The 57,671-nt window shown below is 40.0% G+C and carries 58 protein-coding genes (1 of these 58 running past the window's edge); 29 read left to right on the forward strand and 29 right to left on the reverse strand.

Features of this window, described 5'->3' with window-relative positions; all coding sequences use genetic code 11:
- A partial coding sequence (locus tag PHC76_RS10780) for an EAL domain-containing protein (RefSeq protein ID WP_300210054.1) occupies positions 1-405 on the forward strand: 405 nt, incomplete at its 5' end.
- A 29-nt stretch (positions 406-434) separates the two neighbouring features.
- Here the strand turns inward: PHC76_RS10780 and PHC76_RS10785 are convergent.
- The 16 genes from PHC76_RS10785 to PHC76_RS10860 form a co-directional block, all read right to left on the reverse strand.
- Positions 435-1,613 (reverse strand): glutathionylspermidine synthase family protein, encoded by a 1,179-nt coding sequence (locus tag PHC76_RS10785; RefSeq protein WP_299973753.1) that lies wholly within the window; start codon positions 1,611-1,613, stop codon positions 435-437.
- 2 nt (positions 1,614-1,615) lie between these two features.
- Positions 1,616-2,200 (reverse strand): hypothetical protein, encoded by a 585-nt coding sequence (locus tag PHC76_RS10790; RefSeq protein ID WP_299973750.1) that lies wholly within the window; start codon positions 2,198-2,200, stop codon positions 1,616-1,618.
- 8 nt (positions 2,201-2,208) lie between these two features.
- A complete protein-coding gene (locus tag PHC76_RS10795; RefSeq protein WP_299973747.1) occupies positions 2,209-2,637 on the reverse strand; it encodes a Sua5/YciO/YrdC/YwlC family protein in 429 nt (142 codons plus the stop codon).
- 108 nt (positions 2,638-2,745) lie between these two features.
- The gene (carB, locus tag PHC76_RS10800; protein ID WP_299973745.1) at positions 2,746-6,003 is read right to left on the reverse strand and encodes a carbamoyl-phosphate synthase large subunit; all 3,258 of its coding nucleotides are present in this window, start codon (positions 6,001-6,003) and stop codon (positions 2,746-2,748) included.
- A 58-nt stretch (positions 6,004-6,061) separates the two neighbouring features.
- Complete coding sequence (gene mreC / locus PHC76_RS10805) at positions 6,062-6,823, reverse strand: rod shape-determining protein MreC (protein WP_299973742.1); 762 nt, start codon at positions 6,821-6,823, stop codon at positions 6,062-6,064.
- Positions 6,816-7,853 carry a rod shape-determining protein gene (locus PHC76_RS10810; protein ID WP_299973739.1) on the reverse strand — a complete coding sequence of 346 codons (1,038 nt, stop codon included), beginning with the start codon at positions 7,851-7,853 and terminating at the stop codon, positions 6,816-6,818. The genes mreC and PHC76_RS10810 overlap by 8 nt, the downstream gene beginning before the upstream one ends.
- 10 nt (positions 7,854-7,863) lie before the next feature.
- A complete protein-coding gene (clpX, locus tag PHC76_RS10815; protein ID WP_300210055.1) occupies positions 7,864-9,096 on the reverse strand; it encodes an ATP-dependent Clp protease ATP-binding subunit ClpX in 1,233 nt (410 codons plus the stop codon).
- The gene (lpxA, locus tag PHC76_RS10820) at positions 9,093-9,878 is read right to left on the reverse strand and encodes an acyl-ACP--UDP-N-acetylglucosamine O-acyltransferase (RefSeq protein WP_299974266.1); all 786 of its coding nucleotides are present in this window, start codon (positions 9,876-9,878) and stop codon (positions 9,093-9,095) included. Before lpxA ends, clpX begins: the two co-directional genes overlap by 4 nt.
- 5 nt (positions 9,879-9,883) lie before the next feature.
- Positions 9,884-10,327: a 3-hydroxyacyl-ACP dehydratase FabZ gene (fabZ, locus tag PHC76_RS10825; RefSeq protein WP_300210057.1), complete on the reverse strand. Its 444-nt coding sequence runs from the start codon at positions 10,325-10,327 to the stop codon at positions 9,884-9,886.
- An 81-nt stretch (positions 10,328-10,408) separates the two neighbouring features.
- Entirely contained in the window at positions 10,409-12,013 is a 1,605-nt protein-coding gene (locus PHC76_RS10830) for a cation:proton antiporter (protein WP_299974269.1), read from the reverse strand.
- A 106-nt stretch (positions 12,014-12,119) separates the two neighbouring features.
- Positions 12,120-12,785, reverse strand: a complete 666-nt coding sequence (locus PHC76_RS10835; protein ID WP_299974272.1) for a DUF4145 domain-containing protein — start codon at positions 12,783-12,785, stop codon at positions 12,120-12,122.
- Between the two features lie 287 nt (positions 12,786-13,072).
- Positions 13,073-13,480, reverse strand: coding sequence for a hypothetical protein (locus PHC76_RS10840; protein ID WP_299974275.1), 408 nt, complete (start codon positions 13,478-13,480; stop codon positions 13,073-13,075).
- 120 nt (positions 13,481-13,600) lie between these two features.
- Complete coding sequence (locus PHC76_RS10845; RefSeq protein ID WP_299974277.1) at positions 13,601-16,213, reverse strand: PhnD/SsuA/transferrin family substrate-binding protein; 2,613 nt, start codon at positions 16,211-16,213, stop codon at positions 13,601-13,603.
- A gap of 59 nt (positions 16,214-16,272) precedes the next feature.
- Positions 16,273-17,877: a methyl-accepting chemotaxis protein gene (locus PHC76_RS10850; RefSeq protein ID WP_299974280.1), complete on the reverse strand. Its 1,605-nt coding sequence runs from the start codon at positions 17,875-17,877 to the stop codon at positions 16,273-16,275.
- A 158-nt stretch (positions 17,878-18,035) separates the two neighbouring features.
- On the reverse strand, positions 18,036-19,115 hold the full coding sequence (locus PHC76_RS10855; protein WP_299974283.1) for an epoxyqueuosine reductase QueH: 1,080 nt from the start codon (positions 19,113-19,115) through the stop codon (positions 18,036-18,038).
- Between the two features lie 106 nt (positions 19,116-19,221).
- Complete coding sequence (locus tag PHC76_RS10860; protein ID WP_299974286.1) at positions 19,222-19,728, reverse strand: peptidylprolyl isomerase; 507 nt, start codon at positions 19,726-19,728, stop codon at positions 19,222-19,224.
- A gap of 118 nt (positions 19,729-19,846) precedes the next feature.
- On the opposite strand from PHC76_RS10860, the gene PHC76_RS10865 reads away from it, so the two are divergent.
- From PHC76_RS10865 to acs, 8 genes are all read left to right on the forward strand, one after another.
- A complete protein-coding gene (locus PHC76_RS10865) occupies positions 19,847-21,058 on the forward strand; it encodes a HAMP domain-containing sensor histidine kinase (protein ID WP_300210058.1) in 1,212 nt (403 codons plus the stop codon).
- The gene (locus tag PHC76_RS10870; protein ID WP_299974291.1) at positions 21,055-21,720 is read left to right on the forward strand and encodes a response regulator transcription factor; all 666 of its coding nucleotides are present in this window, start codon (positions 21,055-21,057) and stop codon (positions 21,718-21,720) included. The genes PHC76_RS10865 and PHC76_RS10870 overlap by 4 nt, the downstream gene beginning before the upstream one ends.
- A gap of 132 nt (positions 21,721-21,852) precedes the next feature.
- Positions 21,853-23,190 (forward strand): OprD family outer membrane porin, encoded by a 1,338-nt coding sequence (locus PHC76_RS10875; RefSeq protein WP_299974293.1) that lies wholly within the window; start codon positions 21,853-21,855, stop codon positions 23,188-23,190.
- A gap of 12 nt (positions 23,191-23,202) precedes the next feature.
- A complete protein-coding gene (locus tag PHC76_RS10880; RefSeq protein ID WP_299974295.1) occupies positions 23,203-23,517 on the forward strand; it encodes a DUF485 domain-containing protein in 315 nt (104 codons plus the stop codon).
- A complete protein-coding gene (locus PHC76_RS10885) occupies positions 23,517-25,289 on the forward strand; it encodes a cation acetate symporter (protein WP_299974298.1) in 1,773 nt (590 codons plus the stop codon). Before PHC76_RS10880 ends, PHC76_RS10885 begins: the two co-directional genes overlap by 1 nt.
- A gap of 109 nt (positions 25,290-25,398) precedes the next feature.
- Positions 25,399-27,222, forward strand: a complete 1,824-nt coding sequence (locus tag PHC76_RS10890; RefSeq protein WP_300210060.1) for a putative nucleotidyltransferase substrate binding domain-containing protein — start codon at positions 25,399-25,401, stop codon at positions 27,220-27,222.
- Positions 27,222-27,836, forward strand: coding sequence for a 3'-5' exonuclease (locus PHC76_RS10895; protein WP_299974304.1), 615 nt, complete (start codon positions 27,222-27,224; stop codon positions 27,834-27,836). The genes PHC76_RS10890 and PHC76_RS10895 overlap by 1 nt, the downstream gene beginning before the upstream one ends.
- 12 nt (positions 27,837-27,848) lie before the next feature.
- Positions 27,849-29,807, forward strand: a complete 1,959-nt coding sequence (gene acs / locus PHC76_RS10900; protein ID WP_300210062.1) for an acetate--CoA ligase — start codon at positions 27,849-27,851, stop codon at positions 29,805-29,807.
- Positions 29,808-29,890: 83 nt separating this feature from the next.
- On the opposite strand, the gene PHC76_RS10905 is transcribed toward acs, so the two are convergent.
- Positions 29,891-30,673 carry a hypothetical protein gene (locus PHC76_RS10905; RefSeq protein WP_299973019.1) on the reverse strand — a complete coding sequence of 261 codons (783 nt, stop codon included), beginning with the start codon at positions 30,671-30,673 and terminating at the stop codon, positions 29,891-29,893.
- A gap of 185 nt (positions 30,674-30,858) precedes the next feature.
- Between PHC76_RS10905 and PHC76_RS10910 the strand changes: the two genes are divergently transcribed.
- From PHC76_RS10910 to PHC76_RS10970, 13 genes are all read left to right on the forward strand, one after another.
- A complete protein-coding gene (locus PHC76_RS10910; RefSeq protein ID WP_299973022.1) occupies positions 30,859-31,068 on the forward strand; it encodes a hypothetical protein in 210 nt (69 codons plus the stop codon).
- Complete coding sequence (locus tag PHC76_RS10915) at positions 31,046-31,381, forward strand: type II toxin-antitoxin system PemK/MazF family toxin (RefSeq protein WP_299973025.1); 336 nt, start codon at positions 31,046-31,048, stop codon at positions 31,379-31,381. The genes PHC76_RS10910 and PHC76_RS10915 overlap by 23 nt, the downstream gene beginning before the upstream one ends.
- A 357-nt stretch (positions 31,382-31,738) precedes the next feature.
- Positions 31,739-32,332, forward strand: coding sequence for a TIR domain-containing protein (locus tag PHC76_RS10920; RefSeq protein ID WP_299973028.1), 594 nt, complete (start codon positions 31,739-31,741; stop codon positions 32,330-32,332).
- 2 nt (positions 32,333-32,334) lie between these two features.
- A complete protein-coding gene (locus PHC76_RS10925; protein WP_299973031.1) occupies positions 32,335-32,817 on the forward strand; it encodes a hypothetical protein in 483 nt (160 codons plus the stop codon).
- Positions 32,818-32,877: 60 nt separating this feature from the next.
- On the forward strand, positions 32,878-33,819 hold the full coding sequence (locus PHC76_RS10930) for a toll/interleukin-1 receptor domain-containing protein (RefSeq protein WP_299973034.1): 942 nt from the start codon (positions 32,878-32,880) through the stop codon (positions 33,817-33,819).
- A gap of 86 nt (positions 33,820-33,905) precedes the next feature.
- On the forward strand, positions 33,906-34,244 hold the full coding sequence (locus PHC76_RS10935; protein WP_295066838.1) for a DUF6516 family protein: 339 nt from the start codon (positions 33,906-33,908) through the stop codon (positions 34,242-34,244).
- An 11-nt stretch (positions 34,245-34,255) separates the two neighbouring features.
- Positions 34,256-34,633 (forward strand): transcriptional regulator, encoded by a 378-nt coding sequence (locus PHC76_RS10940; protein WP_299973039.1) that lies wholly within the window; start codon positions 34,256-34,258, stop codon positions 34,631-34,633.
- Positions 34,634-34,744: 111 nt separating this feature from the next.
- Positions 34,745-35,272, forward strand: a complete 528-nt coding sequence (locus PHC76_RS10945) for a YaeQ family protein (protein WP_299973041.1) — start codon at positions 34,745-34,747, stop codon at positions 35,270-35,272.
- Between the two features lie 56 nt (positions 35,273-35,328).
- Positions 35,329-36,051 (forward strand): ATP-binding protein, encoded by a 723-nt coding sequence (locus tag PHC76_RS10950; protein WP_299973045.1) that lies wholly within the window; start codon positions 35,329-35,331, stop codon positions 36,049-36,051.
- Between the two features lie 216 nt (positions 36,052-36,267).
- Positions 36,268-36,996, forward strand: a complete 729-nt coding sequence (locus PHC76_RS10955) for a PAS domain-containing protein (protein ID WP_300210064.1) — start codon at positions 36,268-36,270, stop codon at positions 36,994-36,996.
- Between the two features lie 3 nt (positions 36,997-36,999).
- Positions 37,000-40,200 (forward strand): CheR family methyltransferase, encoded by a 3,201-nt coding sequence (locus PHC76_RS10960; protein ID WP_299973050.1) that lies wholly within the window; start codon positions 37,000-37,002, stop codon positions 40,198-40,200.
- Positions 40,193-41,497: a diguanylate cyclase gene (locus PHC76_RS10965; protein WP_299973053.1), complete on the forward strand. Its 1,305-nt coding sequence runs from the start codon at positions 40,193-40,195 to the stop codon at positions 41,495-41,497. The genes PHC76_RS10960 and PHC76_RS10965 overlap by 8 nt, the downstream gene beginning before the upstream one ends.
- A gap of 81 nt (positions 41,498-41,578) precedes the next feature.
- Positions 41,579-42,286 carry a YebC/PmpR family DNA-binding transcriptional regulator gene (locus tag PHC76_RS10970; protein WP_299973055.1) on the forward strand — a complete coding sequence of 236 codons (708 nt, stop codon included), beginning with the start codon at positions 41,579-41,581 and terminating at the stop codon, positions 42,284-42,286.
- Positions 42,287-42,297: 11 nt separating this feature from the next.
- Here the strand turns inward: PHC76_RS10970 and PHC76_RS10975 are convergent, their stop codons facing one another.
- Together PHC76_RS10975 and PHC76_RS10980 are read right to left on the reverse strand one after the other, a co-directional pair.
- Complete coding sequence (locus PHC76_RS10975; RefSeq protein WP_299973058.1) at positions 42,298-42,966, reverse strand: lytic transglycosylase domain-containing protein; 669 nt, start codon at positions 42,964-42,966, stop codon at positions 42,298-42,300.
- Positions 42,963-44,195, reverse strand: coding sequence for an MFS transporter (locus PHC76_RS10980; protein WP_299973061.1), 1,233 nt, complete (start codon positions 44,193-44,195; stop codon positions 42,963-42,965). The genes PHC76_RS10975 and PHC76_RS10980 overlap by 4 nt, the downstream gene beginning before the upstream one ends.
- A 116-nt stretch (positions 44,196-44,311) precedes the next feature.
- Here PHC76_RS10980 and PHC76_RS10985 point away from each other — a divergent pair, with 116 nt between their 5' ends.
- A complete protein-coding gene (locus PHC76_RS10985; protein WP_299973064.1) occupies positions 44,312-44,563 on the forward strand; it encodes a hypothetical protein in 252 nt (83 codons plus the stop codon).
- Here the strand turns inward: PHC76_RS10985 and PHC76_RS10990 are convergent.
- The 7 genes from PHC76_RS10990 to PHC76_RS11020 form a co-directional block, all read right to left on the reverse strand.
- A complete protein-coding gene (locus PHC76_RS10990; protein ID WP_299973067.1) occupies positions 44,555-45,493 on the reverse strand; it encodes a methyltransferase domain-containing protein in 939 nt (312 codons plus the stop codon). The genes PHC76_RS10985 and PHC76_RS10990 overlap by 9 nt on opposite strands.
- Entirely contained in the window at positions 45,494-46,372 is an 879-nt protein-coding gene (locus PHC76_RS10995) for a DMT family transporter (RefSeq protein WP_299973070.1), read from the reverse strand. It lies immediately after the preceding gene.
- An 8-nt stretch (positions 46,373-46,380) separates the two neighbouring features.
- The gene (locus PHC76_RS11000) at positions 46,381-47,937 is read right to left on the reverse strand and encodes a spherulation-specific family 4 protein (RefSeq protein WP_299973072.1); all 1,557 of its coding nucleotides are present in this window, start codon (positions 47,935-47,937) and stop codon (positions 46,381-46,383) included.
- 97 nt (positions 47,938-48,034) lie between these two features.
- Positions 48,035-48,706 carry a TIGR01621 family pseudouridine synthase gene (locus PHC76_RS11005; protein ID WP_299973075.1) on the reverse strand — a complete coding sequence of 224 codons (672 nt, stop codon included), beginning with the start codon at positions 48,704-48,706 and terminating at the stop codon, positions 48,035-48,037.
- Positions 48,707-48,839: 133 nt separating this feature from the next.
- The gene (locus PHC76_RS11010; protein WP_299973077.1) at positions 48,840-49,589 is read right to left on the reverse strand and encodes a hypothetical protein; all 750 of its coding nucleotides are present in this window, start codon (positions 49,587-49,589) and stop codon (positions 48,840-48,842) included.
- A gap of 13 nt (positions 49,590-49,602) precedes the next feature.
- Positions 49,603-50,022 carry a hypothetical protein gene (locus PHC76_RS11015; protein ID WP_299973080.1) on the reverse strand — a complete coding sequence of 140 codons (420 nt, stop codon included), beginning with the start codon at positions 50,020-50,022 and terminating at the stop codon, positions 49,603-49,605.
- 61 nt (positions 50,023-50,083) lie between these two features.
- The gene (locus tag PHC76_RS11020) at positions 50,084-50,608 is read right to left on the reverse strand and encodes a hypothetical protein (RefSeq protein WP_299973083.1); all 525 of its coding nucleotides are present in this window, start codon (positions 50,606-50,608) and stop codon (positions 50,084-50,086) included.
- A gap of 251 nt (positions 50,609-50,859) precedes the next feature.
- On the opposite strand from PHC76_RS11020, the gene PHC76_RS11025 reads away from it, so the two are divergent.
- From PHC76_RS11025 to PHC76_RS11050, 6 genes are all read left to right on the forward strand, one after another.
- Positions 50,860-51,597, forward strand: coding sequence for a TetR family transcriptional regulator (locus PHC76_RS11025; protein WP_299973086.1), 738 nt, complete (start codon positions 50,860-50,862; stop codon positions 51,595-51,597).
- The gene (locus PHC76_RS11030) at positions 51,590-52,918 is read left to right on the forward strand and encodes an AarF/ABC1/UbiB kinase family protein (protein ID WP_300210066.1); all 1,329 of its coding nucleotides are present in this window, start codon (positions 51,590-51,592) and stop codon (positions 52,916-52,918) included. Before PHC76_RS11025 ends, PHC76_RS11030 begins: the two co-directional genes overlap by 8 nt.
- Positions 52,911-54,377 (forward strand): DUF4153 domain-containing protein, encoded by a 1,467-nt coding sequence (locus PHC76_RS11035; protein ID WP_299973092.1) that lies wholly within the window; start codon positions 52,911-52,913, stop codon positions 54,375-54,377. The genes PHC76_RS11030 and PHC76_RS11035 overlap by 8 nt, the downstream gene beginning before the upstream one ends.
- A gap of 95 nt (positions 54,378-54,472) precedes the next feature.
- Positions 54,473-54,835, forward strand: coding sequence for a hypothetical protein (locus tag PHC76_RS11040; protein ID WP_299973095.1), 363 nt, complete (start codon positions 54,473-54,475; stop codon positions 54,833-54,835).
- A gap of 4 nt (positions 54,836-54,839) precedes the next feature.
- On the forward strand, positions 54,840-55,232 hold the full coding sequence (locus PHC76_RS11045; protein WP_299973098.1) for a VanZ family protein: 393 nt from the start codon (positions 54,840-54,842) through the stop codon (positions 55,230-55,232).
- Positions 55,219-55,692, forward strand: a complete 474-nt coding sequence (locus tag PHC76_RS11050; protein WP_299973100.1) for a hypothetical protein — start codon at positions 55,219-55,221, stop codon at positions 55,690-55,692. The genes PHC76_RS11045 and PHC76_RS11050 overlap by 14 nt, the downstream gene beginning before the upstream one ends.
- Here PHC76_RS11050 and PHC76_RS11055 read toward each other — a convergent pair.
- The 3 genes in view from PHC76_RS11055 to PHC76_RS11065 are tightly spaced (at most 4 nt apart) and all read right to left on the reverse strand, a layout consistent with a single transcriptional unit that may run on beyond the window.
- Complete coding sequence (locus PHC76_RS11055; RefSeq protein WP_299973102.1) at positions 55,685-56,398, reverse strand: 16S rRNA pseudouridine(516) synthase; 714 nt, start codon at positions 56,396-56,398, stop codon at positions 55,685-55,687. The two genes, PHC76_RS11050 and PHC76_RS11055, sit on opposite strands and share 8 nt — an antisense overlap.
- Before the next feature lie 4 nt (positions 56,399-56,402).
- Positions 56,403-57,053 (reverse strand): DUF3226 domain-containing protein, encoded by a 651-nt coding sequence (locus tag PHC76_RS11060; protein ID WP_299973105.1) that lies wholly within the window; start codon positions 57,051-57,053, stop codon positions 56,403-56,405.
- A protein-coding gene (locus tag PHC76_RS11065) for an AAA family ATPase (protein WP_299973108.1) crosses the window boundary here: on the reverse strand, positions 57,046-57,671 show its 3' portion. 337 nt of this gene lie beyond the right edge of the window; 626 of the gene's 963 nt are visible here — the last part of the coding sequence; the start codon falls outside the window, past its right edge; the stop codon is at positions 57,046-57,048. The genes PHC76_RS11060 and PHC76_RS11065 overlap by 8 nt, the downstream gene beginning before the upstream one ends.

A 57,671-nucleotide genomic window follows, 5' to 3' on the forward strand; every position in this document is an offset into this window, starting at 1 on the left:
ATTATTAAAACTATTACCGAAACAGGGACAGCATCACGGATAGTTTTTGAGATTTTGGAATCAGAAGGGATTGAAAACTATGATGAAGTGACGCAATTCATTACACAAGTTAAAGCGTTGGGGGCAAAAATCGCTATTGATGATTTTGGAACAGGATACTCCAATTTTGAAAATATTTTAAAACTAAATGTCGATTATATCAAGATAGACGGATCTTTAATACGAGAACTTTCAGGAAACCGCCGCCATCATATTATCGTTGAGACAATCATCGATTTTGCCCAAAAAATTGACGCAAAAACAATTGCGGAGTTTGTATCGGATGAGCTTATCTATGATACGATCAAAGAGATGGGGGTTGATTATTCACAAGGATATTTTACGGGTAAACCGACAGCACTTTAAGTAGTGATGCAGATTTACAATAAGGGATATTAACGGAGAACATGCCCGACAAATTTGGACATATTTCCTAAAATTTTTCCACCGCGACGGAACCCTAAGCCGCACGCTTCATATGCAAAAAATACCCCTGCTTGGTAGCTGTTGCCATGGATATCTTTCATAAATTCGACATACTCTTGGTAAATCGGTTTAAAGTTGCCATACGGTCCATCATTTGCCTCAACAGTAGCTCCTGAGGCATCGAGTATGCGTACATTTGCCCCTTCTCGTCCAAACATCCGTTTCTCAACTTGTTGGATACCTTTAAGCGGTGTGAACGATGTTTTAAGCAGATACGGTGAATCTGGGAAGAGATCGCACAATATTTTCATCATCCCTTTGGATTGGAAGAGGAGGGTATAGGCTGGGTTAAGGATAATCGCTTTTTGATTTTCCATAATAGTGCTAAGCTGAGTAGCAAGTTCAGGCTCTTCGATAGCGATATCTTCCCATGGGTAAAGTTTAAACCAATATTCATACAGCTCTTCGGCACTGTCATAAATACCCTCATCATCAAACTTAACGCCGCCAAGAGGTTCAAATCCAGTCATAAAACCGGCATCGATTGCCATTTGTTGTAAAAGTCGAATCGTTTGTTCTTCTTCAATATTGCCGCTCATAGAGCTAAAGAGAATTTTCCATCCGTCATAATGTTTTTCAAACTCACTTGGGTCATCAAAAAGGGTGATGAGACGGCGAAAATTGTCACTAATGGCTTCATAGATGTTGTTAAATTGACGCTCTTCATCCATGCCATTATGTTTTAAAAGAGCCCATTGGAGTATCGCCGTTTCAAAGAGGGCGGTGGGGGTATCGGCATTGAACTCAATGAGTTTAATCGGTTTTCCATCCACTCCTCCTGCAAGGTCAAAACGTCCGTAAAGATGCCAATGGACATCGTTTTCCCAACTTTTTTTGATTGGTTCGATGAGGTTAAATGGGATACCTAAATCAAAAAAGAGGTTATTATCGATAACGTGTTGAGCGCACGTGGTATACATATCATAGAGCTCATTGACTGCTTCATAATAAGCTTCTGCCTCTGAATCACTAAGGACAACTAGTTCATTGGCAACATATTTACTTTGATCGCTGTCTGTGTGCCAAGCAAATCCGATTTCTTCTAACGTTGAATCACTAATAGGTGAGATTGTTTCTAATGCTATCATGGTTATCCTCCAAAAAATCCGCCGCCACTTGTGCTCTTAGAAGAAGAGCCGCCAAAGAAGCTTTTTTTCGGCGAGGTTGAAGAGGGGCTACTGTTCATACCGCTTGCGGAACGATGATACGCAGAGCGGTTGGACATATCTTGATGTCTTTGAACATTTTTGTTGTTCATAAGAGCATTTCCAATCATATTACCGAGTAATGCCCCTCCTGCCGCTGCAAGGATAGTACCACCCAATCCCATCCCCTCGCTGTGTGGTTCTCCGTTGAGTTCGGATTTGCCCGATTGCATTTTTTTATACTCTTCATCAGCTAAAGATTTCATTTCAGCTTCAGTCATCACACGTTCATGTATAGTCCCATTTTCATCTTTAGAACGGATAATTGCATGGCTAGGACCCGTTGTTGGCATCTCTTCGACAATAACATATTTTCCGTTTGAAAGTTGTTCGGCTACAATAAATTTATTTTGACTTTCTTGAGCATTTTGGTTCTCTTCTGAATTACTTTGACATCCGCTAAGGGCACTGAGAACTGCAAGTCCGGTTGCTCCAAGCATGATATGTTTTGCGCTAAGTATATGTTTCATAATAGTTCCTATCGTAGTTGTTGAGATTGTGTTGCGCTAAGGCGAATAATCGTAGAAGGCTCACATTGAGTTAAACCACGTGAATCTTCAATAATTATATCACTATGTTCATAACAAAAATGAGGGTCATATATTTTCCCACTTTCATTAGCCGAGGTAGAATAGAGCCAGCCATAACGCTCTATAAGTCGTGCATGATTGCCCTCTTGAACATAACGGATGGCTTGGTTATTAATGACAAACGTTGTTTTTTTTGCATATCGTACGGTAGAACGATATTTTAGGGGGACACGGAGAGTTTGTTTCAAAAGAGAAAGAGAAGCAAATACTTTCAAAAAAGGTTTTGTTTCATCTCGCCCTTTTAGGCGTATGAGGGAGGCACTCTCTTGAGAGAGAAAGCCGACAGTGGTATCCGTTTGGGCAAGAATAATTGACATTTTACACCTGTAGAAATTCTCAAAAACGAAGTTTTTGAAGCTTTAGGGGATTGCAAAGGACTTTAGTCCTTGCCATTAAAACGGATGAATTCGTTTTAATGTTTCTCATTAGTGGTTTAAAAACTCTTGGAGTGCGCGAGGTTTCATCCAGCTATCATCACCCATGTACCCCATCGCTTCAATCGCGGCACGTGCGGCACTAAGAGTAGTGAAATAAGGGATTCCCATCCGTAAAACAATTTGACGGATTTGTTCTGCATCTTTTTTAGATGTTTTATTATCGGAGGTGTTGATAGCAAGGGAAATACCGCTATTTTTCATCATATCTTCGATATTAGGGCGACCTTCTGAAATTTTAAGAACGGCTTCACACGGTATTCCTGCTGTTTCAATCGCTTTTTGGGTTCCACGGGTAGCAACCAAGGTAAAGCCTTGGGCATGTAAGCCGCGAGCGATTTCAGGGGCATGGACTTTATCCATTTCGATAAACGATAGGAAGCATACTCCCGCTGTTGGGATTTTGTTACCTGCGGCAAGTTGGCTTTTGGCGAAACTGACGCCGAAGTTATCACTGATTCCCATAACTTCTCCGGTCGATTTCATCTCAGGGGAGAGAACCAAATCGGCACCGTAGAGTTTATTGAACGGAAATACAGCTTCTTTAATAGCGACGTGCCCTTTGAGGCGTGGTTTGAGCAATCCATCGCTCTCCATCACAACATCATAGTTATCGTAAAATTTCAATGCATTGCGCAAGGTATCTCCGAGCATAACACGGGTAGCAACTTTTGCCAATGGGATACCGGTCGCTTTGGAGACAAACGGTACGGTACGAGATGCACGTGGGTTGACTTCAATCAAATAGACTTCGTTTTGATAAATCGCATATTGGATATTGAGCAGACCGATAACTCCAAGACCCAATGCGATTTTTTTGGTTTGTTGTTCAACTTGGGCTTGAATCTCACGACTGAGACTCACAGGAGGGAGTGAACATGCACTGTCTCCTGAGTGGATACCTGCCTCTTCGATGTGTTGCATAACCGATCCGATATAAACTTCATGTCCATCGGTGATTGCATCGACATCAAGTTCTATCGCTTGATCAAGGAATTTATCGACTAGTACAGGAGAATCGTTACTGACCGATACGGCAACATCCATATAGGTACGAAGTTCATCTTCGTTGTAGACGATACGCATAGCACGTCCACCCAAAACATACGAAGGGCGAACAAGAACGGGATAACCGAGTTTTTCCGCGATTTCAAATGCACCCTCTTTGGTCATAGAGAGACCATTTTCAGGCTGTTTTAACCCTTGTTCGATGACAAAAGCAGAAAATTTTTCACGGTTTTCTGCCAAATCGATTACTTCCGCCGACGTTCCAGCGATTTTAGCACCGATATTGTGGAGACCATTAGCCAGTTTAAGCGGTGTTTGTCCTCCAAAGTGGACGATGATTCCATCGGGTTGTTCGCGTTCCACGATAGCGCGAACGTGTTCGAAATCAATTGGTTCAAAATAGAGGACATCAGAGGTATCATAATCGGTAGAGACGGTTTCAGGGTTACAGTTAACCATGATGGTCTCGATGCCCATCTCTTTGAGGGCAAATGAAGCGTGGACACAGCAGTAATCGAATTCAATCCCTTGACCGATACGGTTAGGTCCACCCCCTAAAATCATCACTTTTTTCTTGTCGCTAATACGAGGTGCTTGAGCACCTAAGCGGGTAATATTGGTTGTCGAATAAAGATAGGGTGTAAGTGCTCCAAACTCTGCAGCACAGGTATCTACTTCGTTATATTCATGGGCAATAGAGAGGTTTTTACGTGCATTATAGACATCATTTTCTTTAACGTTACCACCGTTTTTGGTGATAAGACGGGCAATGTTTTTATCAGAAAATCCTACCGTTTTAAGTGTGCGAAGCTGAACTTCATCACTCAATGTTGCGGTAGTAATCAAAGGTTCTTGGGCAATAATCTCTTCAATTTGGGTCAAGAACCATGGATCGATTTTAGAGAGATTGAAGATATCTTCTTTAGTGAGCCCCATGCGGAAACCTTGAGCAACATAGAGGATACGTTCACTGTTTGGACGGCGAATTTCGTGTTGGATAAACTCTAAGTCACCTTCGATTGGATCAAATCCGCTTAGTCCTGTCTCAAGTGAACAGAGTGCTTTTTGAACCGACTCTTTGAAAGTGCGTCCGATAGCCATAACCTCTCCGACCGATTTCATACTGGTGGTGAGAGTTGATTCTGCTTCGGGGAATTTTTCAAAAGTAAAGCGTGGAATTTTAGTAACGATATAGTCAATAACCGGTTCAAATGCGGCAGGTGTGCCAGTGATATCGTTGGTAATCTCATCGAGGGTAAATCCAACCGCGAGGAGGGTTGCTACTTTTGCGATAGGATATCCTGTTGCTTTAGATGCCAATGCAGATGAGCGTGATACGCGGGGATTCATCTCGATAACAATCATACGTCCTGTTTCAGGATTTACGGAGAATTGTACGTTTGATCCCCCCGTATCAACACCGATTTCTCGCAAAATCGCAAACGATGCATCACGCATACGTTGGTACTCTTTATCGGTCAATGTTAGGGCAGGGGCAACGGTGATGGAGTCTCCTGTATGAACTCCCATAGGATCGAAATTTTCGATAGAACAGACGATGATACAGTTATCGGCTTTGTCGCGGATAACTTCCATCTCGTACTCTTTCCATCCCAAAAGTGACTCTTCAATCAAAATTTCAGTAATCGGAGATTCATCAAGACCCCGTTGTGCGAGGAGTTTAAATTCATCGATGTTATAAGCAACACCGCTTCCTCCACCTGCTAGCGTGTATGAGGCACGGATGATGATTGGAAAACCGATAGTTTCTGCTGCCACCATCGCTTCGTCCATGTTATAAGCATAACGGGAAATAGGAAGATCCATTCCGATTTTGACCATACACTCTTTAAATGCTTGGCGGTCTTCCCCTTTTTTAATGGCACTTGGGTTGGCACCGAGAAATTCTATCCCCTCTAACATCCCCATTTCATGCATTTGCATCGCTGCATTGAGGGCAGTTTGACCCCCCATCGTAGGCAAAATCGCATCAACTTTTTCATCTTTTATAATTTGAGCAATAATTTCAGGTTTGATTGGTTCAATATAGGTACGATCGGCAAATTCAGGATCGGTCATAATCGTAGCAGGATTGGAGTTAATGAGGACAACACGGTATCCTAACTCTTTAAGGGTTTTAACCGCTTGTGTTCCTGAATAGTCAAATTCGCACGCTTGACCGATGACGATGGGACCTGAACCGATGAGGAGTATCGTTTTAATGTCGTCGCGTTTTGGCATGCTGTCCCTTTGTATCAAAAAATTTGTTGATTATAGGGTAAAGGCACTTAAAAGCTGATTATCTTACGCGAGTTATGACATGAAAATAGGTAGGATTAGTGGCATAAAAATAAGGTTCAATGATAGCATTTTGGTATCCGCTAGCACGTGAAATAGAGCGAACTTTTCCTACTTTTAGCCCTGAGAGAAAGATATGATCAAGCCCTGAGGTAGTCACTTCATCTCCTACAGCTATTGGAATCCATGTGGGGATAAATTCAACAATAAGCTGACGGGAATTGTTACCGCGTACAACTCCCGGGGCTTGTGAATTGCCTACGGATACTGCATAAGAGCTTTTGACATCACCGTTGAGAAGTGCCATAGGACGAGCGTGATTAGCAACAACAATCCCTGCAACATAGCCTCGATACAAAAGACCGTACACTCCATCAGGTTTAAAATTATCCATTTCAATCCACAGTTTATGAGGGTCACCCATACGTACATAGGATATTGTCCGCACTAATGCGACATCGGGAAGAGTTTGTAGCGCACTGTTTTCTTCTTTCATAAGGTTCTGATATTCATCAGAAATCTGATGTAGTTTTAGAACCTCACGTTCGTAGTAGCGATTCTGATTTTGAAGCTCTGCTATAGTGTCTGCTTGAGAAATATGTTTGGAAATAGCTGTTTTTATCGATTCAACCTGATGTATATAGGCAAGCTTAATGGTTTGTGAGAGATGGATAAATGGTGATTGTAACAGAGGACTAAAATAAAGAGCCCCCCCAATAGTGAGGGCGAAAAAAAAAGTGAGATTAAGGCGCTGTTTATTCATTATCGAAAAGTTCGTGGAGTTGATCGATCTCTTCGAGTGCTCTTCCTGTACCGCGAGCAACACAGAGCAGTGGCTCATCAGCTACGTATACAGGGATTTTAATGGTTTCTGAGAGGAATTTATCGAGTTGGCGAATTAATGCTCCCCCTCCGGTGAGGATAACCCCGTTGTTGACAATATCTCCCGCCAAATCCGGAGGCATATTTTCAAGTACATCTCGGACTGCTTCGAGGATCTCTTTGAGAGGATCGCGCATCGCTTCACGCGCATCTTCACTGGAGAGTTCTAATGACGTCAAAAGACCCTCTACTTGGTCACGCCCGTTGATAATCATTTTGAGTTCTTGTGCTAATGGCATAGCGGTACCGATATTGATTTTAATATCTTCCGCGATACGCTCACCGATAAGGAGATTGTATTTGCGTTTTACATAATCCATGATTGCGCGGTCGATTTTATCTCCTGCTACACGGATAGAACGACATAAAACAAGACCACCCAAAGAGATAACACCAATCTCGGTAGTTCCCCCACCGATATCAACGATAATGTTCCCCTTTGGCTCACGAATATCAATCCCTGCACCGATAGCTGCTGCCATCGGCTCATCTATAAGATAGACTTCACGAGCACCCGCACTCATCGCTGATTCTCGTACCGCTTTACGCTCTACCTGAGTAAGACCGTATGGGATACAGATGATGATACGTGGGCTAATTAGGCTGGTTCGACCATGTGCTTTTTCGATAAATCGGCGAATCATTTTTTCGGTCATATCAAAGTCAGCGATAACGCCGTCTTTCATAGGACGGATAGCTTTAATGTTTCCCGGAGTTTTTCCGACCATCTCTTTGGCTTCACGCCCGACAGCCAGCACTTTTTGTTGACCGTATTTTTCTGTCTTTACGGCAACAACGGAAGGCTCATTAATAACGATCCCTTTCCCTTTGACGATGACGAGGGTATTGGCGGTACCCAAATCGATAGAGAGATCATTTGAGAACATTCCGATGAGTTTATTAAATAACATTTAGTATCTCCTAGGCGCTTTTTTGAGTCGTTTTTTTAATATAAACGGGTAAAGTAGCTTCATCAACTACCTCTTTAGTGATGATAACTTCGTATCCACTGTATTCGGGGAGTTCATACATAACATCACCCATAATCTCTTCTAAAATTGCTCGTAAACCCCGCGCTCCTGTTTTGCGGGCAAGTGCTTTTGCTGCAATAGCGTTAAGTGCCTCTTTTTCAAAAGTGAGTTCAACATTATCAATAGCAAAAAGTTTTGTGTATTGTTTTACAAGGCAGTTTTTAGGTTCGGTGAGGATACGAACCATCTCTTCCTCGGTAATTTTATTGAGTGATGCGATAATCGGTAGACGACCGATAAGCTCTGGGATAAGTCCGTAGCTGACCAAATCATCGGGTTCAACGTTTTCAAAACTGTCATCGCCCTCTGCGACACTCCGTTTTTCTTGACCAAATCCCATAACATTTTTACCTCGTTTACGCTCTAAAATTTGACCCAGTCCATCAAATGCTCCTCCACAGATGAAGAGGATTCCTGAGGTATCGATTTGGATAAAATCTTGGTTCGGGTGTTTGCGTCCCCCTTTGGGAGGGATATTGACGACGGCACCTTCGATGATTTTAAGAAGGGCTTGCTGAACCCCTTCGCCGGATACGTCACGGGTGATTGAACGGTTCTCGCTCATTCGAGAAATTTTATCAATTTCATCGATAAAAACAATCCCTTGTTGTGCCCGCTCGATATCTCCATCGGCGGCTTGGAGCAGTTTTGTAAGGATGTTTTCAACATCTTCACCGACGTATCCCGCTTCGGTAAGACTCGTAGCATCAGCAATAGCAATCGGAACGTTCAAGACACGAGCAATGGTTTGTGCCATGAGTGTTTTACCGCTTCCTGTCGGTCCGATAAGGAGGACGTTGGACTTGGCAATTTCAGTATCATCGGTTACATCGTGATTTTTAAAGATACGTTTGTAATGGTTGTAGACTGCTACGGAGAGGAGTTTACGAGAACGTTCTTGACCGATTATGTATTGGCTCAAAAAGGTATTAAGCTCTTTAGGGGTGAGGAGCTGTGTATCAAGTGAGGTGTGTGGTGATGTAGACTCACCCCCATTTTCCCCAAACATAATTTTGTAAGCAGAAAAGACACAGTTTTTGCAGATATAGACATTATTGCTGGTAATGAGTGGATTATTATCACTCTCTTCTGCTCCGCAAAAGCTGCAATGACGATGGATCATGATTCTTTCCTTTCGAAGGGGATACCCCGTTTAGTGTTGATAATAAAAGTTGCCATATTTTTAACATAGTCACTTGTTGTCGATTCGAGTAATACGGTTGCTACCTCTTGGAGAGGTTTCCCTGATTCGAAAAGCTCTCGATAAGCCGCTCGAAGGGCATCGATATCGACACGTTCGACATGACGACGCAAACCGTTGAGATTGAGTCCACGCAAGATCGCACGGTTTCCCTCTGCCAAACAATACGGCGGGACATCTTGGGAGAGGGCTGATGCTCCCGCGATCATTGCGTAATCGCCGATTTTCACAAACTGGTGGATAGGGGTCATTCCGCCAATAACGGCATAATTTCCCATCTCAACATGTCCTGCAAGGGTCGCGGCGTTGGCAAGGATACAGTGATCACCGATAATAACATCGTGACCTAAATGGACGTATCCCATAAAAAGATTGTGATTGCCAACAACAGTTTTACTGCCACCACCCGCTGTTCCTGGGTTAAATAAGGTAAATTCTCGAATGGTATTATTATCACCAATAATGAGTTCAACCTCTTCACCCGCATATTTTAAATCCTGAGGAATAGAGCCTAAAACCGCGTGGGAGAAGATAGTATTGTTTTCCCCGATGGTGGTGTTGCCATAAATGCAGGCACTTGCCGCTATTTTTGTCCCGTTTCCGATTTTGCTTTTAGAGGAGATAAAACAAAACGGTCCGATTTCGACATCATCACCAATGATGGCACCCTCTTCGATTACTGCGAGTGGAGAAATAATACTCATGCGACCTACTTGTCCACGATCATTGCTTTAAGTTCAGCTTCGGAGACGAGGGTGTCATCGACGTATGCTTTCCCCTCTAGCACCCAAATAGAGCCTTTATGTTTGACCACTTTCATACGGTATTCTAAACGATCTCCTGGACGGACAGGGGAGCGAAATTTTGCACCGTCGATACTCATGAAGTAGACCACTTTATGAGAAGCTTCTTCTTCGGTCATATCCATGCTTTGAAATGCTAAAATACCGCCTGCTTGTGCCATCCCCTCCAAAATCATTACCCCCGGATAAATCGGGTGACCTGGAAAATGACCTTCGAAAATTTGTTCACCGATAGTGACGTTTTTAAATCCGATAAGAGATTCATTAGGGGTGAGAGCTGTTACTCGATCAACCAGTAAAAAAGGGAAACGGTGAGGTAAAATTTTTTGTATTTGAACAACATCTATCATATTTGTAGTACACCTTGGGTAAAAAATCGCCCAATTTTACCGTAAATTTTGTTAATAAATCATAAGAGAATTGTAAATGCGCTAACTACTGGTTTTATATGCACGTTGTACCAATAAATCTGCCACTTCAAAACTCGCATCAACCAATTCGATTTCCGATAAATCGCGTAAACTTTTGCGCTCTTCAACACTGTCAATTTTTAAGATTATTTTGGCTTTAGGATCAAAGCGGAGTACCGCTTCACTGATAAGACGACGCTTTTGTTCGCTGATCATCGTAATAATGATTGCTTTTGCCTCTTTTACCATCAACGATTCCAAAACTGGGAGTTTATCGAGGTGTCCGAAATACGCCATGTAGTTGAGCTTACGGGCATGGAGAACATGTTTTAGGTTGTCTGAGATGATAATAAAATTAGCCCCTTGTGAGTGAAGATTGGATGCAACGATTTTCCCCAATACCCCAAATCCTGCCACGATAATGTGTTCAGATCGCTCAATAGGGGTAATGACGTCCGATTCGTAAAACTCTTTTTCGAAATAAGAGGAGAGTTTATAAATATTTCCTATAATAAAAGGGGTGAGAATCATCGAAATAACACTCACTAAAATCAAAAAACTTGCCATCTCTTCACTAATGAGTTTTTGTGCTCCCGCGAGGGCGAAAATAGCAAAAGAGAACTCTCCGATTTGTGCGAGAGAGAGTGCCGTTTTTGCCGAGGTGTTTTTGTCCGAATTACGGCGGATAATGGCATAAATAACTACTGCTTTAAAGAGCATTGCAAAGATAAAAATAAAGGTGATAATGTGGATGTTCTCCGCAAAATAGAGCATATCGATTTTCGTCCCCACCCCGAAGAAAAAAGCCCCTAGCAAGAGGTCTTTATAGGTAGAAATATCGGATTCGACTTTGACGTTATAGCGAGTATCCGCGATAATCATCCCTGCGATAAATGCCCCCAGTGAGTAGGTAAATCCCATGCTATGGGCGAGCAATGCCGCCCCTATAAGGATAGAGAAAACCGAGCCTAAAAAGAGCTCTTCGAGTTCTGTTTTCGCTGAAAACTGCAACAGTGCATTGACGATTTTATCTCCGATTGTAAACATAAATACGACGACAAAAACAGCGGAGAGAAGAGTTTTGAGTAGTACTTCACCTAGTGATAGGGTATCGTTGGATAAAAAGGTGATGAGCAATAAAATCGGGATAACGGCGAGATCTTGAAAAATCAAAATTCCCATCGATTTTTGACCATAGGGTGTATGGATGTCCTTAGACTCTTTGAGATAGGTGAGGACGATGGCGGTGGAGGATAGGGAAAATGCTAATGAGATGATGAGCGAGGTGTTGAAATCGAGATGAAACAGAAAATGTGAGAGTAAAAAGATCACGACGACGCTGAAGAGTACTTGGAGTATCCCGTTGGTGAGGAGGATATCTTTCATCTTTTTGATTTTATCCAGACTCAGTTCCAACCCGATAGTAAACATCAAAAAAACGATCCCAAACTCCCCGATAAAATCGAGTGAATCGTTCGCTGAACCGTTAAACCCGAACAAGGTACTGATGATTGTTCCCGTCGCGATATAGCCGATGATATGCGATATCCCGAACCGTTTTAGGATGATGTTGAGCACCGTCGCGATGGCAACAGTTAAAAAGATTGATAAGAGTAAAGTTTCCATAGTGACATTATAGTGCAAGGTGAGTACTAGGGGTGGTTAAAAAGTGGGCGGTTACGATTGTATGTAGAGAAGTGAAGATTTAATATCTCATCTTCGTTATTTGGTTCTACTTCAAGACTCGTGACACTTTATGTGGAATTATATATGTTCCATCTAGCATATGGTCTATGATCTGGATAGCCAAAGATAATTGTTCTTTATTATGTGCTTGTACTTCATGAGCGGCTTTATTTCCGAGAACTCTGAGTTTATGAAGTATATCAACGCCTTCTTTGGTTACTATGGACTTCTCATGAAGAGAATTTATTTGCTGGTTAAGGTCTTTACCTTCAGCTTTTTGATCTTTGCAAATGGTTTCTATTAAAGCTCTAATTCCAATACCAGCTAAAATATTTTGTTCGTTTTCAATTGCTAAAATAGTTTCTTGATATATACCTTGAACTTCAACTGGTAATAAATAAATATTTATGGCTTTAAGCCCTTCAAAGCGACTTGGATAGTATTTAATTGTTTCATAATGGTATATTCCATCTATGTCAACATCATAATCTTCTGAACAAGTTGAACTCACTCTAAACGAGATATTTTCACAGCCGAGGCATTGAATTATTTGATTCTTTACAGTCCAATCGACTGAATTTCCACCACCGTGATCTTCACTACCATTTTCACAATAAGAGGAAATTATTTTATGCGATGTTTCTCGGCAACATTCTTTACAAATAAATTTATGTGTTCCCTCTAAATTGTTTTCTAAAATGAAATCTTTCAAGTATATTTTCCTCTCACGATTAGAAATAAATATCAGGTATTTAATCTTTAATTTTTTGGCTTACAAAAAGAAAGGGGGCAAAGGGATAAACCTATCAATCTAATCTTACCACTCCATTGTCTGTATTACTCGTTCCCAGCGTCCTCGTTGGGAATGCATAACGTCAGATAAAAAGTGTGTAAAAGCTTAGTAAAAAATGGCTATACACTCCCAAACTGGAGTTTGGGAGCGAGAAGATATTACGGAGAATACAAAATATTAAAGATGATACGGCAGAGCCGTATCTCCTACCAGTCGCGCACGAGGTTGTGACAGCGCATACAAGCACGTTGAATATCGAGATAAGCATTTTGGGCTGTGTCACGACGGACGTTATCCATACTCGATTTAATGATTTCGACGTTATCGTTGATCAAGTGTGCAGATGTACTTGCGATACGGGTTTTATGCGCTTTATTTGCTGGGAGCATATTACGCATAATCGCTTCATCACCTAATAGTTTATTGCTCTCTTCGCCAAGGGCTTCCGCAGCTTTAAGCGATTTGGCTTTATCTCCTTCGATAAAACCCGCTTGCATCTGCATCATGTAGTTATTGAGTTTGTACATATTTTCTTTGAGATTAAACTCTGCTGCATTGAGAGTTGAACTGATTGTTAAAGCCGCCATAGCACTGATTAAAAATCTTTTACCCATAAAAACTCCTTGAATGATGTTAGGAATACTATAAGTCAATTTTGATTAAATGAATATTAATTCATGTTATAGAAAAAGGATAAATTGTTATGTTATGAAGAAACTCTATAAACACCTTTCTTAAAAATCTATTTTTTCAAAATCGATTCCTTGAATATCTACTTCCTCTTGTTTCAACTTTTGCTCTTCTTGTTCGAGCAGTAATGAAGGAATTTTTATATAAAAGCAAGTACCGTCAGTGGTAGCTTCAAATCCAATGGAGCCATGTAGATTGTTTTCGACTATTGCTTTGGCGATGTAAAGCCCTAATCCGCTCCCCTCTTGCACTTCTTTGGTTGAAAAATAGGGTTCGAATATCCGATCTTTGATTGTTTCATTCACACCACCACCGTTATCGATAATCTCTACAACGAAAAGCCCATTCTCCTCCAAATAATTGGTGCGCAATGTAATTTTTGCAGAAGCGACGTTACGATGTATTAGGACATCTTTGGCATTGGTAATCAGATTAATCAGCACCTGTATGACGTCTTGTTGTCGTGTATTGATTTGCATCTCTATGTTACACTCTTTTTGCAGTGTGATATGATTGTTTTCTAAATCTTTTTCTAATAATTGGACGGCATTGCAGATAATAGTATCTAATTCATTCGTCTCTATTTGTGTATCATTTTTAAAACAGTTGCTAAAATTATCGATGGTATTGGATAAAAATTCTACTTGTTCTGTCATGGTTTTGATACTTTCTTGCTCTTCGAGTTCCATAAGTTGCAGTGTAAACTCTAAGTTATTTAAACACATTTGGATGATTGAAAGGGGTTGACGCCATTGTTGAGCAATCATACTCAGCATTTCTCCCACTGCTACAAGACGTGATTGTGCTAACAACATTTTTTCTTTTTCTTTGAGGGTGTTTTCGATTGTTCGGTATTTACTGACATCTTCACCGATGGCTATAAGGTGTGTAATGGTGCCATTCACATCTTTTATTGGGGAAATCGCCATACGAATAATATGTTCGGAGCCATCTTTATGTTGTTTTTGTACCTCACCAATCCATACTTTGTTTTCTGAGAGGGTATTGTAGAGATCTTTAGAGGCGAGAGGATTGAGCCCAATCGTGTTGAGTAGCTCTGCATTATGTCCCACAAGTTCTGATTCCTCATGCCCACAACACTCGCAAAAAGAGTTATTAACATACTCCACAACACCATCTACTGTGCTGATTAATATGGTATTACTCGATTGATTTACCGCTTTTTGTAACAATACGAGTTTTTGGTGTAACTCTTCACTGGAAGTGATATCGACTAGATTTACCACAAAAAGTGATGCATCATGCGCAAAACGGTCGATATGGGCATGGAATACACGAGGATAACCATTTTGATCGAGCATCGTAATTTTAGAATATACCCCCTGTTGTTGCATCGCAAAAATAGTCGATAAACAACTATGCTCTCTATCATTATGTGTTTCATCAATAAAATACGAACATAACCCGTGATGAATAATTTCATCGGACGATAAAACACCGAAAAAATTTAAAAAGGACTCATTGCATTCAACAATACGTGTTTCGTCGCCCAACATTGTTAATGCAGTTTGACTATCGAGCATTTGTCGAAAAATATGTTCACGTTCCATTTGTTTGGTCAATTCTCCATTCAAAGTGGCAATACGAGCAGACTGTTTTTGTAACTGTCGATAGAGAAAAAGGATAAAGACTACTATCACACTCAGGACAAGGATAATTAAAATAGCTAGAATAATCTCTACGGCATATTTTTTCACAACTTCCGTAAGGGTGATTTCTGCATCATAAGGGGGCATATTTAAGGTTTTAAGGAGGTCGTGAACCGGTGAATAATCCATTGGAATCGTCCAATGGTCGGTTTTGGTACGTTTGGCAACGTCAAATTGCGGTTCAATACCAAGCAAGGCAATAAGAACTGATTCAGCAAGTTCATCAGATGTGTGGGAGAGTTTAGAAAAAGGCCATTCGGGATAGAGTGCGGTACTGGTTGCAAAAGGAAATCCAGAATAGCTTTTGGGGGCGATAACGCGTACCTGATTCATACTGATTTTACCTTCGCTTGCCATCCGCTCTAATGTATCACTGCGTATGGTTCCTGCGTCTACGCGCCCTTCTAAGACTGCATGCACAACAGCATCATGTGAATGTAAAAAAAGAAGCTTCGAAAAATCCTTTTCGCTCACTCCATGATCGAGTAACTCTTTTTTTCCCATAATCCATCCACCAAACGATTCCGGATCCACTGCTGCGAAACGTTTGTGCCGAGTATCTTCGAGCGTGTGGATGCTGGTATTGTCGCTTCGAGTAAAAATAACTCCCCCAAAACGTTGCTGACCGGGTCCTTTGTCCGAGTGATTTTGAAGTGTAGCGATTCGACTTGCACCGTAATGGTACTCGAATGCAACATACTGAAATGTATTGGTCAATACAAAATCGACCGAATTATGAGCTACGGCATCATTAAGATCTTTAAAACCAAGAGGAACGATTTTAAAGGTATATGTGGGAATTTGTTGATCTAAATACTCTGCTAATGGCTGCCACTGCTGCATCGTTTGCGGTATACCTCGTTTTGCAAGAATACCTATTTTAATAGTCTCTTTAGTTTCAGAGTGGGCATTGAGTGTCGTAAAGAGTAATAAAATAAACAAAATAATCGAGATAATACTTTTATGAGGTTTTGTAGTACGATGCATAAGAATCTCCCATTTTTATTTGGATAAATGCGATCATTGATTACACTCACCAAAATCAATTAAGATGTTTTAAACTGATCTAGTGATTTGCTTAGATTCTCTGCTAATTGTGCCAAATGTTCAGCCGCCGCTGCTATCTCTTCGACACTTCGTGCATTGGTCATGGATAAATGGTTTATGGTATCAATTTGCATGATAACCTCTTTGGTTTTTATATTACCGAAGGAAGCATCTTCTGCTGTTTGATTGGCTATTTTTGCTGCATCTGCGATAATGCCTACTGTTTTATTCATCGTTAATTCAACAGTTTTAGATCGTGTTCCCAGCAGTTCAATTTTTTTGGCACTTTTGGACATAGCTTCCGTGACTTCCATAACCGATTGAACGATTACCGAGACCGTAGCATTGCTTTCAGTCAAGCTTTTTTGTGTCCGCTCCGCCAGCTTTCGTACTTCGTCGGCAACTACGGCAAATCCACGTCCGTGTTCTCCTGCGCGAGCGGCTTCAATAGCGGCATTGAGTGCTAGTAAGTTTGTTTGATCGGCTATATCGGTAATAACAGAAAGGATAGATTTCACTTGTTCTGCTTCTGATGAGAGTCTCTCTAGCTGAGTGGACATTTCTACCTGTTCAGCAACAATCAGTTGTAATGCACTTGATACGGATAGAACATCTTTAGCAGCGTCAGATACCTCATGGGAAGCTTCGTTTATCTCGACTTCCGCTTTTTTGGATTCATCTTCGCTATTCGATAGTATATCGGCTACTTCGTTGGAGCTCTCTTTTGTTTCATCAACGGCAACGGCGGTATCTTCTGTTCGTTTTCCTATTTGTAAGCTTGTAACCGATAACTCTTCCGCAACCGATGCATTTTCGGATGCCGATCTTTTAGCTCCGTCTATTGCTATGGCGAGTTCATGCAAAAGCATATTAACATACACCATCGTTTCAGCAATTTCATCTTTGCTTCCGGTCTCTATTTTTTTGGTGAGATCTTTACTCTTCATAATCTCTTCGCACCCTTTTTTGGCTGCGGAAATGGAACTATTAATCGATCTTAAAACCAGTAAAAACGTTCCGATGGAGAGTATCACAATAAGTGCAACGGTTATTTCAGAGGAGCTGGAACTGTCTTTTATATATTTTAGATTTCTTTTTTCTACCCCTTCTTTAAAAACGGTGACTTTTTCCTCTATGATTTTGTATCTATCAGCAGATAATCGCGTAAGAGTTGTTAATTTTTTCCCGTCATTGGTCACAAAAAATTGATCGCTATTAATCTCTTTTTGATATTTTTTGATAATCTCCATTCGTTCATTGTTGCTCTCTTTCCACTCTTTGATGAGCTCCAATATCTCTTTGATCTGCGCTTTTGCTTCCGCAGCACGAGATTGTTGAGAGAGTGCATTGAGATTTTCGACAATAGAGAGATATTCTTTTTCATAATTTTGGGCAAATCTTTCATCAAAAAGGAGTTGATACCCTCTTAAATTCATCATAAGTTTAGCTTCGGACGTTTCGAGTTTACCAATATCTCCGATTCTCTTGACTGCCCTAGCGGCATCAGAGTTCCCTTTCCACGTTAAATACCCTATAGCGCTAAACCCTACAATCAATAGTGCGAAGAAAAGTGTTAATTTACCTTTTATGGTTCCGAGACTCATGGTGACTCCTATAAAAGAGGGTGGTATAGAAAAATTATATTCCATTTCACTTAATGCAATCTTTTATACAAATTTTAACAATAAATGGTTTTTGAAGAATTTTTATATGCTTGAGATTGGAAATAGTAGGATTATCGAAACGGTACAAAGTAAGTAATTTAAAGAAGTATAAGCTTTTCTCTCGTATCTTCATACATTTTTGTCTCTAAAACGAGAGAGATTTTATCCGTTGGAATCGTATCCACGACGATGATTGCTGAAGTATTGAACGGGTTATCACTTAGTTGTGTCCGTAACGCTATCTCGGTTTCGAGGGAAGGTGCATTAAACATCAATTCTTGGGTGTTTTTATACATCGATGAGGTGAGCAGATTAAACGTATCGAGGGTGATAAATCGTACCTCTTCACGGTTGAGAAAAAACTGACCGTCTATTTCAAAATCAATTTTTCCCTCGGTGGAGGTGCGGTTGATGGTGGAGTAGAAGAGGGGGTAAGAGGGGACGATTTCGGTGCCGACTTTTACTAAAGATCGAATCAGGCGGTAGTTGTAAAACCGCTCTTTGATGATACGATAGGAAATGCCTTGTTCTTCGAGTGCATTACGGCGGCTGTAGAGTTCCAATCTCTCTTCGATAGAGGCAGGGAGAATCTGTTTTGAAATAGGGGAGAACATCTCGTCCATCAGTCGTTGTTGCTGATTTCGTTGCATGGAGAGTCCAAAAAGACAACCGCAATAGTCTTGACGGTAGAGTTGCTGTTCTTTGGCAACGCGTCCTTGATCGGCGGTTCCATTATTTTTACGGTAATCAAACGCCACAAATTTGACACCATGCGTCTCTTCGAATGCTTCGCCGCTACTGATAAGTTGTTCTTGGGATTTTTTTGGGCTGACGAGGAGGGTGGTGGTCATGGTAGACTCGCCGAGTTCGATGGCTTTGTGGGCACTTACCTCGAAACGCTTATCAAAGCACACCTCGCAGCGCGCTCCTTTTTCGGGCTCATATTCGAGACCTCGAACCGCGTCCATCCAGTTCTCAAAATCGTATGGGCCTTCTATCAGCTCAATCCCCAGTTTTTTGCAACTACGTTCAACGTCTAAAAGGCGCAATCGGTATTCGCTATAAGGGTGGATATTGGGGTCATAGAAGAAAGCGACGAGCTTTTCATCGGGGTATTCGTACTGTAGTTTTTCGATAAAGAAGTGGGAATCGACGCTACAGCAGATGTGGACTAGCATAAATTAGTTTTTTTGGTTTCTGTCATCCCCGACTTGATCGGGGATCCATCTTAAAACAAAGAGCTGGATTCCCAATCGAGTTGGGAATGACGGAGAGGAGAACATCTTACTTTTTCTCAGCCAAAATCTCTACAGAATCGATACTATCACGCATAGCGATAGAGTCTAATACCGCCATTGATTCTTTATCATCCGCTTCGATTCCGCCGAATACGGTATGAACACCATCGAGGTGAGGACAGCTTACGAAACAGATGAAGAACTGGCTTCCTCCGGTGTTTGGTCCTGCGTGTGCCATAGAGAGAGTCCCTTTGACGTGGCGGTGCTTGTTCAGTGCAGTTTCACATGGAATTGCCCAACCCGGTCCACCGGTACCTGTACCGTGAGGACATCCCCCTTGAGCCATGAACCCAGGGATTACACGGTGAAAATTAAGACCGTTGTAATAGCCATCATTTACCAGTGCCGCGAAGTTAGCAACGGTATTAGGAGTCTCTTCATTGTAAAGTTTGATCCATATAACCCCTTTAGCGGTAGTCATTTTTGCCCATTGGTAACTTGCCATCTCTTCTGGAGTGACAGTGTAAGTTTTAAGTTCTTTGCGTCCAAACATGGTTGGTATCCTTAGAGGTATATTTTTTGAAATTATAGTGGAACAATCTTAACTATCCAAGCCGAATGGGTTATAATGAGGTAATTTAATGTGGAGAGAGTACAGAGTGGAATCGTGGTTGCAACGCAGAGTAAATAATATTTCATTACGAGACTTAAACTTCTATACCATTGTTTTTATCCTACTTTTTACCGTTGTTTTCTCTTCATTGCTGATTTATGACGAATACAAAGGGTTTGAAAAAACTGTTCAATTAGAGACAGCGTTTATCAATGATAGTAACACGACACAGCCGCACGCATTGACTCATAATGCAATAAAAGGTCGTTTGATAAAAATTGTTTTGGAAATTTCGACCTTGGCATTGATATTATTTAGTTTTGTTTTTGGTATCTCTAAAATCGTTAACAGCATGTTGGCACGGGATATGGAACGATTTTTACAATTTTTTGAATCAGCACATCAGAATGAGACGAATATCCTCCCCAATGAGCTTTACTTTAATGAGTTTAAGCGGATGGCGGGGTATGCTAATGACATGGCGGTGATGATATATGAACAACAAGAATCGCTAAAAACACTCAATGCTTCACTCGAAGAACGGGTAATTAAAAAAACAGAGGCATTACAACAAAAGAATGAGGCACTGGAAGAGGAACAACGTTTTTCTCAAGGGTTACTTGAATCGCACAAACAGTTTATCCGTTATGCTATTCATGAAACACATACGCCACTTTCGGTTATTATGGCGAATATCGAACTCTTTTCTATGAATGAAGGGCGCAACCGTTATCTCGCCAAAATCGAAGCGGCGGTAAAAAACGTCTTTAGTATCTATGATGATTTGAGCTATTTGGTCAAAAAAGATCAAATAGAGTATCCCAAAAAAGCGATTGAATTAGGAGAATATGTTGAAAAGAGACTTGAATTTTTCGATGAGGTGGCACAGTTTTCTCATTTGACTTTTGTGTATAAAAAACCTGAATTTCCTACATGGATTCATTTTAATGAAACCAAACTTCAACGGGTAATCGACAACAATATTACGAATGCGATCAAGTATACTGCACGTGGAGAAAAAATCTTTGTCGGTGTAAACAGTGATATTGAGGAGAGCCGATTTTGGGTAGAGAGCCATTCTCAAAAGATTGAAGATATAGAGAAAATTTTTGATGCGTATTATCGGGAGCGGAAAAAAACAGATGGGTTTGGATTAGGGCTTAGTTTGGTAAAATCAATTTGTGATGAAGAGGGGGTAGAAATTCGTATTGAATCGTCAACCGAATTGACCCGTTTTGAATACCGATTGCGTAAAAAAGGTGATGTATGAAGATTTTATTGCTTGAAGATGAGATGATGCTGTGTGAAGCGATCAATGAGTATTTACTCTCTTTGGGACATCGTGTTGTTACGTTTAGTGATGGTTCGAAAGCTTTGGAAGTATTGGCTCAGGAGATGTTTGATCTCCTTATCCTCGATATTAATGTCCCCGGAATCGATGGATTAGATCTTCTCGAACAGCTTCATACCTTGAAAATCCGTCCTCCTGCTATCTATATCAGTGCCTTGGTTGATATCGAGGGGATCTCTCGTGCATACGATTTAGGATGTTACGATTATCTCAAAAAACCGTTTCATCTTAAAGAGCTTGCACTGCGAATCGATAAGGTGATGCAGGTGTGTACCATCCCACAAAGTCATCTACGCCTTTCTAAAAGTTACAGCTATGATGCCTCTACTTCAACACTACTGTGTGAAAACGTATCACAGCCTTTGAGTAAACGGCAACTCCAAATTATCGATTTACTCTCTCGAAATCGTGGTCGTGTGGTTGATTTTGACCAGTTTCGCACCTATATATGGGACGAAGAGTACGTTGACAACGCCACTATTCGTGCTGAAGTGAGCCGATTGAATAAAAGTCTCAAAGAGGATTTTATTCAAAATATTAGGGCGATTGGTTACATGATTGACATTCCTAAGAATATTTAATGTTACTTTTTTACTCAATACTTCTTTCTAAATTTACTTTTTACAAATAATTTTTTCTAATTTAACGATTGCTACGTTTTTGCTACGTTTCGTTTTCATAATGACGGTGTAAGAAACTTGTAAGGGGTGAAAATGAGACGAATCGTATCTCTATCGCTTGTTGCATCGGCTTTGATAAGCAGTGCATATGGAGCGGATGATTTAGCAGGGATGTTTAGTGAAGGAAAAGTAAGCGGACAACTTCGTGAATTTTCAATCACACGCGATTATAACGGTGCTAGTAATTTTACTCGTATGGCAAATGCCGTCGGCGGATATGTCAAATACGAAACCGGCGGATGGAACGGGTTGAGCCTAGGTGCAGCACTTTATGGAACAGCCGGTTTTGAACTCGGTAACCGTAGCAATGTGAATGATGTCGATCCAACGCTTTTAAGTAAAAATAATAGCAATGATATCTATTTCGGTGAAGCGTATCTCCAATATAAAAACGGAAACACAGCGTTTAAAGCGGGACGTCAAAAACTCGATACCCCAATGGCAGGCAGTGATGATGCCCGTATGCTTCCAAACCTTTTTGAAGCGTATGTGTTGAGTAACACCGATATCAAAGATACAACTTTGGTTGCAGCACACGTAACAAAGTTCGCACAAGGGACATTTGGACGTGTTTATAATGCCAGTGCCAATCATGCAAATGCTGTGTTGAGTGCGACTGCTGGATACTCTTATTGGGATTCTCGTAATCAAACGGGCAGTTTTGTAGATATGGGTAAATATGCTGTTGGTCAAAATACTGACGGTGTAACCGTTGCGGCTGTTGTCTATTCCGGTGTACCGGGATTGAAGCTTCAATTGTGGGACTATTATGCACATGATATTCTTAATGCAGTCTATGCAGAAGCGAATTATGCTTTGACAATGAGCAATGGAATGGCTCCTTATTTCGCCGCTCAATGGATTAATGAGCGAGATGTTGGAAGCAGTTATGCCGGAAATGTACAAAGTGACTTTTTTGGTGCAAAAGCAGGAGTTAAAGTAGCTAATTTTGATCTCTATGCAGCGGTTTCAAGCAATACCAAAGATGCATCTTCTCCGGCAGTTAACGGCGGAACGATTTCTCCATGGGGTGGAATGCCTGCCTATACGCAAGGGATGGTAACACGTCATCAATTTATGGCGGGAACTGAAGCTTGGAAAGTTGCAGGAAACTATAACTGGAAAGATATGGGTGTGAATCTGAACACAGGTGTTTATTATGCTTCGTTTGATTTGGATGCACTCAATGGGTATTCTGCAAAAGCATGTACAACAACAGAATCTGGATTTGATGTGATCTATAGCCCTGAGAAAATGAAAAACTTGCAATTACGTTTGCGTGCAAACTATACGCGTGATTTTGCACAAACCGCTGCCGGCGTTCCAACTGATTGGGACGAATATCGTTTTATTACCAATTACAACTTTTAAAGGAGGTTTATTATGAAACAAGAGATGGTTGATCGTATTAAGAACGATCCAGATTTTATTCATTTGGTCAAAACACGCAGTAAATTTGCATGGACCTTGACGATTGTGATGTTAGTTATTTATTTCGGATTTGTTTTGACAATCGCATTTGATCCGTCAATTTTAGGAACTCCGCTATCGGCAGGAGCTGTGACAACCGTTGGTATTCCGGTTGGTGTAGCGGTTATCGTAAGCGCATTTATTTTGACAGGAATTTATGTTCGTCGTGCAAACGGTGAGTTTGATGAATTGACCGCTAAAATTAAAGCTAAAGCGAAGGGGGAATAATGAGAGCATTACTTTTTTTATTAATTGCTTCTGTTGGGATATTTGCCGGTGAGGCATTGACCGGTGCAGTCGAAAAACAACCGCTTAATATGTCCGCTATTATGATGTTTATCATCTTTGTTGCTGCTACTCTTGGGATTACCTATTGGGCGGCAAAACGTACTAAAACGGCAAAAGATTTTTATACTGCCGGCGGAGGAATCACTGGATTTCAAAACGGTATGGCGATTGCAGGGGACTATATGTCAGCAGCATCGTTTTTGGGTATTTCTGCTCTCGTTTACGGAAAAGGGTATGATGGTTTGATCTACTCTATCGGGTTCTTGGTCGGATGGCCGATTATCTTGTTTATGGTAGCTGAACAACTCCGTAACCTCGGTAAATACACCTTTGCAGACGTTGCATCGTATCGTCTACAACAAACTCCGATTCGTACATTGGCGGCATTTGGTTCAATCTTGACGGTTGTATTGTATTTGATCGCGCAAATGGTAGGGGCTGGAAAATTGATCCAACTTCTTTTCGGTTTAGATTATAACGTTGCAGTTGTGATGGTCGGTGTATTGATGATCCTTTACGTAACATTCGGTGGTATGCTCGCGACAACATGGGTTCAAATCATCAAAGCGTTCTTGTTGCTCTCTGGGGCTACATTTATGGCGGTTGCGGTTATGGCTCACTATAACTTTAACTTTGAAACATTGTTCTCTACTGCGGTGAGTATGAAAGATCAAACGATTATGGCTCCGGGTAAATTGGTAAGTGATCCGATTTCAGCGATTTCGTTGGGGGTTGCATTGATGTTCGGTACAGCAGGTCTTCCGCACATCCTTATGCGTTTTTTCACCGTTAGCGATGCAAAAGAAGCCCGTAAATCGGTTTTTTATGCGACAGGATTTATCGGGTATTTCTATATCTTGACGTTCATCATCGGTTTCGGTGCGATCGTAATGGTATTCAAAAATCCTCATTATCTTGATTTGGCGAAACAAGCAACAGATGGCGGCTTCCCAATCCTCGGTGGTGACAACATGGCGGCGATTCACTTGTCTCAAGCAGTTGGCGGTGACTTTTTCCTCGGATTTATCTCTGCGGTAGCGTTTGCAACGATCTTAGCGGTTGTTTCCGGTCTTACATTGGCGGGTGCATCAGCGATTTCACATGACCTTTATGCGAGTGTTATCAAAAAAGGTAAAACTGATGGGATGATGGAGATGAAAGTTTCTAAAATCGCTACGGTTGTTTTAGGTCTTGTCGCGATCTATCTTGGTATTATTTTTGAAAAACAAAATATTGCATTCATGGTAGGATTGGCGTTTGCGGTTGCTGCAAGTGCGAACTTCCCGATTTTGTTCCTCTCTATGTTCTGGTCAAAATTGACAACACGCGGTGCTTTGATCGGTGGAACTATCGGGTTGTTGACGGCAATTGTTTTAGTTATTCTCGGGCCAATGGTTTGGGCGGAAATTATCAATGGTGATGCACTTAAAGCAGCTATTGCTGCGGCTAAAGCTGCTGCAACGGCAACGGGTGCATCTGCAGCTGACATTGTAAAAGCAGGTGATACGGCTAAAACAGCTTTCATTAAAGAAACTGCGATTTTCCCGTATCAATATCCGGCATTGTTCTCAGTAACAGCGGCATTCGTCAGTATCTGGTTCTTTTCGATTACCGATCGTAGTGAAAACTCACGTAAAGAAGAAGAGGCATACGAAGCACAATATATCCGTTCTCAAACCGGTATTGGTGCTGAGGGTGCAGTAGAGCATTAATTGGAACGTCCAAGGAATAAAATCCCTTGGACTACGCTTGCCGCTAAGGCACTGAAGCTTGCCTCTGTCGAGGCAGATTTCTTTCTATAGAATTAATTAGGAGTTAGCTTTGAGTCTATTTGACCAAAAAGCACTATTGATGTCAATTCATCCTTTCGACCTTTTGGGGGAGAGGATGATCGAAAAACTGATGACCCAGATGGATATTGCCTATTATCCCAAAGAGACGATACTTATCGCTCCGAGGGTGAGGGCGGAATCTCTCTATATCATTATCAAAGGTATTGTCAACGAAACCATCGAGGGTGAACTCCAAAACGTTTATGGGGAGCGCGACAGCTTTGACGCCAACTCCCTCATATATGGAAATACCCAAAGCACCTTTAGCGTTGCCGAAGATCTCATTTGCTATGAACTCCCTAAAGAACCCTTCCTTAACCTTCTCCAAGATGTTGAATCCTTTCAAAATTACTTTATGCAAGATTTCATTACCAAACATCAAAATCTCAAAGAGCGTCAACACCAAAATGAGCTAACCCCTTTTATGGTTTCCCGTGTGGATGAGATTTATCTGCATACCCCATGTTTTGTGGATGCTATGATGCCTATCAAAGAGGCATTGCGACAAATGGCGGATCAAGATGCGAATGTTATTTTGGTTAATGATGGCGATAAGGTCGGGATTGTTACCGATACCAATTTACGTGAAAAACTCCTTTTAAGTGATAAAAGCCGAAATGACCCGATTGGCGAGATTGCGACGTTTGGTTTGATTAGTATAGAGCGAAGTGATTTTCTTTTTAACGCGTTATTGCTCTTTACGAAACACGGAGTCAAACGGCTGGTTGTTGTCGATAATGAGCAAATCGTCGGGATACTTGAGCAGCTTGATTTGCTGAGCCATTTTGCCAATCATACCCATCTCATCGCTGCTTCTATCGATCGCGCGGTGAGTATCGATGAACTGCAAAACGCACAGCGTTCACTCACCCATTTGGTACGCTCACTCACGAGCAAAGGGGTACGTGTACGCTATGTCTCTAAACTGGTAAGTGAACTTAACGCAAAGGTGTATCGCAAAGTTTTTGAGATGGTTCTCCCTGAATCATTGCATGATAAATGTGCATTAATCGTTATGGGTTCTGAGGGACGGGGCGAGCAAATATTGCGTACCGATCAAGATAATGCCCTTATTGTTCGAGACGGCGAAAATGTTGAGAGTTATGAACCTTACATGGTAACTCTCAATGAATATCTTCTTCAATTGGGATTTCCAAAATGCAACGGTAACGTCATGGTCTCTAACCCCTACTGGCGTAATAGTGTTATGGGATACAAAAGCAAAATCGAGGGGTGGACGGATACTTTAAATGAAGAAGCATTGATGGGATTATCGATTTTCCTCGATGCCCATTGCGTCGCGGGTGATGAACACCTTTTGGATGATTGTAAAACTTTTTTACAACAACATTTTGAAGGGCGAAGTGACATAATGGCTCATCTGGCAAAATCGGCTTTGGCTTTTGAGACCCCTTTGAGCCTTATCGGCGGTTTTGTTTTGGGGAGAGCTGAGCACGGGAGTGAATTTGATATTAAAAAAGGGGGGATTTTCGCGATTGTTCATGGCATCCGAATCCTCTCATTGGAGTATAAAATTGCCCATACAAATACGACGGAACGGATTAAAGAACTCAATAATCTAGGGGTATTTGATAAGCGTTTTGCGAGTGAATTGATCGAAGCGTATGATACGCTGCTCAGTATCCGTTTAAGATTTATCCTTGCACAGAAACAAGGCTCTAACGAGCAAAATTACGTTAACCCGAAATTACTCACCAAAGCAGAGCGCGATCTGCTCAAAGATGCGTTTAAAATTGTCAATACATTCAAAAAATTTCTCACCTACCATTTTCATTTAGGAATGGTGGTTTGATGTTCGAATCTCTCAAACGTTCGTGGAACCGTCGTGGTCTTAACGATGAAAACTATGCGTGGATGTTTGAACCCTATAGCGGTGATGAAGTGGTGGTTTTTGATACCGAAACAACGGGACTCAATACTAAAAAAGATGCGGTACTCAGTATCGGTGCGGTGAAGGTCAAAGGGGATCGTATTTTGACCTCGGAGAGCTTTGAAATTTTCTTAAAACCTGAACGTGAAATTAGCACGGAAAGTATCAAAATCCACCATATTCGACCATGTGATTTAGAACAAGCGTATGAACCATTAGAGGGGGTAAAAAAATTCTTGGATTTTATTGGAAATCGCCCACTTGTAGGGTATTATTTGGAGTTTGATATGGCGATGATAAATCGCTTGATCAAGCCATGGTTAGGGTGTGAACTCCCCCATAAACAGATCGAGGTTTCAGGGCTCTATTTTGATAAAAAAATTGCTCTGATTCCCCAAGGAAACATTGATTTGCGCTTTGACACAATCCTACGAGATTTAAATCTTCCGCGGATGGGTCAGCACAACGCATTAAACGATGCAATTATGACCGCAATGGTCTACATAAAATTAAAAAATACACTTAAACTACACTAAGGAGCCTTAACTATGAGTGATATCGTAAAACCAACTTTTCAACCGAACCGTGAGTTCGCCAAACAAGCCCGAATCAAAAATATGTGTGAGTACCATGATTTGCAAACATGGGCAAATGAAGATTATGAAGGATTCTGGGGCAGTTTTGCCAATGAAAAAATCGATTGGTTTGAACCCTATACCCAAGTGCTCGATGAGAGCAATGCACCGTTTTACAAATGGTTCGTAGACGGGAAACTTAACGTCGCTCACCAATGTATCGACCGTCATCTCAGCTCACGTAAAAACAAAGCGGCAATTATTTTCGAAGGGGATCGCGGCGATAAACAAATTATTACCTACCTTGAACTTTATTATAATGTAAATAAATTTGCTAACCTCCTTAAAAACGAGTTTCATGTCAAAAAAGGTGACCGCGTCGTTATCTATATGCCGATGATTCCTGAAGCGGCGTATGCGATGCTCGCATGTGCCCGTATCGGTGCAATCCACTCTATCGTTTTCGGTGGGTTCTCTTCTGAAGCGTTGAAAGACCGTATTGAAGATGCACAAGCGAAATTAGTTATTACCGCAGATGGAGCGTATCGTAAAGATAAACCGTACATGCTCAAACCCGTTGTTGATCAAGCCATCGATGAAAAATCTCCGGTTGAAAAAGTTCTCGTCATTGAGCGAAATAACGAAGATGTCACGTGGGTAGCGGGACGCGATTACTCGTACAATGAACTCATCAAATCACAATCAAGCATCTGTGAAGCGGAAGTAATGGACGCGGAAGATCCACTTTTCCTCCTCTACACCTCAGGCTCTACCGGAAAACCAAAAGGGGTACAACACAACTCAGCAGGGTATATCCTTTGGGCGCAAATGACGATGGAATGGGTATTTGACGTCAAAGAAAACGATACCTACTGGTGTACGGCAGACGTCGGCTGGATTACTGGACACACCTATATCGTATATGGTCCACTCGCGATGGGTGCGACGACCGTAATGTTCGAGGGTGTACCTACATACCCTGATGCGGGACGTCCGTGGAAAATGGTCGAAGAGTACAAAATCAACCAATTCTACACCGCTCCAACCGCCATCCGCGTATTGCACAAAATGGGTGAAGATGAGCCAGCAAAATATGATCTTAGCTCTCTCAAAGTTCTCGGAACCGTTGGTGAGCCGATCGATCCTCCTGCATGGAAATGGTACTACGAAGCAGTCGGCGGAAGCAAATGTGCGATCGTCGATACCTACTGGCAAACCGAAACAGGGGGACATATCGTCTCTCCATTGCCGGGTGCGACTCCGATCAAACCTGCATGTGCGACATTCCCGCTTCCGGGTATCATCGCTGAAATCCTTGATCCGCAAACTGGGGTAAAAGTAGCAGCAGGTGAGCCAGGTTATATGTGTGTTACCCGTCCTTGGCCATCGATGATTCGCGGTATTTGGGGTGATCCTGAACGTTTCGTGAAATCGTATTTCGGTGATGTTAAAAAAGACGGACAACCTGTATACTTCACGGGTGACGGCGCGATCTATGATGAAGACGGATACATCACGATTACAGGTCGTACCGATGATGTTATCAACGTTTCAGGTCACCGTATGGGAACTGCCGAAGTAGAAGCGGCATGTAAAAAACACCCGAACGTCGCTGAAGTAGCCGTTGTCGGTAAACCGCACGACATCAAAGGTGAGGGAATCTTCGCCTACATCGTCCTCAAAAGTGAAGACACCGTCGGTGAAGAGATGGAGATGGTCAAAGAGATTAACAAAGTGATTATGAAAGAAATCGGTAACATCGCTATCTGTGATGACATCGTTTTCGTACCGGGCTTACCGAAAACCCGTTCAGGAAAAATCATGCGCCGAATACTACGCTCTATCGCGAAAGGGGAAGCAATCACTCAGGATATCTCGACTCTCGAAGATCCAAGTATCGTTGCCACTATCGAAACAAAAGTCAAAGGGTAAGTTTTACCCTCTCTCCCATAATTCCGTGTGACCGAAGGAAATCCTTTAGGGTCACGACACGGAATCTTTTCTCTAAACAACCATTATTCAGAAATATGTGGCTTAATATTGGTCGGCATTCTGTAGCTTGAAAAATCGGTTACATTAGAAAATGCACATTGTACTCCGAGTGTTACATTTCTCTTATCATGAGTAATATCCTTTGAGTAGTTGGCATATAAATATCCGTATGCCAATGCAAATCTATTCGAAATACTTTGATCCGAATAAGAATAACTAGCACCTATACGGGCATTATCAACCGGATAATAATTTACTGTACCATAATAATAATTAGTATCTGAAAATTTTTGATATGTCCGATTAGCCCCTATAGAAGTATCCAGTGTTCCTATAGTACTTTCCCAGCGTTTAGTAATATGTGCACCCATGACTTTAATCGTTTCATCGGTTACATTTGTGCTGTCGTCATGTTTTGTAATTCGTCCTCCTGCTTCCACATACAAATCATCTTGAATCATATAACCAGTGGCTAATACACCTGAATATGCAATTAATCGTGCGTAAGGAAATTGTTGATTACTATAATCACCTTCCGTTTTAACAAACCATTTTCTATCGTTTAATGGATCGAATTTATACAAAATATTCGTATAAAAAAGGTTGGAAGCACCCCCAACAGAGAACTTAACACTTTCCGTATTATAAAAGAGATCATATGCATTTCGATTATTATCACTAATGTCGTATGAATTGTGTGTTGTAGACAATGATAGTAGATTATCCCGTGGCGATCCGTCATCGGCTTGAGCGGTGCAAGCACCTAGGATAATAATGGATGAGATAACTGAACGAAGTTGTTGCATATTTTTCCTTGGATTTATGATGATAAATTATATGATTTTTTGTATAAAAATAAGATAACTCAATAATTCATTCTGCATCCTTCCGTCATTCCGTGCCACGACACGGAATCTATCTCTCAAAATCACATTTAACTATTTTCCTCCAACGTGTTATAATACTTCAACCTTATATTTGGATATGTATCATGCAAACACTCAAATTAGAAATCGAAGATTCTAAAATAGATATTGTTCTGACGATTATAAAAAACCTCAAAAATGACATCGTTAAAAGTTATGAGGTTATTGGACAGCCAAACGAAACAAAAGAGTTCGGCAAACTTTCCGAAAAAAGTCTGAATAACGTATGGGATAATGCTGAGGATAGCGAATATGACCGATTTCTCAAAGTATGATGTGGTCGTCGTCAAATTTCCTTTTGCCAGTAGTCTCAAATACAAAGCCCGCCCCGCTGTAATTATTTCATCTCCAATATACAATCAAACTTCTCGAAACAGCTTGCTTATTTTGGCGATTTCGAGCCAAACGGAGAACAAATTATCTATTGAGTCTCACGTAGCAGACTGGAAAGAAGCAGGACTTTTAAAACCCTCGATTTTCAAATCATCAGTTGCGACCATCGAAAAAGATGTGATTTTGACACGCTTGGGGACGTTATCGAAAAAAGATGTAGAGCGATTAGAAATAATGCTTGATGGGATATGTTGAGCCAGTCGAAGGGTGATTTCTCTCTCCCGTCATTCCCGCGAAGGGCGAAAAGCGTTTAAAACGATAACTGTTTATCGTTTTTAGCTTGGAGCGGGGCATCGATGTGCAAAGCACCGATGTCACTGAATCCAGCTTATTTCTTTCTCCCGTCATTCCGTGCCACGACACGGAATCCATCCCCAAAACTATTTGCTTTTTTTATAATTTTTAGCTATTCTATTCTGACAAAATAAAACGGGATAATGAGAAAACTGATAGAGCTACGGGATGAGGATGTTTTCAACCTTGATGATGTCCTTCCGAAGATGCTTTTGAAGTTTGGGGTACAGACGTATTAAAATATTATAAGGATGTAAGGTGGCACTTTTTTCGTATAGTGAGTTGAGCAGAGTATCGTCAAATGAGGCATTTGACTCAAGTTTAAATAGTACTATAGCAAAAAGTGCCGCGTCGGTATCTGTAAATCAAAATGATAACTTTGATATATTTTTGTCTCATAGTTATTCAGATAAAGATATTATCCCTCAACTCAAAAAACAGCTTGAATCACTTGGATATAGTGTTTATGTTGATTGGATTACCGATAGATTTTTAAGTAGAGAACAAGTCAATAAAGCAACTGCTGAAGTTTTACAAAAAAGAATGAAACAATCAAAATGTCTGTTATTCGCAACATCTGAAAATTCAACAAATTCTAAATGGATGCCATGGGAACTTGGATATTTTGATGGCATAAAAAATAAAATGGTTGGAATTTTACCTTTGAAAAAAGATAATAATGGGTTTAATGAAGATTTTAGGGGACAAGAATACTTAGGGCTATATTTTTACATTGACAAAGCCAAAATTAGTGGAAGCATTAAGGAAACCTTATTCGTTAATGAAAATAGCAAAAAATATGTTACGTTTGATTCTTGGCTTATGGGGAATCAACCAATACAAAGGAATTAGGAATGGCAGATATAAATATTGAAGATAATCGATTAAAACTTTTCATTGAAGAAGTCAAAACTATTCAAGATATTATCAAGCGGATGGCTGGAAATTCTTTTAATATCAAAACATGGGCAATTACTTTAGTTGCTGGAACCTTACTACTTAAAGGAAGTGATAAGCATTTCTTTATTGCGTTTATACCTCTTTTTGCTTTTTGGTATTTAGATGCATACTATTTAAGACAAGAACGATTGTTCAGAAAAGTTTATGATTGGATTATTTCATATAGACCTAATAATGATGATCAAATTTTTAATGTAAATCCCATGCGCTTTGATAATCAAGTCAAATCAATCTTTCAAATAATGTATTCAGTAAGTTTATTGCCCTTTTATGGAGGTATATTCCTTTCCATCTTGGGGTACATGGTAGTGAGTAAATGGATGTCAATACTTGGACTTTTTAAATGCATTAGTATATGTTATATAGGTGGACATTAGACTTGAATCGGCGGAGTAGATTATGAATATAAGAATTTTGCAGATTGGAAAATGTAATAGATGAGACCGATTGAACGAGTAAATTTGATTGGAAAAATAGCAAATATGCTTCAACAGGATATGACATATTCAAGAATAGATGCATATTTACCAGCTTTTGGCATAGTGTGTCCAGATTATCATTTTGATATAAATTTTAGTAAACGATTATATGTTGAAAAGTTGCTTTCTGACCAATCAGATGAAGTTATTTTAAAAATAGCAGATGATTTAGAATTAGAACATTCAGAGCGGGCAAAGGTAAATATAATTCCTACTTTTTGGAAGCAAGGTTATTTCAAATTATTTATTAGTCATGTTGCAAAATTTAAAGAAAAAGCGTCGGAATTACAAAATTCGCTTAAAATTTATGGAATATCTTCCTTTGTTGCACATTCTGATATTGAACCAAGTCGCGAGTGGCTTGATGAAATTGAAAAAGCTTTACATACTATGGATGCTTTGACTGCTATTCTATTAGATGGTTTTAAAGAAAGTAGTTGGTGTGATCAAGAGGTGGGATTTGCAGTAGGTAAAAGTGTTTTAATTATACCGATTAAAAAAGATTTAGACCCTTACGGATTTATTGGTAAATATCAATCTATTCATGCCGATGGGAAAAAAAGTGTTGCAGATATAGCAAAAGAAGTGTTTATTACTATTGTAAAAAATCCTAAAACAAGCAATCAGATACTTACAATATTTACAAATTTAATAAGCAACTCGACACATGAAGAAACGGCATTAAAGCAATTACATATATTAAGTGAAATAGAAACTATTCCTAAAGAAATTCTTACTCAGATGGCAGAACAAATAAAAAATAATAGCGTATTGATAAAATCAATAAAATTCATGGATAAAACAAAATTATTGTTAAAAAAATATGAAATATATACCTTAGAATACAAAGAATGTACATTGCCTTTGCTTGATATTGATGAAGATGAAATTCCTTTTTAATTGAGTTAAATTATCATCGGAATAGGATAAATTCATAAATGAAAAGAAATTATGTTATCATTAGATGATAACTAAATGGAGCCTATGTGGGTGATTTAGAAAACCTCCTTTTGTTAGACGGTGAGATATTTCCGATGGATAACGGCTATTGGGTAAAGTTTGAAGCCAAAACGGTGGAAACGAGCGAGACTATTCCTCACGGCGTCCGCTACTCCTTGACGTTGCACGATAAGAGTAATCATCGCCTCATCGGATATGACAATGCCCACAGCTTCAAACCAAGCAGTTTTCGTTACGGTGCACGTAAAACGACATGGGATCATATTCATAAAAAAGAAGAGACTTTTCCCTATGAGTTTGATTGTGCAGGGAAACTGATGGAAGATTTTTGGAACAGCGTCAATTATTATTTGGCGAATCATTAGAGGAGAAAAAGATGGAATCTAAAATGTTATATGTTGGAATTTTGAGTAAAGCCGATTATATTAAACGTACTATTGCCATCGCAAAAGGGGAGTATAAACCCAATGCAGATGAACCGAAAGTATGGTTTGAGTCGATTAAATCGCTTGCGCAGGTTCTTAGCAATGAAAATCAAGAGCTTTTAAAAATCATTGCCGAAAAAAATCCGCAGTCACTTACAGAACTCGAAGTGATGACCGGTCGCAAAAAATCAAATCTTTCACGTACCCTCAAAACACTTGAACGTTATGGAATCGTTGTGTTGGAAAAAGATAAAAACATGGTAATCCCAAAAGTACAGGCAACCGATTTTAGAGTGGAGTTCGGATTTGGCGGAACAGTAGCGGCGTGAAGCTAGATTTACCCTAAAGGGCACTCCGCCCGCCTTCGTGGGAATGATGAATGCTTTTCCTATTAACTAAGCCCCCTTATGCCATAATCCCACACTTACAAGGGAGTTTTTATGGCGGCAGGTTCGACGATTTATAAAGCACAACTCAGTATTGCGGATATGGATCGTAACTACTACGAGACCCATGAGATTACGATAGCCCAACACCCCTCAGAGACCGATGAGCGGCTGATGATACGGCTCGTAGCATTTGCCCTCAACGCATCAGATAGACTTGTTATCACCAAAGGGATCGGAGGAGATGACGAACCCGAATTGTGGGAGAAAAACTACGGTGGAGAGGTCGAGTTGTGGATCGATTTGGCTCAGGTGGATGAAAAACGTCTGCGTAAAGCGTGCGGGAGAAGTGAGAGGGTGATTGTTTACACTTATAATCTCAAAAGTGCCAGTGCGTGGTGGAAACAAAATGGTACTACCTTCTCTCGATTTAAAAATCTCTCGGTGATTCATCTGACGACTGAGGGGATAGAAACATTGTGTGAACGGACAATGCGGATTCAATGCAATATCAGCGACAGTGAGCTTAGTTTCCACAGTGATCGTGGTGATGTAGTGATAACGCAAGAGGTGTGGATGTAATCCTTTATCTTTTCTAGGTTATACTTATGTATTAATTTTAAAAGAGTGGATTTCAAATGCGATATAAAATAGGAACATTTAAAAATAGCATTGCAACGTTAGAACTCAAAGAGAGAACCCTTTATCACAACACGTTGATTCTCGGTGAGACGGGATCGGGTAAAACCCATTTGGCGAATAAAATCCGTCATTTTGTGATGGCGTGCGGTATACCGACCCTTTATCTCGATTTTTCTGACCCTTCTATCGATAAAATCGAAGAAAAATTCAAAGATTCGGATACTTTTTTTTATCTCCGTTTTGAAGAGAGTGAGGCGTTTGAAGAGGCTCTTAATCAAGCGATTGCAGAGCGTCGTAATATCTATATGGCGGTTAATCCTTCGTATTTTGCAAGTAAACGCAGCATCAAAAGCCAATTATCTAAAACGATCCAAAAGCAAGAGTTACTCGATAATTATTACTACTTTTTCCAAGAGATTGAGAGTTTAAACGGATTTTATACGAAATTCGAAGATTTTATCTATTATGTCTTTGATCTCGTGAATCTCAAAAAATTCGGGTTCACTTTCTTGACGCAACCCAATGAGATTTTTGAGAATCCTCGTATCAAACTTCTCTTTACATTCTTGTATTTGGGACGCTGTTCGAATGCCCATTATTACAACACATCGGTACTTCGTAGTCTCAAAACAAATACGTTTTATTACCAATACCGTATGGATAACCGCTCGTTGTTGTTCAACCAAATTAAAAGCGATATTGCGATAATCGACGATTAAAACTGCCTTAGGGCAGTAGGCTTCTCTTCTCTTTCAAATCATATAACTCTTTTTTTTTATTTAAGCTTTATTTATATACAAAATAAGATATGATAATTCATATTAATCGTTTTAGAACTATAAAATTATGGTGAAATTCTATGAACGTTATTAATATCCTTTTTTAATGTCTATCTTGTCGTTAAAAAGGCACTTTGAAGATACTTTTGTAATAGAATGGCTTTCATGAATGCAAAAACACTGATAAAATTATGTGATAAATGTTATTGGAATCCTCTTACCCAAACCGTAAGTGAAGATAATCATACGATAGTATTGACATCGAGCATGACAAAATTACTCTCAATGTTGATCGATCATCATGATAAACCGGTGAGCAGTGTCGATATATTTTTTCATATTTGGGATGACTATGATAAAGAGTTTAATCCTAAAAATGTTCGCAATTTGATTAGTAATCTGCGCAAACGAATCCCATGTTTGATTATCAACAATTATTATGGAGGGCGCTATGTCCTCAAAAAATATAGGGATAATGTCCCTGATATCACCGAATATGTCCTTGAAATACTCGATCAAGCGAAAAACGGGGTAACTATCTCTGACCCGAATTTACCGGATAATCCTATTATCTTTGTAAATGAAGCATTTAGTGAAATGTTTGGTTATACATCCGAAGAGGTAATCGGTCGTAATTGTCGTTTTTTGCACGGAGAAGATCGCGATCAACTCTCTTTAAAAGAGATTCAAAAAGCACTGAGCGAAGAGCGAGATATTACCGTGACCCTTCGTAATTATACGAAAAGTGGAGAACTCATTTATAATGAACTCACTATTAGCCCTATTTTTGATAAAAAAACAGAAAAATTAAAATATTTTTTAGGTGTCCAAAAAAATGTCACCGCCATACAAAAGCTGATTCAACAAATCAAAAGGATGTTATAGTCAATGGCAAAGAGAAAAGTAAATAACGACTATGCAAATCTCACAATCGTCGGTTTAGGAGCGAGTGCCGGAGGGTTTGAAGCACTTCAAAAATTTATTCAAAATATCGAGCCATCGAGTCGAATTACGTATGTTATTGTCCAACATCTCGATCCAAAACAGCCTACAATGCTAGGGACACTATTGGAGCGTTTTTCGAAAATCCCTATTATTGCTGTTACCGATAATCTTGAGCCTTTGGCAGATCATATCTACTATTGCCCGCCCAATTCCGACATCGTCATCGAAGAGGGGCATTTTAAACTTGTCGCCCCCTCTCTCAAGCCTTATCCAAAACCCTCGGTTAATCGATTTCTAAAATCACTGGCATTGGAGAAAAAAGAAAAAGCGATAGGGATTATCCTCAGCGGTACGGGAAGTGATGGTGCAGAGGGGATTGTTGCTATAAAACAAGGGGGTGGTATCGCTTTGGCTGAAAACGAAGATGCCAAATATTTTTCGATGCCCAAAGCGGCTATCGATACCCATGCAGTGGATGCAGTTTTACCCTCGGAGTTGTTAGCGCAAGGGATCCCCTATGCGATTGATGATCCGAAATATTTTGATCGCCATTTCGATCTTTTAGACAATATCGATAAAGTGTTTCGTTTGTTAAATCAAAAAAGTGAAGTTGATTTTAGCGATTACAAAGAAAATACCATCCATCGCCGATTGGAGCGACGGATAATTGATACTAAATCAGAAAGTGTTACTGATTACATCGACCTTTTGCAACGTTCCCCTGCCGAAATTATGAACCTAAAAAAAGAGCTTTTGATTATTGTTACTTCACTGTTTCGCGATAAAGAGGCTTTTAGGGCATTAGGAATGGAAGTTGAGTCGCTTTTAAAGGATAAGCTCGATAATCATATCCGTATATGGGTTGCCGCATGTGCTACGGGGGATGAAGCCTACTCTATGGCTATTGTTATCAGCGAGCTTTTGAAAAAGATGGAGATCACTAAAAAAGTGACGATTTTCGCTACCGATGTGAGTGAAGAGGCAATCGATGAGGCGCGTAGTCGAAGCTTTAGTGAGGAGGAGATTAGTGAAATCGATCCGCTAATCCTCTCTAGCTATTTTGTTGAAAAAAACCGCAGGTACTCTCCTATCAAAGCGATACGGGACATGATCGTATTTTCGAAGCATGACGTCATTAAAGATCCTCCATTTCTAAATCTTGATTTGGTCAGTTGTCGTAATCTTTTGATTTATTTTAACTCTGAATTGCAACAACGGGTCATCAGTATCTTTTCGTATGCATTACGTTATCAGGGGTTGATGTTTTTAGGGTTGTCCGAGACTATCGGGAATCTCACCTCTATTTTTGCTATTATTGATAACAAACACAAGATTTATCGTAAATCAAATGATATGGGAAATATCGATATCGAAGCACTCGCCTATTTTCAAAAAAAGGATTTTCAACGCGGTTCTCGAAAATTGCGTGATGAGGTAAATGCGTTAGACATTAACGGTTCGATCAACAATGCCGTCGCAGGATTTTTTGCTCAAAACGGTATTGTAGTGGACTCCAGCGGGGGTATTTTGTTTTTCAAGGGGGAGAATAAATACATTTCTCATCCTAACGGTTTAGCAACCAATGACATCTATAAACAAGTTTCCGATTTTCTCCGACTCGATTTACGAGCTACACTAAATGAAGCAGTTAAAAATGAACACGTCACCGTCTCTAAAAAAATTCGCGTATTACCACTGACGGATGATCGTGTTTATGTGACGATCACGGTTTTTCCTCTTCCGCGAAACAGACTTGCCGAGAACAGCTATTTTATTGCATTTGAAGAGATCAATGAAACCGATCGCTCGGTACTCCTCTCGCATCAAATGCAGGTGCATGACATCAATGACGTCAATATCCTCGAAAATGAGCTAACGGCACTCAAAGAGCGTTTACAAATTACCATCGAAGAACTCGAAACTTCAAACGAAGAGCTCCAAAGTACGAATGAAGAGTTGCAAAGTACCAACGAAGAGTTACAATCGACGAACGAAGAGTTAGAAACCTCGAACGAAGAGCTTCAAAGTACGAATGAAGAGCTACATACGGTTAATGATGAACTGGAACATAAAAATAAAGAGTTGGCATTTGTCAACGAAGCATTGAATAAAGTGGTCGAAGTAATCAACACGGATGTATTGATTTTAGACAAAAATCTCGATCTTTTCCTCCATACCAAAGGGATGGAACGGTTTTTCAAAATCAATTATATTCATAAAATCAATCTCAGTGAAATCATTATTAATGCATTAGTTTCTATCCCTGATTTGTTTGAAAACGTCAAAAATGTTGTGCAAAATAAGACAGAAGTGGAATACGATTTGATTATTGATAATCGCATCTACTGGTTTCAAATCAAATCGATTAATTTCTCCAGTGATGATTTTGGGGTCATTATCGGCTTTACCGATAAAACCGATATCATTCGCAACCAAGAGCTGATGTTTCAACAATCAAAACTCGCCAGTATGGGGGAGATGATTGGTAATATTGCCCATCAATGGAGACAACCGCTCAACTCACTAGCATTAAACCTTTTTGCCATAGAGAAAAAATTTCATACCGATGCGGTCAATAAAGATCTCTTTCATACTTTTGTGGAAGAGTCTCAAAAAACCATTCAGCACATGTCCACTACTATCGATGATTTTAGGGATTTTTTCAATCCGAATAAAGCCAAAAAATTGTTTAAATTGTCATTTGTAATCGATAAAACAATCTCATTCGTCCACGATTCGTTTAAAAATCATGGAATCACTATCTATTATGATGATAAAGGGGATATTGAAATTTTTGGGTATGAGAATGAGTTTGCACAAGTGCTTATTAACATTTTCAATAATTCCAAAGATGCCATTTTACGAGAAAAACGTGAGGATGGCTTTATCCGTATTGGAGTTGAACATAAAAGAGATAAGGCTATCGTGATTATCACTGATAATGGTGGCGGAGCATCCGATGAAATTATCAATCGTGCATTTGAACCTTACTTTACGACCAAAGAGAAGAAAGATGGGACAGGAATAGGGTTGTATATGTCAAAAATGATTATCGAAAATAGTATGAGTGGATCAATCCGTATGGAGACGATCCAAAATGGGATGCAGACTGAAATCACTTTAGAAGTTAAATACGATGCTTAAATCATTTACCCTTTTATATGTTGAGGACGATTCTTCCACCGTGCGTTCTTTTATCAATGCATTCGGTGATTATTTTAATGAGGTAATTATTGCGCGAAATGCAGAAGAGGGGTTAGAGCTTTTTGAAAAACATTCTCCTCATATTTTGATTACTGATTTACAGCTTCCAAAAATGAGTGGATTGGAGATGATAGCACACATACGCCATGCACATCCATCTTTTCCTATCATCGTTAATTCCGCTTTTAGTGATACCCATTTGTTATTACGAAGTATTGCATTGCATGTTGACAATTATATTCTCAAGCCGACTGATCCGTATCAGCTGTTGCATGTGTTGGAAAAAATAGCTCGGATTATTACATTGGAGAAAAAACTCAATACCACTCGTGAAATAATGCAGACGATGATCGATGGAATACCCGATCCCATCCTTTATATTGAACCTGATTACACGATAGCAATGATGAATCAGGCAGCAAAAGAACAAGCCGATGATTCAGTACTGGTCAATAAATGTTTTAATTTAGCACAAAAAAATCTTCCTGCGTGTTCAGAAGATGGGAGCTCATGCCCAATGAACAGCGTTAAAAAAATAAAGCAACCAGTCACTATGCGTCATCTACGAAAAGATAAAGAGGGAAACAAACGGTATGTTGAAGTGCATATGCGCCCCATTTTAGATACAGAGGGTGAGATAACTGCTTATGTTGAAATTACGCATGATATTACGCAATATCTGACAGTACAAGATCGCCTTGTGGCGGAAACAGAAAAGTTATCCCATATTTCGATGCACGACCCCCTAACACATCTCCCTAACAGACGTCTTTTTATGGATAGAATAGAACAAACGATTCAACATAAAAGCCGAACTAAAGAGATATTTGGTGTATTTTTTATCGATTTAGACCATTTTAAAGAGATTAATGATTCTATCGGTCATTCAAGTGGTGATTTGTTATTGATAGAAGCGGCAAAGCGGATGCAAAAAGTTATCCGTAAAGGGGATACCCTATCACGTTTTGGCGGGGATGAATTTCTCCTGATAATTGAAAATGGAATGACAGTATCCCATTTTTCAAAGATAGCAGAAAAAATACAAAAACTTTTTCAAGAACCTTTCTTAATTAATGAACATCAAGTCGTGAGTAGTTGTAGTATCGGCATTAGCTTATTTCCGCAAGATGGCAAAAATGCAGAGCTTCTCTTAAGTAATGCAGATAAGGCAATGTATGCGTCTAAAAACGGTGGTCGTCACCAATTTCACTTTTTTGATCCGAAATTGATGGTGTAAATCTACAAATCCTTTGTTATGCATAGGTAAACGCGCTATAATTCCACCAATTATTGAACTATATTTAGAGGAGCATATCGTATGGGAAGAGCGTTTGAATATCGTAAAGCCGCAAAAATGAAACGTTGGGGAAATATGTCCCGCGTATTTCCAAAGTTGGGTAAAATTATCACGATGGCGGCAAAAGAGGGTGGGGAAGATCCCGATATGAACCCGAAACTCCGTAGTGCGATAATGACTGCTAAAGCGCAAAATATGCCAAAAGACAATATTGATGCGGCAATCAAACGAGCATCCGGTAAAGACGCTATCTCTTTGGCAGAGATGAATATCGAGGGAAAAGGACCACATGGGGTACTCTTTTTCGTCGAGTGTGCTACCGATAACAATGCGCGTACAATCTCCAATGTCCGCACGATTTTTGGACGTGCCAAAGGTGAAACTCTCAACAACGGTTCACTCGAATTTATGTTTAGCCGTAAAGCGGTGTTTCGATTTCCAAAACCGGCTATGGATTTAGAAGAACTTGAATTTGCACTCATCGATGCAGGGTTAGACAGTATCGAAGAAGAAGAGGGTGAGGTGAGCGTGTATGGTGAATACACTTCGTTCGGCGCCCTCTCATCAGAGTTGGAAAAAATGGGAATTACCCCTGATAGTGCGGCATTGGAGCGTATCGCGAACTCTCCGGTAGAGTTTAATGATGAGCAGATGGCGGATATTGAAAAACTAATTGATAAACTCGAAGAGGACGATGACGTTCAAGCGGTTTATACGAATATCGGATAAAGTTTAACTGTTCACCCCTGAATAGGCTCAGGGGGAACGGTTGAATCTTCTTTTATCTCATTTTGATGGATGGTAGCATCCAAGAGTAATGTTTTAATAAAGTGATCTTTCGTCCCTCTTTTGAATTCGGGATCTTTTAAAAGTACAGAAATTTTATTACTTCCATTCTTTTTAATAAGTCGTTTGAGCTTTATCTCTCCCAGTCCATAAGCAAAGTCAGCGAGATACCACTCTCCAAACTCTTTTTTTAAATCTTTGATATAGCGTATAGCGGCTTCGGTTGAGAGGCAAATATTGGTTCTCTCATCATGCCCTTTTTTGATTGTGAGACCATAGGTTCGTCCTGATTGTTTCATGAATTGCCATAAGCCGACGGCTCCGCTTCCGTGAGCATCATTTCTAAAATTTGATTCGCAATAGGGGATAAGAGAGAAATATAGGGGAATATTTGCCTCTTCAAATTGTTTTGCTATTTTTGCATGTTCTTCTTTGGTGACTTGATAGCGTTTCATGTGATAGTTATAACTGGTAGCGTACGTCTCGCGTACGTTGTGAAGGGGATTAATATCATCATAGGACTCTTCAGAACCTATGGATGTTAGAGAAGCATTGATTGCATCCTCAGAGGGTGCACCGTAGAGAGAACTCAGGGTAATGATGAGGACGAAAACCTTTCTCATACTTCGATATAATCCAAATCTTTGTGGAATGTTTCATGGGTATAATAAAGTGCAACGGCAGCAAGGGTAAAGCAAACTGCTCCCACAATAGCACCTGCCCCTAAAATTCCATAATTTGCTTTGAGGGAAATAAATGAGAGGGTAATAGGAACTACTGCACCGCGAACGAAATTGGGTGCAGTAGTGGCGACGGTAGCACGGATATTGGTTCCGAACTGCTCTGCAGCCATCGTGATAAAGAGAGCCCAATAGCCGCAGAAAATACCCAGTGCAAAACATGCCCAGTAAAACTCAGAAGGTGTTGCTCCGTGTAGGGTGTAATACCATACGACACTCAAAGAGGAGAGGAGTAAAAAGAGGGTAAATGCATTTTTGCGACTTTTGAGTTTTTGGGAGAGATAACCGCTGGCGAAATCACCGATAGCCAAACCGATATAGCAGTACATTAATGCAGTACCTGCACTTATGTCACCGGTAATCTCTAATGCCTTGGCAAATTCGGGAGAGAACATAACGAGTACTCCCACGACAAACCATAATGGTATACCAATAGCAATTGCTTTGAGGTATTTACCGAGTAACCGTTTGTGTGTAAAGAGGGCAAAAAAATCTCCCCGTTTGATATTTTCACTAAGATTGTGTTCAAACATCCCTGATTCACGCACTTTGAGACGAAGTATTAGCAGTGTAAAACCTAATATCCCTCCAAACATATAAGCATTTCTCCATGCAAAATGTTCCGCAACGAGATTGGCGGCAACCACTCCGAGTACACCAAAACTGGCGATGCTCATTACTCCATATCCGCGAAGATGTTTTGGGAGGATTTCGGCAACCAGTGTTACTCCTGCTCCAAGTTCTCCCGCTAAACCGATTCCGGCGATAAAACGCAACGCCGCATATTGTTCGACATTGGTCACAAAAGCGTTAAGAAAATTGGCAACCGAATAGAGGACGATAGAGGCAAAGAGTACCGAAAGTCGCCCTTTTTTATCCCCCAATATTCCCCATAAAATTCCTCCGATGAGCATCCCTCCCATCTGCATATTGAGAATCGTAGAACCCCATGCAGTGATTTCATCAGCTTTGAGCCCAAGCTCACTGAGACTTGCTACACGGACTACTCCGAATAAAATAAGATCGTAGATATCGACAAAATACCCCATTGCGATAACGATGACCGGCAATGTCAATACTTGACGAATAATTGTGAAAGAAGAACTGTTCATTAAAACTCCCAATAGATAGTGATTGATTATAGATTATTTTAGCTTAGAAGTAGTATTATTAGCGATGTTTAAAAAATAGTAAAAAACATTATTAGTTTTTTAAAGGGGGATGTATTATGCAAGACGTTCAAAAAAAAATTATCCGTTTTGTATTGGATTATGATATTTCTAATATAAATACGTATGCGGGATACAAAGGGGATTTAATCATAAAAGTAACCACGAAAAATAGAGAGGATGTCATAGATTTACGTAAATATGCACTCTCATTAGGCGTGAAAGAGGTTGTTATCAAAGAGAAGCTTGATACCAAGCAATATGAAATTTTTTGCGTCACGGTGGATGATGACGTTTACACGTTACGCTAACTCTTTTTTGAGTGAAGTAGCGGTTAAAAAGAGGTAATCACGTCCTGTAACGGTGACGCGAAACTTTTTTTGCTGTAAATATTTTTTACAGTAATAGATATCTTTTATGATTATCGACATCTCTGAATAGGGATAGTTCGGTGCTTTTGCCCCATAAATCATCTCCCCCCCCATCCATCGACAATTCGGAAATCCTAAAATCATGGCACCATCTTTATTCAAATACTCTTGTACTAACGAGGCAAAGAGGGGTTTAAACTCCAATGTAGAGCTTTGTAGGGTTCCGATGGTGATAATGAGATCGAATCGTCCTAGATTGAGCGATGATAAATCGTTAATATCATGGACGTAAAAGTGGGCATTCCCCTCACCAAACCGCTCCCGTGCGACATTGATAGCACTGGATGAAAAGTCGATTCCGACGAGTTCTATATTCCTATACACTTCATCTGGGAGAATTTGACGGATGAGGTCAAATTCATCTCCTGTGTTGATCCCCAAATTCAATATCCGTTTTTTATCACCCACTTTGACACTTCGTAATGCACGCAGATAGGGACTCAAGAATGCGGGTTCTTCATTTTTGTGGATAGCGGCAAATCGGGACGCTGTGCCGTATTTTTCCTCTTTTTCCTCAGAATGATGAAACGAATCGCTAAGGTCGAGTTTTTCATAGGTGAGAGCTATGGTGTGTTCAGATAGGGGTTTGGGGGTTAAGAGGCGGCAAAACAGCAGTTCAGCTAAATCACTCCACCCTTTGTAAGAGCGATGGAGATAGTTTATTTCGTTTATTGTGACGGTTTCACCCGCATAGGAATTTTTGGCAATATCAGGGTTAAGTACTTCAAAGGTGATGGTATCAGACACCGTGAGTGCTTCGTGTGCCCATGAGAGGATTTCGCTGAGAGGTTCTGAGGTGAAGGTTTTCATTTATTTACTCCGTGAGAGCATCAGACCGCTTATCACAATCATGAATGCGCCGATGATGATAGAGATAGTGGGCAAGGTATCCCCTAATAGTATCCCAAAAATGGTTGCAAAGAGGACAACGGAATAACTAACACTACTCACCAATCCTGCTTTGGCGTAAAAGTAAGCGCGAGTCATGTATATTTGTCCCCCTGCGGCTGATAATCCTATCAATACAATCCATACCCAATCGATTCCTTGGGGGAGAATAAATGGGCTTAGTGCGAAACTTAGCGAAGGTGAGGTGTAAAACTCACCTAATATCATCAGTATGAGGGGGATGAGTACACCCGAAATCATAAAAGAGAGGACGACGGTGCGTGTATCGTAGTAGGCTTTTAAACTTCGGACACTGGTGTAGGCGAGTGCGGAGAGAAATCCTGTGAGTATCCCCATAATATGGAGATAATTCCACTCCATTCCATTGAGTGTCACAACCCCTAAAAAACCGATGAGGATTGCTAAAAGCGCACTGGTTTTGAGCCTCTCTTTGAGGAGGAAAAAAGCGAGAATAGCGGTAAAAATAGGCTCTGTTTTAGCATAAATGATAGCGTTTGAGAGTGATGTTGCACTGATGGTGTAAAAAAAGGTGAGCAATGCAACCGTTCCAATAACTCCTCTAAAAACGAGGGTGAAAGGGCGACCCCCGACATTACGAATCGGAGAGTGAAAGAGGGTAAACGAGATAGCAATCAGACCGATAGCGTTACGCCAAAACGTCACCTCAACCGAGCTCATCGAAGCTGAGAGAAGTTTTGCAAACAGCATCGTGAGGGCAAATAAAAACGATGCTAAAAGCATAAAAAATATGCCACGGCGTGTGTCAGAAGATGTATTCACCAAAAAACCTATAGTGAATCGATATAAGCAATTAAGCTTTCAAAATAGGTTGTTAAAGTATCCCACGGATTTGGGATTGTATCGTTTGTCAGGTAAATATATCCTAATTGATACGTTGAAAGTTTGGATATCTTAGCAGATGTTAATGGTGCATTATACGCTAACAGTGCAAAACGTCCGGCACCGTAATGAAGTGTATAAGATGGAGGGGAGAGTGTATCATAATTCATTCCACTGTCTTCATAAATGACAGTCGTATCGGACGCTCTAATAATCGATTCATCAGGATAAACTCCTGGATTAACAACGACACGACTTGACTGATTGTGATCTTTGATATAGCGATACAATCGATCATAATAGTGATTAGTATCGGCAGAGGAATTGGTTTCATCAAGAAAAATACCGTCTAAATCGGGGTAGCAACTATAATAGGTATCAATATCGTTTTTAACTGTTTGTTCTGATCGTGCACTATAAGACGTATAGACGTAGCCTATGATTTTTATAGATGAAGATTTTAGTTTTGTAATTCCTTGACGATAGTCACTAGCTACTGAAGTATTGCAATCGACTGGACCATTATTAGGATTGATGATAGCAATAGTCTCTTTTGTATGAGCCGTTTGTGCCACTTTTTGCCAGCTAGAATCTGTTGGATAGGTATAAAGAGGGATCAGTGTTCCTCTAAAATGAGTTATTGAGGATGGTTTGAGGGGAGGAGAAAATGAAGCGAAGGTATCGAGTTGATGAATTACATAACCTTGAAACGAGCGGTTGGTAATTGCTGTATTTAAAATGGTATGAATCGATTGAGGATCGGTATAGAAAGAGACGTTTGGTTCTTTGGAAGCTACTGTTTCGATTGCTAATTTAATACTTTTTCCTGTTTTGCTATCAGCATAGAGAAGGGCATTTTGGCAATTGGTAGAAAAATCGGCAAAGTTATTCGTGTAATTCATAATAATAGTTTCATCTGCTAAATCGATTACACTATAGTCGATGGCTCTATTATTGGGAAAGCCGGTTGTAGCAATGAGATCAAGCCAATAGGGGAGCGATACAGAGAGTTTTAATCCATGGGCATGAAGTGTAGTGCTGGCATAAGTAACCAGATCAAGATAGTTCTGCCATGCAGGGATATTTGCAGGATCAGTTTGATCGGTAAATGCAGTCCATGGCTCGATATCCAAACTTAACCCAATGATTTTTCCACCTGAAGCATTGTATGTCATGATTTGATTAATCCATTGATCTATTGTTGATCGTGTTGGATGATCTGAACCTAACATCCAAATCTTAGCTCCAGATGATTCCATTTGATGTGCATTGGTAGTAAAATTGGCATCTTGATTGAGATAAATGGTTAGTGTATGATTCGGAAAGTTGCTTTGAACGGTACTGTATCCGTTGTTGCCGTTCCATGAATAAAATGAGAGTTCGTTAGTGGTGCTACTCTTTTCTGTATTAGTGTTATTCCCTCCTCCTCCACAGCCATATAGAAATAGTGCGAGGAGTAAAAAAATCACTCTATAAAATGATGAGATATATTTAATTGTTGTCATATAAAACTTTTGTTTGGAATAAAATGAAATTGTACAGTAGTGTGATAGTTAATTGGCTTTAGTTTGAAATAGTGGTTTCAATAATTACGAATGTAAACTATGCAGGGAAATTAATCCATGGCTTGCTCCACAGCTCCAACTGAGCTTTGCACTCCGCACTCACAAACCGCTCCCCCGCATCAGGTGGTGATACAAACTCGAACGCTTCATCATTCAGGCTAAACCGCAATGCGTAAGCATGTAAGTATCCCCGTTCTTCTTTGCGTGCCTCATCTGCTTGTGCGTAACGCTCATCTCCTGCGATAGGGGAACCGAGAGATTTGAGGGCGACACGGATTTGATGGGTTTTGCCCGTATGGGGTTTGATGAGGAAAAATCGTTCATGAGTACGCAATGCACAACTGATGAACTGAGTAATGGCGGGATTTTCCATCGTCGTGAGGAGTTTATAATCTCCCCGTCGTGCACCTGTCATATCTCCCTTTATCCACCCCATTTTTTTCTTCGGTTTACGCATCGAGATGGCGAGGTAGTATTTTTCGACTTCGCGATTTTCAAACATTTTGCCAAACTGTGCAGCGGTTTGCGAATCTTTGGCGAGAATTACTAGTCCTGAGGTCATTTTATCGAGACGGTGGACGGGGAAGAGGGAGATACCAAGTTGTTGGCTGACTTGCACGACAAATCCCGCTTCTCCTTCGGAGTGGAAGTTGACACCTGCACTTTTGTGGGCGATAATGAAAGAGGGGTTGTCATGGAGGATTTTCATGGTGTGATTATAGCGAAAGGTAGGTTGATAGTCCGAGGGGGTGGTGCTCTCACTCCTATTCTCTTGAGTTGGAGCACTTAGATTATAGGATAATGTCCATTCCTACTCTCCTAAATGGGAATGAGAGAAAAAATTATTTTTTTTCTTCTTTTGCCATTGCTACTATTACAGTAAGAATTTCTATTGCTTTTCCAATAATCTGATTTGTATCAGATTGCGCTTGAAGTGAACTCATTGAACCCTCAATAATACGTAGTCCTTGTGATGTCAGAAAGGTTATTCTGATTTCTCCACGTTGAGGAATTGCGCTTCTTTTTACTATTTTAATATTGTTATTTTTTAAATATTTAGCAGAGAGATTCACTAATTCTTTTTCTAATTTCTCTATTTCAACATTGCCACTTTGTTCGATAAATACAATTTTTTCACTTTGATTGATATATCGGATTGATCCATCCCCATAAGATGCTAGTGTATCCAACCCTAAACGAAGAGGTACTTCTATTATTACGCCTAATAAAATATCATCTGTTGATGGTTGCCCGGAATCTCTTAACCAATTATACGCTAGTGCACGCACTCTATTTTCAGTTGAAGGATTAATAGCAATAGATTTAATCTCATCAGCATTTGGTTGAATAAAAAAAGCTTTTTCCCAGTAAGCTAAATCTTTATCATGCTTTGGTTTGAATAAATTTAGATTGTCACAAAAAAGTAGGTTGTAAATAAAATTTGCATTTTTACTGGTATACGGAGAAACCTCAATGTTTGAGGCTGCAGATAGACTAATTGATATACAAAAAAGTAAAAATATTTTTTTGTATATGCTAATTGTCAAATTGTTTGTATTGGAAATAAAATTAAATAATTTTTGTATAGACACTCTTTTTTTCCTATTATTTGACAAACTGCTTTTTAATGAATGTATAACCGAGCATTATTAGGATAAACAGCTCTAATGTATAACCAAAAAGATAGTCCATCAAACTCAATTTTGTCTTTGGCAATTCAGCAGGTAAAAGACCGGAAGTCTGTAAAGCGCTCAATGCTTCTCCTTTTGGCAAGGGCATATACATTGTCGATTCACCAGTTATACCTAATACTAATCCTTTATCTTCGACAGAGTAAGGGAGTAAAAAAGAATGTCTTGCAATAAGTTGTCCAAGGTATAAATGTTTACCATCAGGAGTAGTGATAGAAGTATTTGCGATATGAGTGATCGATTCTTTATCACCGAACATGAGATGTCCTGCGAAAGCTTGTGACGAAAATCCGAAACCTAAAAGAAGAAGTGATGTTAAAGTGAATTTTTTCAAACGTTGTATTCCTTTCTATGTGAATGATATGTTTTATATTTTAGACAGTAAATATTGTCTTTCAATAAGGCGATGTTTTAGTACCTTCTATGAATCCATAGATAGCTATAGCGGCTCCTTTATCAACAGATAGGACTTCTTTGCAATCATTAACGGTGATACCGACGGCTATTGAGGCACTAATAGCCGCATCATAGAAACTGACGCCTGTTTTACAATATGCGAGAAAAAAAGTTGATAATCTTTCATGAGATTCTTGAAATGTGAGTTGTGAAGTTTTTGGGGATGCATATTCCATATTGAGGTTATTTTCACCTATTTCGTTCCCCATTTGGTTTAACACGGCAAACATAGTATTCATGAGTTTAGGACCATGTATATTAGCCTGATCAGAGAGAACCACCGTGCCAGATGTAATCGAATTATCAAATTCAAAACTTCTGTACATTAGTGAACCGGCTATTCTAGCTAACGATATAATAAGTGTTTCGGCATGAAGTCGCCCGTTTTCTGTAAGTAGTTTTCTCGAAGCATCGATAAAAAATTGGGCTGTGTTTAAAAGACTATTCAATTTCTCTTCAGTCATATTTTCAAATCCGTGAAATTTTAATTGTTGTCATATTATCTAAATTTATTTAAAATAAACACAAAATTATTCTTTTCCATTTTCCAAAATAAGAGGGAGAATAATTTGTATTAGTAATAATTTCTTTTCCTTTCCTTTCCTTTCTTAATACCCATTTCTAACCAATTTTTCTATTTTATTTAACTTGCTATAAAATACTTGACAATAAAAGCCTATTTAATATATACTACTTTAAATAAATAGGAGGAAATATGAAAATCTCTCAGGAAAACAAAGAACTTACCAAATTGAAGATCTTATCAGCAGGTGTCGAGCTGATTATCGAAAAAGGGTTCAAAGATGCTTCGATGCGTGAGATAGCGCAACGTGCCGGAGTGAGTAATCCGACGATCTATAACTATTTTCCGACCAAAGAGCAGATGCTCTATGCCTATATCGAATGGAAGCATCAGCAAACGCGCGAGATTTTGGGCGGTATCGAGGGGTTTGAGAACTATACGTTGCGTGAACAGCTTCAAACACTGATCGAAACGGAACTCGAACTTTATCTCGAAGATCGCGAATTTATCCTCCAAATCTCAGAGATGGTGTTTCACTCTTCGTCGTTGAAACTCGATTCTCTCTATGCAACCAATCGTCTCTTTGTCGAAACTGCGGCTGAGATGATTGCTATTTCTATCGAAGCGGGAGAGATTGAGAAGCCTCCGTTTGAAGAGTATCTGCCGAAGTTATTTTGGGACTATTTCGTGGTGGTGGTCGCTTACTGGGTCAAAGATGAGAGTGAGTCGTTTGAAAATACGACGCAGTTCATCGATCACTCTATGGGGGTTATCGAAGCGTTACTCCAATCAAATCTTTTAAATAAAGCCTCTGAGTTGGGGATGTTTTTGTTTAAAAATCATCTCCTCTCCTCCCTGACACGTTTTTCCACCAAACAGAGCCGTTTCACCAAAATGAAGCGTAAACTCGGGGAGGTGTTGCATGGATAAGTGCATACCGACAACCACGATGGCACGTGCCAATGTAATCGGTAAAACATTGGTCAAAATCGGAGCGAACCACTCCAAAGGGGCGATTAAAAAACTGATCTCATCGGGTAGTAACCGACAATCCATCCACGATGAGACGCAAGAAGCTACGGCAAAGCTAATCATCGAAGCACTCGGCGAGCTCAAAGGGGTGTCGGTTAAAATCGCCCAACAAGTCGCTTTGGCGTTGCCTTTTTTACCGCAAACGTATCTCGAACAGATCACTAAATCATTTAATGCGATTCCGCCGATCAACCGTGCGCTGATTCGTAAAATTATTAAACAAGAGTTGGAACACTACCCTGAAGAGGTGTTTGAATCATTTGAATCAACACCGTTTGGGAGTGCCAGTTTGGGACAGGTGCATAAGGCGACGTATGGGGGAGATGCTCTTGCGGTAAAAGTGCAGTATCCCGGTATCGCCAATACAATCAATACCGATATGGGGATGATCAAGTTCGCCCTTCAACGCTTCGCTAAAGGGCAAAATGTCGATCATTTGATTGAGGAGATCAACCAACGTCTTTTTGAGGAGGTGGATTACGCGTATGAAGCGAAAAACGTCCTATTTTTTAGCGAACGTCTCAATCATCCACAGGTGGTTATCCCTAAAGTCTACCCTGAATTCTCTAGCTCAAAAGTACTGGTGTGCACGTATATAGAGGGGAAATCGTTCGGAGATTTTTTAAAATCTTCTCCGACGCAAGAGGTGCGAAACCATTATGCACAGCTCCTCTTTGATACCTTTTTCACCTCGTTGTATGCGCTTAAAGCAATCCATGCTGATCCTAATCCGGGTAATTTTATCTTTATGGATGATGATCGACTGGGGCTTATCGATTTTGGATGTATCAAATACGTGGATGATGATTTCCTCGTCCCCTATAATCGATTGCACCTCTCGCTCATAGAAGGGTGCGATGATCTCACTATCGCAAAACAGTATGCCGCGCTCAATATGATCGATTCGAGTGATGATGTGTCGATGGTTGCGTTTTATCACGAGGTGATTAAACCTCTGGATCGGCTCTATATCGATGTTCTCACAAAAGATCATTACGATTTTGGAAATAATCACTCATTTTCCAAAAAAGGGTTTGAAACCATCTTGGAAGTGCAGAGGAAACAGACCCATTCGGTGCACAAATTTAACCAAGAGTACCTTTTTCTAAACCGTACTCTCTTGGGGTATTACACAATGTTTGAGCAGCTAGGTGCGCAGATCGACACACGATCGGCTAGAAGTATTATGAATCAATACCAAGGAGAAAATCATGGCTAATATGACTGAAGAAGTTCGCACAATAGATGTTGAAGAGTTGCGCTTTACGAGCGGGTGGTTTAGTATGTTGTTGATCGGGGTGAGTTTGATACTTGCGTTGTTTCAATCGTTTTTTGTTCCGAATAATGTGGTTGGATTAGGGAATATCCTTTTTTTCCTGATTGCGATGATTCCGATGCTTTATTTGGCTTTGAGCGCTCAGGTGAGCAATCGATATACGTTATGGCTGCTTCCGTTGGTCGCGGTGTGGACTGCCGATGTGTTTATTTATAATAATGCGTTGACGCAGTATTATCTCCCGACTATCATAATGGCGATGATTGGGATTTTGTACCTCACGAGTATGCACAAAGTCGATCATTTGTATCAGACGATGATTCCGAGATTGTTGGTTGCATTTTCACCGTTGAAATATTTTAGAGTATTTTTCTCTCATCTGTTTGCACTCAATCCGAACTATTCAATCTACAAACGGATACTCAAAGGGGTTCTCGTGACCGTACCGTTCGTGGCATTATTTTTGGCACTGTTTATGAACGCAGATGTCCGTTTTAATCATGAAGTTAATGTAATCGTAGGACTATTTGCTCTTCCGAGAATAGATCAGGCCATTTCGATGCCACTCTACTTTTTCCTCTTTTTAGGTATCTATCTCTATAGCTATCTCAACCGTGCGGAACGCTCTAGCAATGATGAGGCAAAACCCTATGATAAAGTGATTGTCGGTATCTTTTTAGGGGGACTTAATATCCTCTTTGTCGCTTTTTTGGCTTTTCAGATTGCGTATCTCTTCGGAGGGGAAGCGTACATTACTCAAGCAGGAGTTACGCACGCTCAGTTTGCTCGTGAAGGATTTTTTCAACTTGCATGGGTTATCGCTTTGGTCGTCGTTATCTTTTTGGGGATGATGCGCCGCTATAAAGGAGAGATGAGTATTCAAATCCTAATGGGTCTGTTTATGGCGCAAACGGTAATTATGGGAATCGCATCGCTCAAAAAGATGCATTTGTATCAAACATTGATGGGGATGACAACACTGCGCTACTATGTGGAGTGGTTTGAATATTTCTTGATCGCGGTGTTGGTTGTGGGGATTGTTCTGATGATTATCCGCCAATCGTATCACGTTATCTTGAGTACCGTTACCGCTATGGGGTTGATTGCTTTTACGATAGTCTCATCACTCAATGTCGATTATATGATTGCGTCACATAACGTAGAAAAGTTCAAAAATGAACCTGCAAAACTCGATACCGAGATGCTCTCGACTCTCTCTATCGATGCGTTGCCGGCATTGAATGAGACTCCCGTAATGATAGCGGTCAATTTTCCAAAAGATAGTTGCCAAATTGCTATGCAATACCATTACGGTAGATGTAAACTGATTGGGCAACATGGGGAGAAACAATTGTTTTATGTCAATCAACGCAATACGACTACGGTTGCTGTCAATAATTAAATTCTGCCTCAAAGAGGCAAGCTTTAGTGCCCTAGCGGCTAGCGTAGTCAAAGGGATTTCATTCCTTTGGCGTTCAAATATTATAGGAGCTTCAAATGAAAGTTTATGATTTTTATAAAAGTTTTGGAATCGATATGAGTTGCCATAACGGCGGTCAATTTTATGCGCTAAAGCGTTCAGAAGCACTGGAAATGGTCGAACTTTTGAGGGAAGATGGGGTTACTATCCACAGTATAGATGTATTGCATCGTAATATCAGCGGATTATTCGATTATCGAAACGAGAGGGGTGAACGCATCTGCTGGGATTTTGATAGCGAAAATATCCCGGAGTCTGAGCGTTATGGTGTTGCGACATCAAGAATAGAGGCTTTGGGAGTGGAGAACGTCGCATTTTTGTTCTCGGATGAAAAATCATACAAAGCATGGAAAAAAAATCATCAAAGAATGAGTGCGTAGATCGATGGAAACGACACTGAAATCGAACACTCTGAAACGGGTTTTTTATCCTGCATCTTTTTTCGTCCTATTGTTAGCGATCATCTATAAAGCCGATACGGCAAATTACAATTTTGCGTTTCATGTGGTAGGGATGATCCCCTATGGCGACAAAATCGCTCATGCCGTTTTATATGGGATTATGGTGTATTTGCTGAATTACGGTTTTAATGGAAAACAGTGGTTTAGGATAGAAATTGGATCATTAATTGTATTTGCTTTTGCGTTTGTCGAAGAGGTGAGTCAACTCTATTTCCCTAGCCGCTCATTTGATTGGTTTGATCTGCTCGCGGATGTGATCGGGATTGTTGGGGCAGCGGTGGTTTATCGGAAGGTGAAAAAGCATGAAAAAGCGTAATATCTTTTTGTCTGTTGCTCTTATAGTTGTAACAACAGCATATTATACGGGGATTTCTTTTTCGATACCGATATTTAACACTGTTACTTTTGGGATAGCTTTAATCTCATTTATTATTTTATCGAATCTGTTAGCAACAGAAAACGCAAAATTTTATATCAAATTAATTTTTGCTTTTGGATGGGTATACACATTTGTATTTGGAATATTTTTATTAAACATGCTAATAGATAATCGAAATGCTGATTTTTCAAATATAGATGAAACTCAATTTTGTACACAATCAATGTATGGTTTTGTGGGAACAGATGGTGGTACTGAAATGCGTGCGTATAAAAGATTCTGGATTTTTGATAAAGAAATTGGAAATTATCGTTTATCCGATTATTATCAAAGTGCGAACGATACGAAGGGTATTTATGAATTTTGTAAAGATAAAAAGATAATTGAGCTCAGATAAACGTATTTTCCAATATACGATACTCCCCCTCTTTTAAATCCCCCAGTGTCAATTCCCCAAATGACAAGCGGTGCAGTGCGGTGACATGATTTCCTACCGCCGCGAACATCCGCCGTACTTGATGATAGCGCCCTTCGGTAATTTCTAATGTGGCATGGGTTTCGTCGATTACGGTAAGTTTGGCGGGTAGGCAGGGGCTTTTTTCACCGTTTAACATCAATGTCCCCGAAGCGAAAATCTCTGCTTCATTCCCGTTTAACGCTCTATCTAATGTCGCTTCGTAGATTTTAGCAACATGGTGGCGCGGGGAGGTGAGGCGGTGGAGTAATGCTCCATCATCGGTGAGGAGAAGCAGTCCACTCGTCTCTTTGTCGAGCCGTCCGATCGTGGAGATTTTGGGATCGCGCACTCTCCATCGCGGCGGGAGGAGATCATAGACGAGTCTCCCTTCTCCTTCATCATGACTACAGATCAAACCTATGGGCTTATGCATCAAAATCACCATCCCAGAGGGGGGATCGAGGGGTTCGCTATCAAAACAGATTTCATCATGAGAGACTTTGGTATCGTTTTTGAGGGGGAGATTTTCAGCATGGGTGATGATCCCTTCTCGTATGAGGGATGCAACCTCTTTGCGGGTGCAATACCCCAATGAGGAAAGGAGTTTGTCCAGACGGGTTTGTACTTTAGATCTTGAATTTTGCACGAAATTAAAATAGTTGTAAAAAGGCTTTTAAATCAGTAAGTGCTTTGTGCTCAAAATTCCAGATAGGTTTTTTGATGGCAATCTCATTTTTACATTTTCTATCAGCTTGTGTTTGTTCTTTTTTGGTGCAGGTATCGTATCTTAGATAGTTATTGACCCAAAATTTATCAAAATCTTTATCACTGATCTTTTTGCCGGAAGCTATAAGACAATCTTTCCATGCACTTAAACAATCCGCGAAAGTTGAATCTTCAGTTTTAATTGTTTTGAGTAGTGTTTCGAGTTCGCCATATCCATCGATATTAGTGATATAACAAACAAATTCTATATTGAGTTTGTCACTTCTGATGGGTGTGTTAATGTTTTTAATCTCAATAGTATCATCAAACTGTTTAACGACAGAGTCAATCAGTGCTAACCGATTTTCGATACCTTCTTTATCCGCATCGAGAATGATGCCAATTTTAGTGTAGTCATCGAATTTAACTTCGTCTAGGCACTCAAATAATTTTTTTTCTGATAGTCCATTTAAACACTCATAGTCATCTATTTTACATATTGGCTGATTAATTTTAATATCAATTTTAAGTGATTCACTTAATGCTTCGATAAAATATTTGTCATTATGACTTTCGACGATTAAAAGATTACTCACCTCTAAACTCTCCATTATGAGATAGTGAATACTCTAATTGTTCTTTGTCCCGTTTTTTTACATTAATTTGATTGGTTTTTTTGCTTTGGTAAAATTCGAAATAATAAGTATCTTTATCATCAAATTTTTGTTGAATACGATTGAATGACTCAATACACTCTTTGGAATGAGTTGTTGCAAAGACTTGGACATTTTGTTCTTTGGAAACTTTTAAAATAATTTCCCATAGTTCATCAAGTTGAGTGTAATGAATGCCATTGTCAAGCTCATCAATAAAGAGATATCCATTTTCGCATTTAAACAGTGATGTAATGATAGAGACCAAATGTCTCGCACCATCCCCAAGTTCAGTGAGGTCAAGCCATACACCATTTACTCGACATTGTGGTATATCGCCAGCGATAATTTTTTCGATTCTATTATCAAATGTATGTAAAATATCATTTAAAAATTGTTCTTTATCTTTTTTTTGAATAGAGAGATAAGCATCTTTAATTTGACTATTACCAAATCCAAAATTATCGATAAATACTATATTGTGTATTAAATTAAGATCATAAGAGAATTCATTAGCATTAACATCAATGATTTGTTTATTAAATTCAAAATGGTATTTTT

The organism is Sulfuricurvum sp., assembly GCF_028710345.1.
Lineage (GTDB): Bacteria > Campylobacterota > Campylobacteria > Campylobacterales > Sulfurimonadaceae > Sulfuricurvum.

Bases quoted from the DNA above. Each gene is read 5' to 3' on its own strand.
- PHC76_RS10785 (WP_299973753.1), bottom strand. From the start codon at position 1,613: ATGATAGCATTAGAAACAATCTCACCTATTAGTGATTCAACGTTAGAA.
- PHC76_RS10790 (WP_299973750.1), bottom strand. From the start codon at position 2,200: ATGAAACATATACTTAGCGCAAAACATATCATGCTTGGAGCAACCGGA.
- PHC76_RS10795 (WP_299973747.1), bottom strand. From the start codon at position 2,637: ATGTCAATTATTCTTGCCCAAACGGATACCACTGTCGGCTTTCTCTCT.
- carB (WP_299973745.1), bottom strand. From the start codon at position 6,003: ATGCCAAAACGCGACGACATTAAAACGATACTCCTCATCGGTTCAGGT.
- mreC (WP_299973742.1), bottom strand. From the start codon at position 6,823: ATGAATAAACAGCGCCTTAATCTCACTTTTTTTTTCGCCCTCACTATT.
- PHC76_RS10810 (WP_299973739.1), bottom strand. From the start codon at position 7,853: ATGTTATTTAATAAACTCATCGGAATGTTCTCAAATGATCTCTCTATC.
- clpX (WP_300210055.1), bottom strand. From the start codon at position 9,096: ATGATCCATCGTCATTGCAGCTTTTGCGGAGCAGAAGAGAGTGATAAT.
- lpxA (WP_299974266.1), bottom strand. From the start codon at position 9,878: ATGAGTATTATTTCTCCACTCGCAGTAATCGAAGAGGGTGCCATCATT.
- fabZ (WP_300210057.1), bottom strand. From the start codon at position 10,327: ATGATAGATGTTGTTCAAATACAAAAAATTTTACCTCACCGTTTCCCT.
- PHC76_RS10830 (WP_299974269.1), bottom strand. From the start codon at position 12,013: ATGGAAACTTTACTCTTATCAATCTTTTTAACTGTTGCCATCGCGACG.
- PHC76_RS10840 (WP_299974275.1), bottom strand. From the start codon at position 13,480: ATGGGTAAAAGATTTTTAATCAGTGCTATGGCGGCTTTAACAATCAGT.
- PHC76_RS10845 (WP_299974277.1), bottom strand. From the start codon at position 16,213: ATGCATCGTACTACAAAACCTCATAAAAGTATTATCTCGATTATTTTG.
- PHC76_RS10850 (WP_299974280.1), bottom strand. From the start codon at position 17,877: ATGAGTCTCGGAACCATAAAAGGTAAATTAACACTTTTCTTCGCACTA.
- PHC76_RS10855 (WP_299974283.1), bottom strand. From the start codon at position 19,115: ATGCTAGTCCACATCTGCTGTAGCGTCGATTCCCACTTCTTTATCGAA.
- PHC76_RS10860 (WP_299974286.1), bottom strand. From the start codon at position 19,728: ATGTTTGGACGCAAAGAACTTAAAACTTACACTGTCACTCCAGAAGAG.
- PHC76_RS10870 (WP_299974291.1), top strand. From the start codon at position 21,055: ATGAAGATTTTATTGCTTGAAGATGAGATGATGCTGTGTGAAGCGATC.
- PHC76_RS10875 (WP_299974293.1), top strand. From the start codon at position 21,853: ATGAGACGAATCGTATCTCTATCGCTTGTTGCATCGGCTTTGATAAGC.
- PHC76_RS10880 (WP_299974295.1), top strand. From the start codon at position 23,203: ATGAAACAAGAGATGGTTGATCGTATTAAGAACGATCCAGATTTTATT.
- PHC76_RS10885 (WP_299974298.1), top strand. From the start codon at position 23,517: ATGAGAGCATTACTTTTTTTATTAATTGCTTCTGTTGGGATATTTGCC.
- PHC76_RS10895 (WP_299974304.1), top strand. From the start codon at position 27,222: ATGTTCGAATCTCTCAAACGTTCGTGGAACCGTCGTGGTCTTAACGAT.
- acs (WP_300210062.1), top strand. From the start codon at position 27,849: ATGAGTGATATCGTAAAACCAACTTTTCAACCGAACCGTGAGTTCGCC.
- PHC76_RS10905 (WP_299973019.1), bottom strand. From the start codon at position 30,673: ATGCAACAACTTCGTTCAGTTATCTCATCCATTATTATCCTAGGTGCT.
- PHC76_RS10910 (WP_299973022.1), top strand. From the start codon at position 30,859: ATGCAAACACTCAAATTAGAAATCGAAGATTCTAAAATAGATATTGTT.
- PHC76_RS10915 (WP_299973025.1), top strand. From the start codon at position 31,046: ATGACCGATTTCTCAAAGTATGATGTGGTCGTCGTCAAATTTCCTTTT.
- PHC76_RS10925 (WP_299973031.1), top strand. From the start codon at position 32,335: ATGGCAGATATAAATATTGAAGATAATCGATTAAAACTTTTCATTGAA.
- PHC76_RS10930 (WP_299973034.1), top strand. From the start codon at position 32,878: ATGAGACCGATTGAACGAGTAAATTTGATTGGAAAAATAGCAAATATG.
- PHC76_RS10940 (WP_299973039.1), top strand. From the start codon at position 34,256: ATGGAATCTAAAATGTTATATGTTGGAATTTTGAGTAAAGCCGATTAT.
- PHC76_RS10945 (WP_299973041.1), top strand. From the start codon at position 34,745: ATGGCGGCAGGTTCGACGATTTATAAAGCACAACTCAGTATTGCGGAT.
- PHC76_RS10950 (WP_299973045.1), top strand. From the start codon at position 35,329: ATGCGATATAAAATAGGAACATTTAAAAATAGCATTGCAACGTTAGAA.
- PHC76_RS10955 (WP_300210064.1), top strand. From the start codon at position 36,268: ATGGCTTTCATGAATGCAAAAACACTGATAAAATTATGTGATAAATGT.
- PHC76_RS10960 (WP_299973050.1), top strand. From the start codon at position 37,000: ATGGCAAAGAGAAAAGTAAATAACGACTATGCAAATCTCACAATCGTC.
- PHC76_RS10965 (WP_299973053.1), top strand. From the start codon at position 40,193: ATGCTTAAATCATTTACCCTTTTATATGTTGAGGACGATTCTTCCACC.
- PHC76_RS10970 (WP_299973055.1), top strand. From the start codon at position 41,579: ATGGGAAGAGCGTTTGAATATCGTAAAGCCGCAAAAATGAAACGTTGG.
- PHC76_RS10975 (WP_299973058.1), bottom strand. From the start codon at position 42,966: ATGAGAAAGGTTTTCGTCCTCATCATTACCCTGAGTTCTCTCTACGGT.
- PHC76_RS10980 (WP_299973061.1), bottom strand. From the start codon at position 44,195: ATGAACAGTTCTTCTTTCACAATTATTCGTCAAGTATTGACATTGCCG.
- PHC76_RS10985 (WP_299973064.1), top strand. From the start codon at position 44,312: ATGCAAGACGTTCAAAAAAAAATTATCCGTTTTGTATTGGATTATGAT.
- PHC76_RS10990 (WP_299973067.1), bottom strand. From the start codon at position 45,493: ATGAAAACCTTCACCTCAGAACCTCTCAGCGAAATCCTCTCATGGGCA.
- PHC76_RS11000 (WP_299973072.1), bottom strand. From the start codon at position 47,937: ATGACAACAATTAAATATATCTCATCATTTTATAGAGTGATTTTTTTA.
- PHC76_RS11005 (WP_299973075.1), bottom strand. From the start codon at position 48,706: ATGAAAATCCTCCATGACAACCCCTCTTTCATTATCGCCCACAAAAGT.
- PHC76_RS11020 (WP_299973083.1), bottom strand. From the start codon at position 50,608: ATGACTGAAGAGAAATTGAATAGTCTTTTAAACACAGCCCAATTTTTT.
- PHC76_RS11025 (WP_299973086.1), top strand. From the start codon at position 50,860: ATGAAAATCTCTCAGGAAAACAAAGAACTTACCAAATTGAAGATCTTA.
- PHC76_RS11030 (WP_300210066.1), top strand. From the start codon at position 51,590: ATGGATAAGTGCATACCGACAACCACGATGGCACGTGCCAATGTAATC.
- PHC76_RS11035 (WP_299973092.1), top strand. From the start codon at position 52,911: ATGGCTAATATGACTGAAGAAGTTCGCACAATAGATGTTGAAGAGTTG.
- PHC76_RS11040 (WP_299973095.1), top strand. From the start codon at position 54,473: ATGAAAGTTTATGATTTTTATAAAAGTTTTGGAATCGATATGAGTTGC.
- PHC76_RS11045 (WP_299973098.1), top strand. From the start codon at position 54,840: ATGGAAACGACACTGAAATCGAACACTCTGAAACGGGTTTTTTATCCT.
- PHC76_RS11050 (WP_299973100.1), top strand. From the start codon at position 55,219: ATGAAAAAGCGTAATATCTTTTTGTCTGTTGCTCTTATAGTTGTAACA.